Below are 57671 nucleotides of genomic sequence, written 5' to 3'. Positions count from 1 at the left end.
ACCGACTGATAGCGGCTCTTCATGCCGCGCACGATGGCGTAGCGGCCTTCTTCGAGACTGACGCCGACGATGCGAGTCAGCGCGGTGCTGATGGTGCTGTCGTCGAAGCGCGCGATCTGGGCGAAGTCGATCGTGTCGATCACGCCGGCAGCGGTGCGTTCGAGATCGATGGCACGCTCGGTGTAGCGTGCCGCAGTGACTTGCACGTGCTCGATCACAGCGGGCGCTTCGGTGGCTGTCGCCGCCGCAACCGTTGGCTGCAGCTTCAGATCGAGCTCCAATGCCAGGTCCGCGGCTACTTTGACTCCCTGCACGGACTGACTGCCGTACTCGGGATGTTCCAATCGTAGCTGATATTCGCCGGCCGGCACGTTCAGCTCGAAGCGGCCGAAACGATCGGTGCTGGTGCTGAATTCAGTACCGGGAACGCTGACCTGCGCATTGCGCACGGGGATCTGGTCGTCGGCTCGCAGCACCTGGCCTTTCACCGTACCGAGAATGCCGGCCGCCTGTTCCTGATCGATGATCAGCGCGCCGTTTTGTTCGCGTGCCTGCAGACCGGTGCCTTTCAACAAAGCAGCGATCGCCTCCACCGGCGTCGCACTACCCGTGAATCCTGGCGACTGCTTACCTTCGGTCAACCGCCCCGATGCGGTGACCGTCATGTCCGCCTGCCGTGCAAACTCCTCGAGCGCGCTGGCGAGCGGTTGCGCGTTCACTGAAAAACTCATCGCCCTCTGCTGCTGCGCCTGCGCGGGCGCGACGAACATCACAGCGAGCAACGACAGCCGGGCGACCATTGCGGTCGCCTTCAACAGTATGGATCTCATTCCCCAATAGCCCTGCGTTCCAAACAAATATCGAGCCGCACACGGGCGTCAGCGACATCCGTGCGCGGATTACTTGGTCTTCCGAGGGAACACGATCCAGCCGCGCGCCTATTCCAGGCTGGCGCGAGATTTCATATAAATTTCACAAAGTCGCTAATGCTGCTCGCGCCGGCGAATCACGATCACCGAGGGCGAGCGGACCACGGTCACCGGCTCGGTGGCTTCGATGCCCGCCAGCATCTGGTCGACATTTTCGGCGCGGAACATGGTGGTGATGCGTAAGTCGGCGAGCGCTGGGTCCTCGATGACGATCTTCTGCGTCCGATACCGGTTGATGTCGGCGACGATGTCCTCCAACCGCGCGTTCAGATAGCTGAACCTGCCATCGCGCCAGCCCAGCACGCGCTGCGTATCGAATTCGACGATGGCTCCGAACGAGCCATCCTCTGTCACGGTGAGCTGCTGTCCGCCGGTGAGCTCCACGCTGTGTGCCGCGTGATCCGAAACGGTGACATGGCCATGCGTCACCGATACGGTGACCGAGCTCGGGCCTTTCAATACATCGAACGCCGTGCCGTGGACTCGAACGTCGACGCCGCCCGCCGACACGACGAACGGGCGAGCTTTATCTTTGGAAACATCGAAATACGCCCCGCCGCGCTGAATAGTGACAGCGCGTTCGTCGCTGGACATGGCCGTGACGATCTCGGTGTCGGCGCGCAAGACGAGCTGCGAACCGTCGGTGAGGCCCAGGGCGCGAACCTCTCCGAGATCGGTGGCGAAGCGATGTCCATCGGCCTGATGTTTCATCTGCGACGTGGCCAGGGCGACGACCGCCGCCACTGCGACAACCAACGTCGCCGCAACTCTAAAGTTCGCAACTTGCAGGACAGCCCGCCAGCCACTTGGCCTGGTGACATTCGCCGCTTCTCGCGGGGCTTCGACCAGCTGGTTCTCGATGTGCGGAACGCGGTCGAGGGACGTCCACAGGTCGTTCAGTCTCCGGAACGCCGCCCGATGGTCCGAGCTCTCGGCGAGCCAGGCATGGAATCCCGCCTGCTCCTGTTCGGTGATGTCGCCGGAATGCAAATGGCTCATCCATTCCCGAGCCTTGGCGTCGATGTCGTCCCGGCGCGCCGGCGTGAGGCCCTCATTCATGGCCCAGGTACTCCCGCATGGCGGATTGGAGTACACCAAGCGCAGCCTGAAGCGTGCGACTGATGTCGGCCTTGCTCCACCCGCACGCGTCCTGAATCTGCTCAAACGTTTCACCTCTGAGCCGGCTCCTGATCAGCACCTCACGCTGTTTGGGCGTGAGCGTGGCAATCGCCTGTTCCGTCACGGCGATGCATTCCCTTGTCTCATACACGTTCGAGGGCGTGATCCGATCCACCGGCTCGATGTCTTCGGAGCTGAACTGCGCTTCGATGAGGGCGTTGGCCCGCACGATGTGTCGCCGGCGATCCCGGCCGGCGTTGATGGCGATGCGGAACAGAAACGAGGCCGGATCGTTCAGCCTCGCCGTGTCGGTGTACTCGATCAATTTGGTGAACGCGGTCTGCGCCAGGTCCTCGGGCTCGGGCGGACCGTTGCCGAACACCCTGCGCAGACGAACACAAAGATTCTTCCAATGGTCGCGATACAGCCGCTCGACCACACCCAGGTTGCCGGCCCGGGCGTCCGCGATCTGCCGGGCATCGGCGGCTACCGACTTCAAGCGCCTGAGATTCATGTGCGCGCACACCTTCCTTGTCACGTGCCGGCGAATCCCGGCGCCTGGTGCGGCTGGCGCAGAACGGCTGATGGTGATTGTTATATCGGCCAGCGTTCTCCCAATGTACTTGGCGTTTGTTGCAGTCCTGTGGCAGGACGCATCACCAGCCCTTCACCTGCGTGCGCACGCGAGCCAGGTTCTTGTCCGCGGTTATGTATAACGTGCTGCCGTCATCGCCGAATGCGAGATTCGCCGTCGGCACGCCGGTCGCAAGTGTTCCGAGATGCTTGCCCGCTGCCGAGTACACGAGCACGCCGCCGGGGCCGGTGGCCCAGACCGTGCCATCGCGGCTCACTTTCATGCCGTCGGGCAATCCTGGTTTCTTGGCCTGCGCCGCCGGCGTCGCATCGAAAAAGACGCGGCCCGAGCCGAGCGTGCCGTCGCTCTTGACTGGATACGCCATCACGATGGCTTTGTTCGGATCGGAGTTCGCGACGTAGAGCGTCTGCTCGTCCGGCGAGAACGCCAGCCCATTGGGCCGACTCAGCTCGCGAGTGAGCAACGTGAGCTCCCCTCGTGCGTTCAAGCGATACACGCCCTGGAAATCCAGTTCTTTCGCCGGATCCTCCGCCACCTTCGGCAGACCATACGGCGGATCGGTGAAATAAACGTCGCCGTTCGACTTGATTGCCAGGTCGTTGGGGCTATTGAGGCGCTTGCCCTGATAGCGGTCCGCGAGCGTCACGAATTTGCCGCCGCTCAACTTGGCGACGCGACGATCGCCGTGCTGGCACATGACGAGCTCGCCCGCTTTATTGAAGGTCAATCCATTGGAGCCGGGCTCACGGCCCGTGAAGGGCTCAGTGCCTGTGTAACCGGAGGGCTGCAGGAATTTTTTCAGGCCGCCGGCCTCGGACCATTCCCAGATCATGTTCCGGGGAATATCCGAGAACAGCAGGCGACGGTTCGACGCATCCCAGATCGGGCCTTCGGACCACTCGAATTTTTTCTCGGCAAGCAGTTCTACGACGGCGCCCGGCTCGACCAGACGATCGAACGCCGGATCGAGACGCTCGATCTTGCCCAACACGGGAACCTCTGCCGCCATCACCGTCTCCAACGACGCCACCGAGGCGCCAAGCATGCACACAAGCCAGACCAACCCGCGACGGATCATCGAATCGCTCCCCTGTTTCGGACCCACCTGCCCACCATCATAGCCCGATTGGCCGTTGCACCTGTGATACTTCGCCGGGAGCGCCGTATAAACGAACATGAGCTTGGGACAGCTACTAATGGACCGCGCGATGGCAGGGCGCCCGACCCGAGAAGTGGACTGGGACGCGGCCTATCGAGATCAGCTGCCGCGCGTTTACAACTACCTGCGTTATCGCATCGGCAACGAGGCGGATGCGCAGGAATTAACGTCGCGGACCTTCGAAAAGGCGTGGCGCAGCCGGACGTTGTACAGGCGCGATCTGGCCGGGTTTTCGACCTGGCTGTTCACCATCGCGCAGAACCTGGCGATCGACCACCTGCGGGCGCGTCGTCCCCATCTGCCACTGGAAGCGGCGCTCGAAGTAGTGAGCGCCGAGTCTCCTCATGACGAAGCCGAGCGCGACTCGAACCTGGCGCGGCTGGCACTTCTGATGGAACGGCTTGCCGAGCGCGACCAGGAAGTGGTGGCGCTGAAATACGGCGCCGATCTGAGCAATCGCGAAATTGCACGCCTCACCGGCCTGAGCGAATCGAACGTCGGCACGCTTCTGCATCGCGCGGTCCGCGAACTTCGCTCGGCTTGGGAATCGCGAGAGAACAGCCATGAACGATGACTTCCTGCGAAGCGCCTGGAAGCGGCCTCCCGCGGCATTCGAGCAGCAGCTCAGGGAACGGCTGCGACAGCAGGAGCTTGCCCCGCCGCCGTCACGGCGACCGAGCTGGGGTCTGCTGATCGCGTCCGTTCTCATCGGCGGCTCCGCGCTGGCGGCCGTCACTTACCTGACGGTGAAACATTTTTCGTTGCCATCGTCGCAGACCGCGCAGATGCAAGCGACTCACGAGGGCGCGACACCCCTCGCTCAGGTCGGCAGGAATCACGATGGCGCGACCTATTCGAACTCACGTGTTAGGGGGACCAGGCTTGCGGATGGGGAGCACTCATCATCGACGCCGTCAGAAGACATCGGTGGCGCCGCCAACGTGACTCGTGAGAGCGATCCTTCCTCCGTCGACTCCTCTCCGGTCGGTGCGGCAACCAGCGGATCCATGGCGCCGACGGCGAGTGCGAGAGCGTCGAATACCAAGTCGGTGCGAATCGCATTGACGCCAGAGCTGGCGGTCCTCGCAGCAGAAATCGAGGCGAGGTTCAGTTGGAGGGGGATCTCACCTCGCACCGAGGTCGCCACCGCCGACGCCGCTTTGCAGACTCTTTGTACCGAACAAACAACGCCTCTGGATATCGCCATCGTTTCCCGGCGCATCAACCGCTTCGAGCTGGAGGAGTGCAGGAAACAGGGCGTGCGCGAAGCCAAGCTGGGTCATATGGCGATGGTGATCACCGGCGCGAAGGCTGGAACTCCCATGAAGCTGTCCGCGGATACGCTCTTGCGAGCGCTGCTGAAAAAGGTCCCGTCGCCGGACGGGTTCGTCGACAATCCCTACACGGACTGGAATCAAATCGACCGCTCGCTCGACCCCCGTCGCATCGAAGTGCTCGGGCCGCCGCGAAACTCACAACATTTTCTGGTGTTCGCCGCGACCATCCTGGAGCCGGCCTGCGATCGCATTCGAGCTTTGCAGAACGGCGATCGGGAAACATACGAGGAGATCTGTCACACGTTGCGTGACGACGGCGTCTACCGGGAGGTGATCTGGGACGACACCTTCGTCGGGCAACGACTCTGGGCCGAGCCGAACGCCGTCGCCGTCCTCGACTATTCTTTCTACTCGGCCAACAGCGCGGACCTGCTCGGCAGCATGCTGACCGGCCCGGCCCCGACTCTCGGCTCGATCATGGACGGCAGCTATCCCGGCGCGCGCACGCTCTATTTATATGTCAGCAAGGAGCGCTATCGAAATTCGCCGACCGTAAGCAGCTTCCTCGACGACTACCTGAGTCGCATGAATAACGCGCAGCGCCGATGGGTGATCTCGCCCGAATCCGATAACCGGCGACGTCGTCCTTTCGAGCCGCTGCCGTTGACGGAAGTAAAAGTTGAATGAGCAAAGGAGCAATCATGACCAACCTGTTTCGTGGATCACTCGCCATTGTCGGTGTACTCGCCCTCGCTGTCGCGCCGCTTGTGAGCGCCGCGCAGTCGGACGCGGCAGGATCGAACACCGTGTCGATCGAGACCGTGCTGGCGGCCGTCGCCAAGAGCAGCGGCAAGAAATTCATCGTCGATCCCAGAGTGAGAGGGGATGTTCTGCTGTTGCAGGAAAATCCAGCGACGTTGACGTACGACGGCTTTCTATGGCTGCTGCAGGTCCACGGCTTCGCCGCGGTCGACAGTGGCGACTACGTGCGCGTGGTTCCGGACGCAAGCGCTCGTCAGTTCGCGCTGCCAGTCGCCGATGGCGATAACTTCCGGCAAGCGGAGTACGTCACCAGGATCATCGACGTAAAGCACATGCCGGTGGCCATGCTGGTGCCGACGCTGCGACCGCTGCTCCCGCAGCAGGCCCATCTGGTCGCCATCCCGTGCATCAACCGTCTGATCATGGTCGACACCTTCGGCAACGTGCAACGGATTGAAAAAGTAATAAAGTCGCTCGATCGCGGCGAGACCTATACGCCGCCGAAATGCTCAGCCAGCGAGCCTGCCAGCGCGCCAGCCCAGCCAGCAGTCAAGTCAGGCAAGGATTGATGGAGCACGTTCAGTGAGCGATCTCGTGACCGACCTCGAAACATTGCAGTCTCTGGTCGGCAAGCTCCCCGCGCCACGAGATCTGATCTAATCGAACACCGTTCGGCCGCCGTATACATCGCTCCGGGCCCTCTCGTCGGCAACGAATGCCTCGAAGCTCGGCCCGGCGACGTGGCCTTCGAGCGCGCGGGCCTGCGCGTCGAGTTGGCGAATGGCGGCGAGGCGCTCGTCGTTGCCGAGCTTCGCGCGGGAGACTGCGTCTTTGAGGACGCGGATGGTTTGATCGTAGACCTTCAGCGGCACCGGAAACGGATGACCGTCCTTCCCGCCATGAGCGAGCGACAAGCGCGCTGGATCGCTGAATCGTGCCGGCGCCCCATGCAGGACTTCGGCGACCATCGCGAGCGCCGCGACGGTGCGAGCCCCGACGCCAGGGGTGAGGAGCAGGTCCGCGAAATCTTTCGGGCCTCGATCGGCGGCCGCGGCGAGCGTGGCGTGCAGCCGTCGAAGCACGACGTCCGATGCATGCACTTCATGATGAGCGGGCAACTTCAGATGCGGCGTCTCGGGTTCAGGAGCGTCAAAGAGGTCGAGCGCCGCGCTCCCCGAATCGCGCCATCGCTTCAACAGAGCGACGGGGCGATCCGGCCCCGCATGCACCAGTTCGAGCCCCGCTCGCCTGTTTCGCTCGGCGCGGACATCGGCAAGGTTGACGATCGATCCCTGATTGCGCCCTTCGATCGCCGCATGCGGCGAGTCCAGAAAGCTCTGCAGATTCTCCGACAGCCAGTGATAGCGGCGCGCTTCCCGCCGCTGTTCGTTCATGCCCTGCTGCACGACGCACCAGCGTCCGTCGACGCTGACGATGAAGGCGTGCAGGTAGAGATCGAAACCATCCTGGACGGCCGCGCTGTCCACCTTCGCCACCAGACGACTCGCATGCGTGAGCGGCGACGCGTCGAGGCCGGTGCGCTCACCGAAGGCCGTCAATTCCGCTGGCGTTTGTCGCGACTGCGCGCCTTTGCCGCCGCAGACATAGAGCCCGAGTTCCTGCTCCAACGGCGCGAGTCCGCGCTTCAGGGCTCCGATGACGCTGGTGGTGATCCCGGACGAGTGCCAATCCATCCCCATCACGGCGCCGAAGGACTGAAACCAGAACGGGTGTGCCAGCCTGCGCAGCAGCTCGTCACGGCCATATTCGAGTACGACAGCTTCCACGATGACGCGCCCGAGCTTCGCCATGCGTGCGGAAAGCCAGGGCGGAACACGTCCGCCGTGTAGGGGAAGGTCTGCGCTGCCAGTGCGTTTGGCCATCGCAGCAGTTTACCGCGGCCGGTGACCTGCGCCGTGTAGTCGATTCAGCTAAGGCGCGGCCGTAGGGGTGATCGGTCGGTAGCCCGATATTTGCTGCACGGACGGCGGTCATATCCTCGATGCAACTTCTGTAAGCATCGCGACCTGCTGAGGAACCCTGGAATGCAAGCCTTCATTACCGCCACCGTCGCCGCCACCGCCCACGGTTATCCCGCGTGGTTGAAGAATGCCGCGAGAGCAGCCTTCCTCTTTCTGTTCCTTACCGGCGCGAGCTGGGTGGCCATGATGTGGCTCGCGCTGCGCGGTTTCGACACGCTGTAAACATCGGCCGACCGTCAATTCAAAGCGCTCTGCGCCCGACGCAGATACTCGCGGGGCGCCATGCCAATCAGCCGACGGAACGTGCGAGTGAAGTGGCTCTGATCGCAGAAGCCAAGCGCCGCCGCCACCGCACAGATCGAAGTGTTCCCACCCTCCAATAAGAACTGACTCCGCGCGATCCGCGCCCTCATCAGAAACTCCATCGGACTGTGGCCGGTGGTCACCCGAAACAAGCGAGCGAAATGAAAGCGGCTCACCGCCGCGCTGGCCGCGATCTCGGCCAGGGTCAATCGCTTGCCGATGTTGGCCTCCATGAAAGCCAGCGCCCGCTGCAACGCTCGCGGACTCAAGCCATGCACGCGTGGAGTCTCGTTTTCGGTTGCAACCCATCGCGACCGGCCCGGTCCTGGATTCGTCAACACACCTTGAATGTTCATTGAAGGCTCCCGCTGCTGAGCTGCATGTCGAAGATGGGGTGGCGGATCATGTTGAACAGCCGGGGGCCGCGAAGAAACCCACATGAGAGCGGGTTCGCCCTCACTCTTTCGAGGTAGCAGAAAGCTGTTATCGACGCTGTCCATGGTCGCTATGGTCCGCATGTGCCGCGAGAGTGTCTCGGCCATGTCGTGCGCCGCTTGGATGATCGTGCCTTCGGGAGACCGCCTTCCGTGGCGAGGCAGGGAGCTGGAGGTCTTATTGCTTGCGTCTGACCGACAGCCACGCGATCAACCACGCCGTCGGATGCAAGAGGCCCATCAACAGGAAGATTCCGTCGTAGGCGCCAGTACTGGCGAGCTGACCGACCACGTAAGTAGACGCGAAGCCGCCGAACGCGCTGCCTGCGGCGATCAAGCCAAACACCGTGGCCACGCTGCGCATCGGGTAGCGATCGACCACGAGCGCGCCGATGTTTACTTGAAAAACGAGGTGCGCGAACGCGACTAGCGAGCCCAGCGCGAGTGTCGGCCCGATGCCAGGCTGGAAGGCGATCAACATACCGAGCGGCGCTAACGCCGCCGCGCAGGCCATCGCGACGAGACGACTGCGCGCCGGAGCGACGCCGGAACGGATCAGTCGTCCGGAAAACAAACCGCCGCCGATGCTGCCGAGGTCCGCCGCGAGATACACGAGCCAAGCCAGACTCGCGACCTGGATCAGCGTCATGCCGCGCTGGTCGGTCAAATATTTCGGGAACCAGAACAAATAGAAATACCAGACGGGATCGGCGATAAGGCGCGCCAGCGCCAGGCCCCAGACACTGCGATCGCGCAGGATCGGTCCCCATTCGATGGGCTCGGCGCTGCGCGCCGGCTGGGCTCCTTCAGGACTGCGATAGACGAGCAACCAGACCGCCAGCCAGATGAAACCCGCCGCACCGGTAATGACGAATGCAGCACGCCAGCCGTATTGCAGAGCCAGCCACGCAATCAAAGGTGGCGCTAACGTCGCGCCAACCATCGCGCCGGCGGTGTACACGCCGATGGCGAAACCCCGCTCGGTCGGCGGAAAGTGCTCCGCCACTGCCTTGGGCCCTGCGGTGTAAACGCCAGGCTCGCCGAGTCCCAACATCATCCGCGCGAAACCGAGTTGGCTCGCATTGCGCACCCAGCCGGTCGCCATGTTGGCGAGCGACCACCAGCCGAGGAACAAAGCCAAAGAAACTTTCGCGCCCAGTTTGTCGGTGATCCAGCCAGCGGCGAGATAGGAGACCGCGTAAGCAATCAGAAAATATTGAACGATGCGCGCATAGCCCACGTCATCGATGCCAAGGTCCTTCTGTACGCTCGATGCGAGTATCGACAGCGTCTGGCGATCGATGTAGTTGAGCACCGTCGCCGCGAACAGCAGCGCCAGAATGGCCCAACGGATCCTGCTGACACGTACACCCGCTTCCGTTTCGGTCGTCACTGCGGGTGCTTGCATCTTTATCCGCCAATCTCGGTGGCCGCCGCGCGCAATGCTTCGACGAGCGGCGCGGTCGCAGCTTCAGGAATCCAGCCCGACATGGCCACGCCCGCATGAGCCGGATCGCCCGTGGACACCGCGACGATGTGATGATCGCGAGCGTCGGCGACGTGCACGCGTGCGTAACCCAGTCTTCGCACCTCGGCTAATTTGGCCAGCAGTTGCTCGATGCCTTCGGGGAACATCGGAATGTCGCGGTCTTTGTAGAGCTCGCGCACATCCTCGTCTTCATGCTCGGAGAGCAACACGATACCGATGCCGCTCGTAGTCGCCGGCAACAGGCCGATACGGCCCAGACCGCGCGACGCCTCGATGCCCGGCGGCGCATGGAACAAGTAACTCACGTTGTCCTGCCACAGCACGCCGAGCGCGACCGTGTGACCGAAACGCCGCAAGCCTTCTAGCACCGGCAAGGCATTACGGATGAGGCCGGACGCGAACAGACTCTGCGCCGCCAGCACGTGCATGCCCGGCCCGGCGGTGTACTTGCGATCGGCGGTCTGGCGCGCGATGCCGAGATAAGCGAGCGTCTTGAGCAACCGGTTCACCTTCACCGCGTCGATGTCCAGTCGCCGCGCCAGCTCGCGGGAGCCGACCGGGTCGGGCGAGGTGGCCAGCGCCTGTAAGGTGGCGATGCCGTCGATCAGGCTTTTGTTGGGTTGCGCGTTGAGTTTGGGTCGCATGGCCGTCAACCGGAGATCCGTTCCGCGAAGTCCCACAACCGGGCCTTGGGCGCGGCGCCCAAGCCGGGCGCGGCGGGCAACCGATACGCGCCGTCGGCATATCCCATGTCGCTATCCAGAAGCTGCAGATTTCGTTCGAACACCGAGTGCTGCCATTCATGTTTCCACAGATGCGGCAATGTTGCCGACACCTGCAGGCTGGCCGCAAGAAACAAACCCGTCCCGATGGTCGCGTGCGGGGCGATGGTGGCGCCCCGCTCCGCCGCCAATGCGCTGATACGACGAAATTGCGTGATACCCGTGTGCCCCATTTCCGGCTGCAGGATAGCGAGCGGCCCGGCGTCGAGTCGGTTGGTCGCCTCGTATGACGTGTACCACTCCTCCCCGGCGGCGACGGGGATGCGGCTTTCGCGGGCAACACGAGCCAGACCTGCTTGATCCTCGGGCTTCACCGGCGCTTCAACGAAGAAGGGACGATGGGGCGCGAGCGCCGCAATCAGCTCGAGTGCTTCGTCAGCGGTGAACTTCCAATGCAGGTCGACCATGATCTGCGCATCGGGCCCCAGCGCTGCGCGTAGCGCCGCCATCTCGGCCACGATTCCTTCATGACTCACCACCGCGGCGAACTTGAACGCGCGATGTCCTGCGGCATATTTCTCGGCGGCCAGGGCAACGCGTTCATCAAGCGTGGCGGCCGGCAGACCCGAAAGATAGCCAGGCACAGTAGCGTTCACCGTCGGTCCAAGCAGGTCACGTACCGGAACACCGCGCTGCTTGCCGTAAAGATCCCACAGCGCGATGTCGATAGCCGCGATCGCATCGACGTGAAACCCGCCACTGCAGCCACGAACTCGCATCAAGCCATACAACTCGTCCCAGACTTGCTCGACATCGGACGGATTCGCGCCGAGTACGACGGGCGCGAGCAGGTCATTGATGATTTCGCAGGTCGCGCGCGGCGCGCAGATTCCGTAGGTCTCGCCCCAGCCGATTGCGCCGTCTTCGGTCGTCACGCGCACGACGATGGAACGATCGACGACCGGATAAATCGTGCCGTTCCCTCGTCTCACGATGTAGCCGCGTGAGTTCACCTTTTCACCGGGGCCCAGCGGCCCGAGGTAAGGCGTATCACGCGGAATGGTGACGATGAAGGTCTCGACCGAAGCGACTCGACTCACTTTGCCAGCACCTCGGGCGGGAGCAGATCCGCCAGTCGCGCGAGCAACGCGTCCAGCTCTACAAAATCGAACCGATCGAGCTCCGGTCCGGGCGCACGCACGAAGGTATTTTCAATCAGGCCGCGACGCTTGAGCACTTCTTTGGTCAAGCGCCAGCGAAAGATCGCCTGCATGTTCAGCAACGGCAGCGTGCGCTCGAACAGATTGCGCGCGCCGGCTTCCTCACCTCGCAGAAAGCGATCGAACATCGCGACGTGCAACTCGCTGATCTCACAAGCAGGCATCGTGCCTTTAGCACCGCGCGTCAACTCGTCGATGACATATCGCGCGCCCGCGCCGCCAAACACCGCAAGCAGAGAATCGCCAGCGAGCTCGGTCAGGCGCGTGATGCGTTGACCCGAGGGCGGCGCTTCTTCTTTCACGTAACGGATGCCTTCCACCTCGCGCGCCAGCACCGCCACTTTCTCGAGCGATAAGCCGACGCCCATGGGGGCCGGCGCATTCTGCAACATGATGTCGATGCGCGATCCGGAATAAACATCGCGATAGAAATCCCGCATGCCCGCCGGGTCGTCGACGAACACTTTCGGCGTGAGGACCATCGACGCAACGGCCCCGGCTTTCGCGCCGGCGGCGGCGAATGCGACCGCATCGTCAGTGGCCGTCGCGCTCGCGCCGACGATGAAAGGCACGCGTCCGCCGATCCAGTCGCCGATCAAGCGCGTCATGTGCAAGCGCTCGTCGCGGCTCAGCGTGTCGTACTCGCTCGCGAGCCCTGGAAAAACGACCCCATTGGCGCCGGAGGCGACGATGTAGTCCACCACCCGACGCGTCCCCGCCTCGTCGATCTCGCCCGATGCCTTGAAGATGGTGGGAAGGATCGGCAGGACGCCGCTCACGATCGCCATACCCTGAAGTCTCCTGCTTGGCGGCGCCTGGCCGCGCAAAGTGTTGCTATATGTGTAAGCGTGTCCTCCCCGGGGGCCGATTGTCAATGCCCCGCCCTGAAACGTCGGCAGGCGATTTCCCTAGAGAGAGCGGCAACTGCCGGGCAATACGCGCCTCCTTCGGCAGTCTTGATTTGTTCAGAGTGTTGCTATATTAGTATCATCCACAACGACGCCGCACATCGATTCGTTGGGCTCGCGGCGCGCCTTGGTTAGGGGGAATTGGTCATGACGAAGATCCGGAAGCATCGGTTCGTTCGCAGTCTCGCGGCGCTCCCGGCGACGCTGCTCGCCGTACCGGTTTACTCACAATCCACTGCGCCCGCGGGCGACGACGGCAATGCCGTCGAAGAAGTCGTCGTGACCGGCATTCGCGAGAGCTTGAATCAAGCGCGCGACATCAAGCGCGAGGCCACTCAGTTCGTCGACGCCATCGTCGCCGACGACATCGGCAAACTCCCCGACCGCAACGTCGCCGAGTCGCTGGCGCGGGTGTCGGGCGTGCAGGTCGATCGCGGCATCGCCGAAGGCACCAGCGTGTCGGTGCGCGGCCTCCGCCAGAATGTTTACTTGTTCAATGGCCGGCAGATCGTCGATCCGACGGGCCGCGGCGGCGCTGGCCTCGACACGTTGGGCAGTTCGACATACGGCCTGCTCTCGCTGGTGCCCTCCGAGCTGATCTCACGATTGGAACTGACCAAACTCGCCAGCGCCGATCAGATCGAAGGCGCGCTCGGCGGCATCGTCGACGTGCAGACCCGCATGCCGCTGGAAGGTCCGAACCAGATCGCGGCGAAAGTCGGCGGCACCTATTACGATCAAGCCTCGGAGGATGGCTACGAAGCGTTCGCGCTGGCGTCGCAGAAGTTCGCGGGCGATACGCTCGGCGTGCTGGTGTCCGCTTCGTTCAATCGCCGCAACCTGTCGCAGGAAGGTCTCGATACGTTCTCGGGCTACTCGCGCTTTACAGACAGCACGGGCACAGTGCGCTTCGGTAACGCCGACGCCCGTCCCGAAGAAATCGCCGAGGAGCGTGAAAACATCGGCCTGTCGGGCGTCGTTCAGTGGCAACCCGCCGACGGCGTGGAGCTCACGGCCGATACGTTTTATTCCAAGCTCGATTCCGACCGGAACCGCTGGTGGCTGTCGTTCACCCCGACCGCCGGCCTCAGCAACGCGGTCTACTCCGACAACAACATCCTGCTGTCCGGCCGGGCCACGGGACCGGTGCTGACCAACACGGAGTTTCTCGACACCGAGGCGAGCATCTGGTCTTCGGCCCTGCGCGGCAAATTCGATGTGAGCGACCGGCTGCGCGCCAGCGCCGAAGTGTCCTACACCGAATCGGAATCGACGGCGCACCAGATTTATTGGCGCATGCAGCCCATCGCCGGCATCACTCCCACGGTGGATTTCGACTTCACCGCCGGCGATCTCGGCTCTTATCGGATCAGCGGCATCGACCTGTCGGATCCCGCGCAGCTCCGATACACGATCATGTTCGACAACACTTATGACGTCCGCAGCGAAGACACGGCGGTGCGCACTGACTGGACTTACGATGTGGACGCGGGTCCGCTCAAATCCGTGAGCATCGGCGCTCGCTATGAAGACGTCGATTCCGAGCAGAATCCGTTGCGCGCCGATATCCGCCCCACCGGCGGCATCCCGGCCTCGACTCTTTCTCAGTATCTGACGCTGCATTCCAACAGCGGCTTTGCGAGCGGCGAATTCGCGGGCTTGCCACGATCGTTCCTGACCGCCAACGCATCCGTAAACAGCTGCTCGGCTTTCGCCAATGTAGCGGCGATCTCGCAGAACGTGCAGTGTCTCGATCCCCGGAACAATACGAACGCGTTGTCGAGCACCTTCCAGATCAAAGAGAAGTTCACCTCGGCGTACAGCAAGTTCGACTTCGGGACGGACATCGGCTCCGCTGCTTTGAGCGGCAACGTCGGCGTGCGTTATCTGCATCGCGACCTGGAATCCATCGGCAATCAGATCGCGCCGACTGGCGGCGCGGCTGCCAGCACCTTCGAGCGTACCGACAGCGACGTGCTGCCCTCCGCCGTTACCAAGCTCGCGGTCGGCGAGGACTGGATTTTCCGGCTCGGCGCGGCTCGAGTGATCGCGTATCCGAACACGGCGGACCTGAACAGCGGCGTCACTCTGGCGAACAACGCGGTGTTCGTGGATGGCGTGCAGACGGTGCTCGGCACGGGCACGGGCGGCGCACCCAATCTGGATCCCTTCAAGGCGGATCAGGTGGATCTCTCGGCCGAATATTATTTCGGCGAGCAGGCGCTGGTGTCGCTCGGCCTGTTCTATAAAGATGTGTCGACCTTCATCGTCCAGCAGCAGAGCCCCGAGTCTTACGGCGGCGTCAACTACCTGGTCAACCGCAAGGTCAACGGCGAAGGCGCGGAAGTCGAAGGTGTCGAAGTGCTGGTGCAATTGCCCTTCTACTTCCTGCCCGAAGCCTTCGACGGTTTCGGCGTGATCGCCAGCTACTCATATATAGATTCCACCACACCGATCCGCGACGTGGCCGGGCGCTTCCTGCCGTTGCCGGGCCTGTCGCCCAACAACGTGAATTTCGTCGGCTACTACGAGCGCGGCCCGGTGAGCGTGCGTCTCGCCTACAACTGGCGCGACGACTATCTGGTCGGCCTGTCGGCGGCGGCCACTGGCATTTACAACAGCCCGTACACCGACCTGTCGGCCACGCTGCGCTATGACTTGAGCGACAGCATTTCGCTGGGCTTCGAGGCCAACAATCTTCTCGACGAGAAGCAACGGACTTACGATGGCGTCGACGAGGCGCTGCGCACCAACCTGTTCTTCGGGAGAATCTACAAGGCCAGCGTCAGTTTGAAATTCTGACGGAGGCAGCTCTTGAATACCTCGAACGGGCACGTGGCGCTGGTGACCGGCGCCGCCAGCGGGATTGGCGCCGCGATCGTCGCACGGCTGCGGGCCGACGGCGTTCGCGTCGCCGGCCTCGATGTGAATTCGGGCGCGGACAGCGATCGCAACCTCATCGCCGACATGCGTTCCACTTCGGCGCTCGAAGCTGCGGTGGAGGAGATGAAACGGTCGCTCGGTGCTCCCGACATTCTGGTTCACGCCGCGGCTGCCAGCTTTCCGGGTGGCCTCTTCGATACGACGCCGCAGACGTTTCTGGACTTGTATGACGTCAACGTGGTCGGCGCGGTTCGTCTTCTACAGCTCTGCACGCCCGCGATGCGCTCGCGGGGTGGCGCGGTGGTCATGTTGTCTTCTATCAACGCCGACTACGCCACGCCGAGCCTCGCTGCGTATGCCGCGACCAAAGCGGCGCTCAATAACCTGGTGAAGACGGCGGCCCTCGAACTTGCACCGAGCAAAATCAGGGTCAACGCGGTCGCGCCCGCCAGCATCGACACTCCCCTGCTGCGCGACTCGTTCGCTCGCACCAACGATCCAGAGCAAGCCCGAACCAACAATATCGCGCGACATCCGCTCGGCAGGCTAGGCACCGCCGAGGAAGTCGCCGAGCTGGTTTCGTTCCTTGTTTCGGATCGTGCGCAATGGATCACCGGGTCCATCTATCCCATCGACGGAGGCGCGGGTGTCACGAGACGATAAAACATTCGTCGGCGTCAACTGGGGCAGCACGAACTTTCGCGCCTATCTCATTGGCGCCGACGGCGCGGCGATCGACGAATACTCCGCGCCCGCGGGCGTCGTGAGCCTGGATCGCGATGGCATGGCTGCAAAGATGGATGCACTCGCGGCGCGCTGGCCAAACAGCGGCCCGGTATATGCGTCCGGCATGATTGGCTCGAACGTCGGCTGGAGAGAAGTTCCTTACGCCGAAGCACCCGCTGGCTGCGCGGATCTTGCCTCGGCCGCCCTAGCTACGCAGATCGGCAGCGTCCCGGTTTACATCGTTCCCGGCATCACGTGCCGGCGCAGCTTCGACGGCGCGCCCGACGTCATGCGCGGTGAAGAAATAGAAATGATGGGGCTCGCCACGCTCGGCACGGCCGACGGATGGATTGCGTTGCCCGGCACGCATACGAAATGGGCACGCCTCGAACGCGGCCGAGTGATCGAGTTCTTCACCAGCATGTCCGGTGAGATCTTCGACCGGCTGACCGCCCAGGGCCTGCTCGCTTCCATCGTCGCTGGCGAAGCCCATGACGGACCGGTGTTTCTCGAAGGCGTCGCTGCCGGACGCGCGCGGCGCTTGAGCTTGGGAACATTGTTGTTCGGCGCGCGAGCTCGAGTCGTGAGAGGCGCGCTCTCGAAAGCCGACGCCGCTTCATACATCCGAGGCTTGTTGATCGGGTCCGAGATCGCGGACGCAATGGCGGTCTATCCCACGGCAGGCGAGGCCCTCGTTCCTTTGATCGGGAATCGTGCGCTCTGCACTCTCTATGCGAGCGCGCTCCAGGCTGCGGGAGTTGCGAGCGAGCTGGTTGACTCGCGGACCGCGTGCCTTCACGGGTTTCGGTCGCTGCACGAGTTGCGTCATGACTGAGAGTCGCGTTCGAATTCTCTGCAACGCCGGCGCGATGATCGGCGAATCTCCAGCGTTGCTCGGCGATAGCGTGCGCTGGACCGATCCAGTATCGCGACACCTGCTTCGTTTCGATTCAAGCGGCAACTTCGAAGAAGTCACCACGCCTGCGTCGATCTGGTCCCTTGCCCCTTTGCCAGACGGAACACTGGCCGGCGCACTCGACGACCGCTTCTGCACTCTCACGCAAGCGGGCGAAATAGCCGCCGGCCCCGCAGCGACCATCGATGCAGGCTGTCGCTTCAACGACATGACCACCGACGCCAGCGGCGGCCTTTGGGTCGGCATGATGCATCGGGGCATCCTGGCGACGCGCGGCGCGATCTTTTATTCCCGCTCGGTGAGCGAACCACCGGCGCGCGTTGCTGCCGGGCTCGGCGTGCCCAATGGAATGAAGGTTTCAGCCGATGGCAAAACGCTGTTCGTCGTCGACACGCTCGAACGCACGCTGCTCGCCTACCCTGTCGATCGGGGCACGCTCGGCGAACCCGTCATCGTCAGTGACTTTCTGGGATTGCCCGGCAAGCCCGACGGCATGACGCTAGGGCCGGACGGTACGTTCTGGGTGGCGATGTGGGGCGGCAGTAGCGTCGTCCAGCTGGCTCGCGACGGCGCTTACCTGCGGCGGATCGACGTCCCCGCGCCGCACGTCAGCAGCCTCTGCTTTGCTGGCCAGAGTCGATTGTTAGTTACGAGCTCACGCATGCGCCTGAGCCCGCAAGCGCTGCTCGAGCATCCCGGCTCGGGCGGTCTGTTCGAGATCCTGCTGGAGCACTCATGAGTAGCGGTAAGCTCAGAGCGGCCGCCTCGGTCGCCATGCGCTGGAACTATCGCGTATGGGGATTCGGCGAAGCCATCGCTCTGCGCGGGCTGCTGCGAGCAGGCGATGCGCTCGGGGATTTGACGCCGTTCGGCTTTGTCCACGGAATCATGCGCAGCTGGTTGGGCCGCGGCGTCGCTCGCAGCAACGAAGATCATGTCGGCGCCGGCCGCGAGCTGATCGAGCTTTACAAGCGAACGCACGATGTACAGTTTCTCGATGCCGCGAAAAAACTCGCGGCGCTCAACGCAAGTTTCCCGACGGGTCCGAATGGCGAGCGATACCACCGCGGCGACACACCGGGCTGGCGCTGGCAGATCTGGGTCGATTGCATGGACGTTGACGGCCCGTTCCTCGCCGCGTTGGCGCATGCCACAGGTGACAACGCATATTTCGAGCAGGCCGTCGGCGAATTGCTCGGCTACGCGCGCACGCTGCAAATGGACAACGGCCTGCTCTTCCATGGCTTCGAGCGTCACTGCGGAAGAAATGGCGAACTGTGGGCGCGCGGCAATGGTTGGGCGCTGATGGGACTGGTGGACACACTGATTCTGCTGCCGCGATCTCATCCGGCATGGAGCGAGCTGCAACAGCGCACGGTCGCGCTCGTCGATGCGCTCGCTCACCGTCAGGATCCGAGCGGGATGTGGCACACCGTCATCAACGATGGCGAGACTTATCTCGAATCGACGCTCGCGACCATGGCTGCTTACGCGCTGCGCGAGGCATTCGAGCATGGCGTGCTGGATTCATCGCGCTATGAAGAGATGGAGAGCAAAGCTCGCGCCGCCATGCATTCGCAGGTGAAGGAAGGCACGCTGCAACTGGTGAGCGATGCGACGCCGGTCGGTGCACGCGCTGTTTACGCAAGCCGGCCGTTCGGCGTGTTTCCCTGGGGCCAAGGTCCCTTGCTGCTCGCGCTGTGCCAGGAGGTCGAATGAAAATCGTCAAAGTCGAAGCGTTCCCGATTCAGGCGGAACCTATCGACAGTCGCGGCTACTGGGGCAGCCGCGCGTGGGGCACGGAGCGCGCGGCAGGACAAGCGGAGCTTTCGACGGAATATCCGGTCCCACTGCGACGCCGCTTCGTCTACTCACGAACCATCGATACTGTGATCGTCCGCATCGAAACGGACAGCGGCCACGTCGGCTGGGGCGAAGCGAAAGCTCCCGTCGCTCCGCAAGCCACGGCCCGGATCATCGAACTGTTGCTGACTGACATTCTGATCGGCGCCGATCCGCGCGACGTGCTGGTGTTATGGGAACGAATGTACGCAGGCATGCGCGTTCGCGGCCATCGCGCTGGCTTCTATATCGAAGCCATCGCGGGCGTGGACATCGCACTCTGGGATCTGGCCGGCCAGGCTGCCGGCGCGCCGATTTCAACTTTGCTCGGCGGCAAGATGCGGGAGAGCGTGCGCGTCTATGCCTCCGGCATTCCGTCACTTCCGATCGAGGCTCCCGATGAAGCGATCTCTGAACTGGTTGAAGAAGCACGCTCACTTCGAACGGCAGGTTACACCGGCGTCAAAATGGCGATCGGCCGCGGCGTGCGCGGCGACTTGCGGGCGATTCGCGCGATCCGCGATGGGCTCGGCGACGATTTCACCATCTACGCCGACGCCGCCGGTGTTTACTCGCGCGCCGACGCGATGCGCCTGGGCGAAGCGATGGAAGAACTGGGCGTCGGATTCTTCGAGATGCCGATTCCTCCCGAGGACGTCGAAGGCTATGCGGAGCTTGCGCAGCGCCTGAGCATCCCGATCGCGCTTGATTCGATCATGACCCGCCATGAGACCGTCGAACTGATCCGCAATCGCGCCATCGACGTCGTGCAACCGGATGTTTGTCGCGCTGGCGGTATTACAGAGTGCCGGCGGATCGCCGAGCTGGCCGATTGCTTCGGCCTCGCCTTCCAGCCGCACGTGAGCATCGGATCGGCCGTGCACGTCGCAGCCAGCGCGCATCTGGCCGTGGCCATGCCCAACAGCCTGGTGTGCGAATACTGGATCGGCAAGAACCCGATTGGCGCGTCGATCGCCGCCACGCCGGCGCAAGTGAAGAACGGTTATTTGTTTGCACCGACCGGAGCGGGTCTCGGTATTGGCCTCGACGCCGCGCAGTTGCTCCGACACGCCGTGAAATAACTCGGCCCCGTTTGATTCGACCTGGCTGTCGCGAACGGTCGGCAAAGATGAGGATTCGGAATGAACGTCACTCACGCTCTAATCCACTCTGCTGCATTCCTTACTGCATGTCTTGCAAGTATCACGGCGGCGGCCTCTTCGCAGGCTTCGTATAAGCTGAGCACTGCATCCAACGGCGCCGTCACCGTCGAGCGCGGCGGCAAGCAGGCCGTGTTTCAGCCGGTCTTCACCGTCATCAAGGCGACGACGGATCCGCAGCTCGGTCTCTCGGGCTTTGCCTCGACACCCGGCGAAAGTCTCAACGGCGTGAACGTCGAGAACTATCCCCTGCCGCGTTGGCGCGCAGCCAACGGTAACGGGAACACTGACATCATCTACAACGCTGGCGCCGTCACTGAAGTCCGCGCGACGAATAGCCGTTCACTCCCCGATGGCGGCGCCGCCTGGAACTTCGCCGACAATCCCGAGTTCACTCTTGAAGCTGAAGTCCGTTCCGTCTCTGGCGAACCACCACGCATCTCTTGGAAATTCACTGCACGCACACCAGGTTGGTACACGGTCGGCTACACCGGCGCGCCCGCGAGCAATCCCGCCAGCGACGACGGCTTCCTGCAGCCGCTGATCTGGCAGGAGAAACGTTTCCCTCGCGCTCCGTTGATGACCGCGGAAAGCATGGGCGGCCTGCCGCTGACACTGGTCACGCGCGATGGAGTAACACGCGGACTCAGCGTCGATCCCAGCGAAAGCCCGTATCGTTTGCCGACCATTGCCAATGCACGGTTCGGCGTGATGCTGCGTAACCTCAAAGGCGAAGCGCAACCGGCGGCTTTCGCGCCCCTCCTGGGACAAACCGATTCTCGCTTCGAAGCAGGCCAAAGCGCGAGCTTTTCGGTGCGACCGCTGCTCGTGAACGGCGATTGGTATCAAGCTTTCACGGAAGCGGCGCGAGGCTTATTCGGCTTCAACGACTACCGTCAGAACTTCCAGCAATCGCTCAACGCGACCATCGACACAATGACCGAGTTCGCGATGGACGATGCGCACTCGGGTTGGGACGCGGATCTGCGCGGCTTCGACTACAACACGGATGTGAAAGGCACGGTCAAAGTCGTGTCAGCGCTGCACCCACTCGCCGCATCGCTGATCCAAGACGACCCCGAGGTATATCGTCTGCGTGCGCTGCCGATCACCGAGTTCCTGATGTCGCGCACGAAGTTTCTTTATAACGCGCTGCCCGACAGTCACGGACAGAACGCGGCGCGCGACATGAAAGGACCCGCCGCCGAGGTCTCGGAGCTGTCCGAGCTGTATCAAATGTCTCGCGGCCAGAGCCCAGTATTCCGTCACTACGCTCTGCAACTCGCCGGCAAACCGCGTCAGCTCAATCTGTTGATGGTCAGCGATGGCGCCACCTTCTGGGACAAACTTGCCTTGTATCGGCTGACGGGCGACAACGCGCAGCTGACGGCGGCTCGCTCACTCGCCGATGCTTACATCAAAGCGCGGATCGACACGCCGCAACGCGACTTCAGCGATGTCCGTCTGGAGACCGGCGGACAGTTCTGGTCCGACTTCGCGCCCCGCTTCGTCGAGCTGTTCGAACTGTGGCAGGAAACCAAAGAGCCGCGTTACCTGGCTGCCGCGCAGGCCGGCGCTCGCGCGTACGCCAGTTATGCCTGGTACTTCCCGCGCGTCCCCGGTGGCGAGATCACAGTGGATCACGGCGGCGTCGCTCCCGTCGGCTACTTCATGGCCAACCCCGACGCCAAGGGCATCCGCACTCCCGAGGTCACGCTGCCCGCGTGGCAAGTGTCGCAAGTGGGCTTGACGCCGGAAGCCCAGACCACCTATCACTTGAACCCCGCGACGTTCCTTGCACACCACGCCGCCTACGAGCTGCGCATCGCCGCGGCCACGAACGACTCGTTTCTGCATGACGCCGCCCGCTCGGCGATCGTCGGACGTTACAACTCGTTCCCTGGCTATGACATCAATGTCACCTTCTCGAACGTCTATGCGCGCAGCGACTATCTGAAGCGCGCGTTCTCGGAGCTCAACTACAACGAGGTCTACTACAACCACGTCTGGCCGCACATCGCACTGCTGACCGACTTTTTGCTGTCCGACTTCGAGACGCGATCGAAAGGCGCCATCGCGTTCCCGTCGCGCTACGCGCAGGGTTACGCTTATCTCCGCAGCAAGGTGTACGGCGATCGCCCGGGCAAGTTCATGGATGACGACAACGTCCGCCTGTGGATGCCACGCCGCCTCGTGACCAGCAACGATCCGCAAGCCAACTATCTCAGCGGCTATGGCAACGGCCGTTTTTATCTCGCGCTCAGCAACGAATCGGCCGAGGCACGCAAAGTTACTGTGTCGCTCGATCGCGAGCGAATTCCTTATGCGCAGGGGCGCGACTATGCAGCTCGTGTATGGGTCGACGGCAAACCGTCGGGCACCACTTCGGTGACCGACGGCTCGGTGACCCTATCGCTGTCACCGAAAGGACTGACGGCAATCGCCGTGGATGATCTGCCCGTGTTCACGCGCCTGCATACCGATTACTTCGATGCGCAGCGCGCGGCGCCCTCCACCGATAAAGGATTTCGCACCGACTCCTCGCCGGCAGGAAACATCACAGCGATGTTCCTGTCGTTCGCCGGACGCCGCGACTTCTATGTCTGGACTTCCGCGTCCGATAGCGACGTGAAGTCAGCGCGCCTCACCTTGAAGCACGGCTCCACCGAGCGCACGCTCGTCGATCAACGGCATCCGTTCGAATTCAGCGTGCCGGCCAACGATACCGCGACGCTCGACTACCAAGTGGAGTTCGTCCGCAACGACGGCAGCGTGGTCGACGGTGGGAGACGCTCGCTCGCGCGCTGAGCGAGCGCTCCCCGTCAGAACGTAGTGATGGCCTGCGCGTAGATATACGTCGTGTCGCCCTCACCGGGCGCATTCGGTGCGTTTTCCAGGAAGCGGCCGTGAAACAGGTGCGCGCCGCCCACTTCCAGCATCAGGTTGCCAGGCCATACGTTGTACTGAACCTGCGCTTCGAGCTGATGGCCAACGAAACTGCCGGAGTCGCCGCTCGGATCCTGCAGCCGCGCGGCGGTGTACTGGTCACGATCGCTCGCGAGCCACACCGCACGATAGCCGAGCATGCTGGACAGCTTGCGCACTGGCTTGGCTTCGACGCGTAAGCCCGGCGAGCTGATATTGCTGCGAGCGAATGCACCGTAGATGCCGGTCGGTCCGAAGTCGAAGCGGCGCGCGCCGTACAGCGTGTCGTAACGATTGTTTTCGTTATCCGTCGGGTCGTCGTCGCCGCTCGCGTAGTCGTAGGAGAGCTCCAGGCGCGGCGACAGCCTGCCCTTCCACATATAGCCGATCTCGCCATGGAAGAAGCCCGCGCGATGCTGGAGATCGTTGGTATCGGAGGCGGCCGTGCTCAACCGTGACGTGCCGAACTGATACGCCGCTTCCGTCTCGAAATCCCAGGATTCGGCGGCAGGTCTTCTAAAGAAACGAAAGCCCGGCGTGTAGATGTCGCGATCCGCCGCGGGAATGCCGACGTGATCGCGCGAGCGCAGTCCATAGAAAAAGGCTTCGCCGGTCGCGCCGTCAAATACATTTGGAACCGCGCCGAACACGCCCCACAGAGACACGTCCGAGCTTTCCGTGTCTAGCTCGTTCTCGTTGTCCAGCAGGGACGTCAGATCGGAGGGCCTGCGCTGCACCGGGCGAACATAGAAGGCCCGCGCCTCCATTCCATCGGAGCGCTTCCACAGAGCGTTCACACCCGTGTACGAGTTAATGGTGTTTCGGTAATTATTGCGTGCAACGAACCGGCGACTGCCGATATCGATGGTCATCCGTCCGGCGCTCACGTCCAGGCGGCCACCCGATGAAAAAGCATCGTCGAAGCGCATTCCCACAAGGGCCTGCAGCGGCTCGAGAGTGTTGACCGAATCCGTACCCAGCGTGGTGCGCGCATCGGCAAGTCGCTGGCGTGAATCCTCGAGCTCGACATTCGCGTAAAAGGAGCTCAGCGTGAGCCGCGCATTCAGCAACAACAGGCCGACGAAGATTTCGTCGGAGCCGCTGGCGCCGGCGCGATAGGGATGGTTCAGCGTCTCATAGCGACCGCGATAGCTCCCGCCGAGGCTGAACCAATTGGGAGCTGCCAACGCTTCTTCGAGCCGCCAGGGCGCCGCCTGGTCCGCAGCGCTCGCCACCACGGGCAATGCACTCGCTATCGCAATCGATGCGAGTCCGAAACGAATCATGCAGCTGCCGACCATCTACCCTTCCCGCACGGGATGCGCTATGTCTGGATCAACATAGCGCATTGTGCGGAATCCGGGGTGCGAACCGCAACCCCGGCGGTTCAGGTCAGGGCATGGTTTCGTAGCGTACGTTGGCGATTGAGTACTTCAGGTCGCTCACGCAACTCCAGAACCCGCCCACCGCGGGATGCAGTCCCAGCTGAGCGCACGAAAGTTCGGCGCGCTCGTCCTGCTGCGCCTGGCTCATGCTGAAGTAAGACTGCCAGGGCTGCGCGTGGGGAACGGCGGCGAGTTGCAGGCTCGTAGCATCGATGCGCTCAGGCGACCGCCGAGAAGTCACCACGCACTTCGCATGCTCCGCCGTGCCTCTCGTCAAGCCTTGCTGCTCGCATGACTGATCCGCCCGCGCGGTCATGCGGGCGTCCTGCAGACTGCGGACGGTGTCGGCGAGACTGCCGCCGCAAGCCTCCAATTCGGGCCCCACCTTGAGGCCCATGATCTCCTGGCATGTCTGCCGCACCATCGTGGCGCTGCCATCGTCCAGTCCGTAATTGCTCGGGAAGCTGGCGCACCCCAGCAGCCCGAAGGCGGGGGCGACGAGCGCGGCTTTGGCGATGAATCGTGTCAACATCGTTTGTTTCCTATCGGAGTTCGTATCAGTCGCCGCTGCTGTTCGACTCGCGGGCCGCCTCGGGCGCGCGGCTCGAAGTCACCTTGCCGTCGCAGACGGTGACCTCGCGCTCTTCGAAGCGCGCCATCTGCGAAGTCTTCGGACCTTTCGGCCACACGGCGACCCGCTTCGTTTCCTGACGGCACGAGGCGTCGCTGCGGTCGTTCGCTTGCGCGACGGCGGCCGTCGATCCGCCGAACAGGCCCAACACGGCGAGGCTGGCCGAGAGCGCGGTTCGGACGGGGACTCGGCGTTGAGTTCCACGAGAATGTGTCTTCATGCTTGCTCCTAAGGAATGTTTGCTCAGGCAGTCGCGACTTCGAGGAGACGACGATGCAGATTGCTGGCGTGCTGGCGATCCACGCCGGCCAGCTCCAGGTGAGTGCCTGCTTTGCGCCGCCGCTGAATCCAGTCGGCCAGCACTTCCGTGCAGGTGTGATCGAGTTGCGCGAGACCAGCCAGGTTGAGCCGGATGCGGCCCTCGCCCGGCAGGTCGTCCAGAATCTTGGTGAGGCCGGGCAGGCTCAGGAACGTGGCGCGGCCTTGCAGCTGGAGCTCGACATGCGCGTCATGACGATCGACCTGCACGTCCAGTTTCAAATTGCGCAGGTGAGGCAGCAGCTCGATCAGCGACAACACCAGGCCGGTGAGCACGCCCGTCAACAGATCGGTCGTGACCACCATGAACAGGGTGCTGGCCCAGATCAGCGCCGGCATCACGCCGTAGTGCTGGTAGAGATGCTTCACGTGGTCGAGGCTCACCAGACGCCAGCCGGTCACGACCAGCACGCCAGCGAGCGAGGCCATCGGAATCTCACGCAGCAACCAGGGCAGACCCAGCACGAACGCCAGGATCCACACGCCGTGCATGATGGTGGATGCACGGGTGAGAGCGCCCGCTTGAACGTTGGCGGAGCTGCGCACGATGACGCCGGTCATCGGCAACGCGCCCACTGCGCCACACAGGAAGTTACCAACGCCCTGCGCTCGCAGCTCTTTGTTGTAATCGGTGCGCACGCCGTCGTGCATGCGATCCACAGCCGCGGCCGACAGCAACGTTTCGGCGCTGGCAATGAAGGCAACCGCGAGCGCGGTCGCGATGAATTGCGGACTCAGCAGCTCAGTGAAACCGGCCCACGTCGGCCATGTCAGGCTGGAGAAGATCGACTCCGGCACATCGACGCGGGTGAGATTCAGCTGCAGAGCGTACGCAATCAGCGTGGCGAGCACGACGCCCACCAGCGCGCCTGGAATCAGGCGCAGATTCGCGGGCCGGAAACGTTCCCACGCCAGCATCGACACGATGGTGATGATGCCGGCGGTAAAGGCGCTCGCCGTGGATTCGGCTTCGGTGAACAGTCGGAACAGCGAGACCGGAATGGCCAGCAGATTCTCCACGCCATTCGGCTTCGGCAGATCGTCGAACAGCACGTGGAACTGGCCGATCAGGATCAGAATGCCGATGCCCGCCAGCATGCCGTGCACGACCGCGGGCGAAATGGCGCGGAACCAGCCGCCCAGTCGCGCGACGCCGGCGAAAAATTGAATCGCGCCGGCGAGCAGCAGGATCGGACCGAGCGCCACCACGCCGTACTGACGCACGAGCTCGAACACGATGACGGCGAGGCCCGCGGCCGGACCGCTGACTTGCAGCGGCGAGCCCGCGAGCGCACCGACGACGATGCCGCCGATGATGCCGGTGATCAGGCCTTTCTCGGGCGGCACGCCCGAAGCGACCGCGATGCCCATGCACAACGGCATCGCCACCAGAAACACGACGATGGACGCGGTTAGATCGCGCACGAAAACGTTCTGACGGGACATCGCTCCCGTCGGGCTCACGCCGGAGGACATGTGGCTACCTCAGGCGATGCGATCTAACGTCTGATGTGCGGCGAGACGCGCTGCATGCGGAAGCGCGATCGGCAGCGGCTTGTCGTCCCTGACAGGAGTGAACTGCCCGTCCTGATCGTCGAGCGCGAGAATCGAGCCCGAATGGATGTCGACGTACCAGCCGTGCAGAGCCAGCTGGCCCCGCGCGATGCCGGCGGCCACCGAAGGATGAGTGCGCAAATGCGCCAGCTGACAAACGATGTTCTCGAGCGTGAGCACCCGCAGGCGATCTTTGTGCGGCAACTCTGGATAGCAGCTGCGGACCACACCCTCAGCGGCGTGCGAGTGACGCAACCAGGCGGCGACGTTGGGCATCGCATCCAGTGCGCCCGGCTTCAACAATCCTTCCATCGCGCCACAGCCGGAGTGTCCGCACACGATGATGTCGGTCACACCCAGCGCGAGCACGGCGTATTCCACGGCCGATGACACGCCACCGTTCATCTGCGCGAACGGCGGGACGATGTTGCCCGCATTGCGCGTGACAAACAGGTCACCGGGCTCGGCTTGCAGGATCAGCTCCGGGACGATGCGCGAGTCCGCGCAGGAAATCATCAGAGCCTTGGGACTCTGGCCGTTGGTGGCCAGGCGGTTGTACAGGTCGGCATGTCGCGCGAAGACATGCTTCTCGAACTTGAAGACGCGGCCAATGACTTCGTTCATTCAACACCTCGACAGGAACTCTCCATGCCTGCCGGGGCGCTCCCGATCAGGCCGGACTGAAGAGTGCCGAGGTTTTTTTTCCCGTCTGCAGCGGGTTCGTTACAAAGTGTTGCCGAGGCGCGCGGGCCACGTCTGGCGTGGCAATACGATCTGGGCGCACAGGCCGCCCTGAGGCCGGTTGCTCAGGATGAGCTTGCCGCCCGCGGCGGCAATCGCACGTACTGCGATTGGAATGCCCAAACCGACGCCGGACGTGTTTCGTTGGCGCGCCGGATCGAGGCGCTGAAACGGGATCAGCACGCGTTGCATGTCCGCTTCCGGAATGCCGGGGCCGTCGTCTTCCACGAAAATACGGATCACGCTGTCATCCACCGTGAAACGAACGGCGGCGTGGTTGCCGTACTGGACCGCGTTGTTGGTGAGATTGCTCACTGCGCGTTTGAACTCGACCAGACGCAGCGTGGCGTCGCAATGCTCCGGACCGCTGTAGGTTATGTTGAAGCCGCGATCCTGCAGATCGTCGACCACGGTCGTGACCAAGACGGCGACATCGACGAGCGATGGCTTTTCCGGATGATCGTCGCCGCGAAAATAAGTGAGCAACGAGTCGAGCATCAGCTCCATTTCATTCACATCGTGAGTGAGCGTGTCGCGCATCTCCGCGTCATCGACGCAATCGACGCTCAGCCGCAGGCGCGCGAGCGGCGTTCTGAGATCGTGGCCGACCGCGGCCAGCGCTTCCGTGCGGTCCTTGATCATGGTGACGATGCGGCTCTGCATGTCGTTGTACGCGCGGATCAGATGACGGAATTCCGCAGGACCCTGCTCGGGCAGGATGGTCGAATCGCCATATCCGACACGCGTGACGGCTTCGGCCAGCAGGCCCAGCGGTCGCAGAATGACGCGCAAGGTCACCAGCGCGATGATCACGAGCGCGATCATCGGCAGACTGGCAATCAGGATTCCGCGCAGCTTCAGCGGCCACTTGCCGACCAGGTCTTGCGCTCTGAAGTGCAGCCAGGTGCCGTCGGAGAGTTGCAGCGAGCCGCTGACTTCCGTCGCAGCCCCTGGAGAGCCGAGATGCAGTCGCAGATCCTTGCCAGCAAGGCTCGGCTCCCACACGACCATCTGCCGGTGCATTTGCGTGAGCGCATCGGACCGTTCGCCCGGCGAGATCGGCTGTTGGAACCAGCCAAGCTTGAAATGTTGGGTCGACGCGTATTCGACGATTCTCGCGCGCCGCCCGGGTTCTTCACCCTCCAGCATTCTGGCGACGACGACGATGTGCTCGGAAGTGCGTCGCGCCTCTTCTTCTCGAATGCTGAAGCGACTGGTGCCTTCGTACACCAGCGTGTTCAAACTGAGACCGATGACGCCCGTGAGCGCAACAACCGCGAGCACGCGTCCAACTGCGCCGGGCGGAACGAGTTTGACGCGCATGGTCAGCCGTGAGTCACATCGGCCGTCAGCATGTATCCGACACCGCGCACGGTGACGATCGGCGCCGACTGACCCGCGCTCGACAGCTTGCGTCGCAAGCGACTGACAAGCACGTCGATACTCCGATCGGATGAATCGCCGAGCCGCACGCGTGACAACTCGATGAGACGCTCTCGGCCCAATACACGCTGCGGACTGCCGATGAAGCTTGCGAGCAAATCGAACTCTGCGCCGGTCAGCTCGATGCTGGCGCCGCTGGGCGAGAAAACAGAGCGTCGACGCATATCGACGGCCCAGCCCGCGAACTGCACTCTTTCAGGGCTCGCACCGTTGCTGCCGCTTTCGACCGGCCGACGCCGCAGCACGGCGCGCACTCGCGCGATCAACTCGCGCGTGCCGAAAGGCTTGGGAATGTAATCGTCCGCGCCGAGCTCGAGCCCGATGACGCGGTCCGTCTCGTCGACCTTGGCGCTGACGAAAATGATAGGCACGTCGCTGCGCGTGCGAATCTCACGACACAAGTCGATTCCATTCTTGCCAGGGAGCATGACGTCGAGAATGATCAGGTCGACCGGTCGCTGCTCGAGTGAATTCCACATCTCCGCCCCCGTCGAGGCTTGGAAAACGGCGAAGCCGTTCTGCTGGAGGGCGCGTGCAATCAATACTCTGAGTCCCGGATCGTCCTCGACCACGAGGACAGCTGGGGCAGTCATGTCACGTTAACGGGTTCATCCGCTCAGTAAAAAACGCGCACATCTAGCACGGTTCGGCCTCGGTTCGTCAACCGGCGCGGCTGCAAATCAGACTTTCCAATGGCTGTCGGGAACTTGCGAGAGGGCCAGGAGTCCTAGAACAGTTTGAGCAAATTCCAGATTACACGGCTGTCAGAATGTCGCTCAATCCCCGCCTAGGCGCCGGCCGGATACGCTCGCGTAACGATCATGCGGAATCGCTCCTCCGGGGCGAGTGGTCGAGCTCGCAGCTGGTTTTCGATCACAGCCACTGGACGTGTGAAGCGGTCGATATGCGCTGGTCAGCGCCGCATCACCTGATCGTACTCACGGAGAGCGGCACGACGGAGCGCACCAAAACCATCGCCGACGGCGAACTGGTTTACGACGGCCGCGACCAGCCAGGCGCGTTGACCTTCGTGCCCGCCAACGTCGAGCGGGTCGGCAGCTATCGCCGCGCCCGGCTCAACTACTCCGCGCTCTGGATTTCACCGGACTTGCAGCTGTCGGGCTGTGAAGATCCTTGGTCGCTGCCCGTGTTCGTCAATCGCAGCGACAACGTCATCCGCACTCTGCTCTCCTCGCTCAGCGCTGAGTTGTCACGCGGTTTCAAGCCAGATGCGGTGTACGTGGAACATCTCGCCGCGCTCGTATTGATGCGCATCCGCCAGATGGATGGTCGCAAGCCGCAGCCTCGCCGGCATGGAAAGCTCGGCGTGAAGACATTCGCGGTGGTGCGCGATTACATCGAACATCACATCGCTTCAGAAATTTCCTTGAACCATCTGGCGCACCTGGTCGGCATGAAGGCAGATACCTTCGCGCGCCGCTTCAAAGCGACCACGGGGCTGCCGCCATACGCGTATGTGCTCGAATGCCGGACTCGTCGCGCGGCAGAACTGCTGAGCCAGACCGATATGCCCATCAGCACGATCGCCCATTCGCTCGGTTATTCCAGTCAAAGCCACTTGACCGCCACGCTGCGCCGAGTGCGAGGGCTCACGCCTCGCGCGCTGCGTGCCGCTCGAAATCCCGAAAGCTGACAATTCTCCGGATTCCTGAAAGACAACGGCATCTGCTTATCGGACACTGGCTGCTGCGCGTTTGTCGGGGTGATATGCCGATGTTTGATCGTCGAGCAGTGATGAAAGGTCTGGCCGCAACCGGCGTGCTCGCCGGCTGCCGCAGTTGGAGCGCAGAACCGCCACCCATTCCGGCAGGCTCGCGCGCCTGGAATGTCGAAGCGATCGCTTATCACGATCTCGAGCAGCGTCCGGGATTCAAGCTGACGATTCTGGAGCGTGGCGGTCGTTGGTATCTGTACACCGGATGTTTCTGGCATCGCGGCTGGAACATTCTCGATGTCACCGACCCTGCGCGGCCCCAGCTGGTGAACTTTCTGCAGGGACCCGACAACACGTTCACGTTACAAGTGGACCTCGCCGACAACACCCTCATCACCAGTCTGGAGAAAGGACTGGAGAATGCTCCCTGGGGCCTCGATCCAAAGGGGCCTTACGAGGAAGGCGTGTTGCTCTGGGATCTCACCGATCCCATCCGGCCGCGACGAGTCGGTCACTACCGGACCGGAGGTCGCGGCACTCATCGTAACGGCTACCAGGGCGGCCGTTATATGCACCTCGCCGCCGGCGCGCCCGGATTCACCGGCAACATTTACTCGATCGTCGACATCCAGGATCGTACGCGCCCGAAGGAAGTCGGCCGCTGGTGGGTGCCGGGTCAAGATAGCGCCCCCAATGCGAGCGCACCTGCACGCGATGAAATGGCGTCACACGGCTTCTGCAATATCGACGGCAAAGACGTCTCGCTACACGGGCCCGCAGTGATTGAAGGTAATCGTGCGTGGTTGCCGTACGGCGCGCCCGGCCTCGTCGTCCTGGACATTTCTGACGTAACACGGCCACGACAGATCGCACGAATTCCCTTCAGTCCGCCGTTTCATTCGACCTTCGGCGTGCACACCGTCATGCCCGTACCCGAGCGTGGCGTTGCCTATGTGAGCTCGGAAGACACTTCATACGGCAAGGGCGCCGCACATTTCGCCGGCATCGTCGATATTCGAGAGCCCACAAAGCCCACGCTGATATCGCTTTTTCCCGAGCCCATTCCGCCGCAAGGTGCAAGCTATCGCAGCTTCGCCGAACGCCCGGGGTGGAGCGGTCCGCATAACACCAACCAGTTGCAGCACAATCCCGCGGTCCAGAAGCAAGGCGATCTCTTTTATATGGCGCACTTCAACGCGGGCCTGCGCATCTACGACGTCTCACATGCACGCCTGCCACGCGAAGTCGGTTGGTTCATGCCGCCCGATCCGACCAAGCGACTCGGACCGATGCCACAAGGACCACTGGTGACGCAGACCGAAGACGTGCTGGTCGATCGGCGAGGCAACATCTACATCACCGACAAGAACCAAGGGCTGTGGGTTCTGCGCTATACAGGGCCGAAGCGCGCGCCCGCCTAGGTCGCACTCGTCGACGACGCGCCATCCGAGCGCGCCTTGGCAGCGGCCTGCCGGGCGCTGAGCCCATGCTTCTTCAGCAAGGTTTGCACATGGCTGCGATTCATTCCGATGTTGCGCGCAAGATTGGTCACGCTGAAGTTCGCCTTCGCCAGGCACTCCTGCAGATAGCTGCGCTCGGCCTCGTCGCTTGCCTTGCGCTTGGCGTCGTTGAGCGAGGTGGCCGTGTCCGCCTCCGCCTGCGAGGTGCGTTCCGGAACTCTGGAACGCACATTCTCCGGCAGATGCTCCAGGTCCGCGGTATCGGCGGCCAGGCATGAAATCCGAAAAATGATATTACGCAGTTCGCGAATGTTACCCGGGTAATCGTAACCGCTGAGGAAGGTCGTCAGCCGTCGCGACAATTTCACCGGCTGCCGCTGCAGCCGCGCCGCTGCCTCGCTCGCGAGATACTCGATCAAGAGCGGAACTTCATCGCGCCGGTCGCGCAGCGCCGGCAACGTGATCTGGATGATGCTGAGCCGATAATAAAGATCTTCGCGGAAGGCGCCCGCCTTGCACATCTCCAGCAGGTTCTTGTTGGTCGCCGCGACGATGCGCGCATCGACGCTGATGACCTGGTCCGAGCCCACTCGCTGAATCTCGTTCGACTGCAGAACTCGCAGCAGCTTCACTTGCCCGATGAGCGGCAGCTCGCCGATCTCATCCAGAAAGATCGTGCCGCCATTCGCAGCCTCGAACTTGCCGGCCCGATCGGCGTTTGCGCCCGTGAATGCGCCCCGCTTGTGGCCGAACAGTTCGGATTCGAGCAGGTTCTCGGGAATCGCTCCGCAGTTCACCGTGATGTACGGGCGCTCCGCACGGTTGCCGTTCGCGTGAATGACTTTGGCCATGAGCTCCTTGCCGGTGCCGCTCTCGCCATCGATGAGCACTGGCAGATCCGTGCGTGCGGCCTTCTCCGCGATCTCGAGTGACTCGATCAGTCGTGGGCTGTCGCCAAACACGCCTTCGAATTGAAAGTCTCTCTCCAGAAGTGCGTGCCGCCGCTGCGCGACGCTCTGATTTCGTGGCGTGGAGGCACTGGCTTTGACGAAGCGTTCCGTGTGCGACAGGCGCAGCACCTCTTCACGCAGCGTCGTGCACTGGTTCAGCAGCTTATTGATCTGCGGCCGGTCGAGACTCTGCGCCCAACGCAACGTGGAACGCAGAATCTCGATCTTTTCCAACAAGGCCGCGTACGAGATCGTCGCCTCCGGCTGCAAGTCGACGGTTTTCATCGCGGCCAGGCCCCATTGAGATGAAGTCGAATCACATGATCTCGAGCCGGTGCTCACTGGCCTGAGCCGCCAGCCACTGCTCTCTCAGCAGGCGGCGGATCTCCGTCTTGGTGTCTTCGTCCAACGTAGCCGGCCGCTTGTCGTTGATCATGAAGATCTCGAAGCACGTGCCATCCGGCGATGCGAACGGCCCGAGAATCTCGCCCTTCTGCGCATGGAACACCTTGGCCTCCACGTCGCCGCGCATTGCTCCGCGCAGCACGCTGCCGATATGCCCGCCGTGGCCGCGTGTATCGGCAATCGAATGCTCGCGCGCCAGCCCTTCGAATTGCTCAGGCTCGTCGCTGAGAATCGCCATGATCTCCTTGGCCTCGCCTTCGGAGTCCACGACGATGTGGCTCACGTCGATGCTGTCGAACTGCGGCGAGTTCAGGCGGAAGAACTGTTCCACCTTGTCGTCGGTCACCACCTGTTCCATCATCTTTTCGAAGCACAGCGTCTCGGTCACATAGATCTCGTACTCTTCGGGCGTGACCTTCATGCCGTCCAGATAGCGCTTCATGTCCACCGCGCGATGCAGCCCGTTCACGCGGCGCATCTGATCCGCGCGCTGCTGCACCGACTCGGGCGTGAGCCGGATGCCGTGCCGCTTCGCCGAATGCACGGCCAGTTTTTCCTGCACGATTTCATCGATGAGGGCGTCGAACCGGCCGCTCAACTTCAGCAGCTTGACGAAGCTGTCGGAGCTGATGATTTCGTCATTGATGCGAATGAGATTGGTCATGACGAACACTCCCCGAAAAATAAATACTCAAAACAAACATCGATCGCGAACGTCGTTACTGTGATCCGTCCGAGCGCGTTCGTCCAGGCCGTCTAAAGTGCATGTGAGGTTGCAAAGGTTCGCTCGGCAGCGGCCGAAGATAAGCAGACCAGCGATTCGCCGCGGCGCGTGCGCCAGTGGCGCTCTGTTTTGTGTGCAACAGAAAGAATGCAGTCGATTGGCTCGGCCAGAGTTTGCGTGTGCCGAGCCCTATGATCACGCGCATCGCCTCGCGATCGAGCTCGATGCTGTGTTCCAGATCCGCGATGATGAGTTTGCTCATCGGTGTCTCCCCATATGACGGCGTCGTGCCAACTTCCTGTTGGTCGCGACCCGACAACGCTGCGTGCATCGGACGCGTGCCGCGTCGCACGCTGTTTCGGCCCTCAAACTATTTGTTCCATTGCTTCAGCAACTTAACGACGTTTTTCCCGCCTCTGGCACGGCTGGCACGGCGCCTGCAATTCTGTGGTCAAGCGCGACGCAAAGCGCTTTTGACGGCAACCTCTACTACTTACGGAGTCACTAGCATGAACACTTTGAGCCTCAACGACCTCTCCTGCTCTGAAGCCCTCGATCGCGCCTCGATGGGCGAACTGGCCGGCGCTGGCCCCTATCACCTGACCGGCCTCGCTTACTACAACGGCGCGTGGAGCGGCTACACGCTGATGTCGGCGCAGTACCAGTACACGACGATTCACGACGGCTACTGGGCCCGCAAGTACTCTGAGACCTGGCGCCGTACCCGCGTCCAGACCGAGTACAGCTACTGGAATCACTTCGTCCGCATCTGAGCTCACGCTCGGCGCAAGGCGGAGGTCCGAAAGGACCTCCGCCTTTTTGTATTCACGCTACAAAAAAAAAACGAAGCCGCCTCACGCTGCACTCATCATCTGCTTCTGCACCAGCTGGTGATACATGCCTCTACGCTCGATCAGCTCGGCGTGCACGCCCTCCTCGACCAGACTGCCGTTGTAGAGCACCAGAATCTTGTCCGCGTTCATGATCGTGCTGAGTCGATGGGCGATCACGATGGAGGTGCGCCCCTTCAGCACGTCCTGCATGTTCCGGAGAATGTTACTTTCGGATTGACTGTCGAGCGCCGACGTCGCCTCGTCCAGAATCAGCACGCGCGGATCGTGATACAGCGCTCTGGCGATGCACAGGCGCTGCGCCTGTCCGCCTGACAGGCCCATGCCTCGCTCACCGACGATCTGCTCGTAGCCGAGCGGCATGGCGCTGATGAAATTGTGCGCATCGGCCATCTTCGCCACCTCGACCACGCGGCGACGATCGGGATTCTCCTCACCGGCCGCGATGTTGTCGGCGACGGTGCCCGAAAACAGCAGATTGTTCTGCATCACATAGCCGAGCTGCGCGCGGTAGTACTCTTTTTCCACCAGCTTCATGTCGTAGCCGTCGACGTAGATCGTGCCCTCGGTCGGCCCGTAGAAGCCCGCGATCAGCTTGGCGAGCGTGGTCTTGCCGGAGCCGCTCTGGCCGACGATGGCGACCAGCTGACCGGGCTCGATGGCGAAACGCAGACTCTCCAGCACGAAGCGGTTGTCGTTGCCGCCATAACGGAAGAACACGTTGTCGAAGCGGATGTCGCCCTTGAGATTGGGGAGCATGATGCGCGATTCGATCTCCTGCGGCTTCTGCTCCGGCTCGAGATCCAGCACGTCGCCCAGGCGTTCCATCGCGACGCCCGTCTCCTGCAACTGATCCCACAGACCGATCAACCCCATGACTGGCGCCGTGGCGCTGCCCATCAACATGGTGAACGCGATCAATTGGCCGATGCTCAAATCTCCGCTCACCACCATGCTGGCGCCGATCCAGAGAATCACGACGGAGCTCGCGGCGCTGAGCATCTGCCCCGTGAACCCCACCAGCAAATCGAAGCGTTGCGCCCGATACTGCACGTCCAGTGCTTTGGCGTAGCGGCCTTCCCAACGCATGCGCATCGAGCGCTCGATTCCCATGGCCTTCACGGTCTCGGCGCCGCTCAGCGTCTCCATCAGCACCGACTCGGCGTCGGTGGATGTCTCGAAGGCGCGGCGTGCGTATTGTTTGATTCTCGGCGTCACCATCACCGTGAGCACGCCGATCGGAACCATGAAGGCGATCAGCAGCAAGGTGAGCTTGACGCTGTACAGGAACATCACGAAGAAGTAGATGAACGCCATCAGCGCGTTTAAGAGCGTGCTGACGGTCGACTCGGTGAGGAAATTGCGCACCTTCATGTTTTCCTGGAAGCGCGCGAAAATGTCTCCGGTCCGCCGTTTGTTGAAAAAATCCAGCGGCAGCGACAGCGTGTGCCGGAAGAACTGCGAAATCATCTCGAAGTCGAGATTGCGCCGGATGTAATTGGCCAGGAAGCCGCGCATCAGCGTCGTCAGACGCGTGAACAAATGAATGATGATGAGCCCGACGATCAGCACGTGCAGCAGATTGAGATTGTTGTGGACCACCACCCGATCCAGGATGTTCTGCACGATGATGGGCGGCGCGACGCCCAACAGCTCGATGACCAAAGTGGCCATCGCCACGTAACCGAGCACGCTCTTGAATGGCGCCAGATAGCCCACGAATCTCAACCAAGGAGATTGGCCGACGCGCGCCTGGGAAAAATCGGCGCCCGGCGTGAACACCAGACAGGTCCCCGTCCAACCTCTCTCGAAGTCCGCCGCGTCCATCTTTGCGAAGCCCCGCGCCGGGTCGGCCACCCACACGTGCTGCTTCGACACGCCATACACCACGATGTAGTGGTATCCCTCCCAATGCGCGATGAACGGCAGCTCGAATCCAAGCATGGATTCATACGTGCACTTCATGCCGCGCGCCGTGAACCCAAGCGACTCGCCCACACGAGCGAGGCTGTCGAGCGTCGCTCCCTCGGTCGTGACATTGGCCATCTCGCGCAATTTGCCGAGTGTGATGGCGATGCCATAGTGTTTGCTGATCATGGCGAGGCAGGCGGCGCCGCAGTCGGCTTCTTCCGCTTGTTCCACCAGTTCGAAGCGTGGCAGGACCTTCTCTCCCACGCCCCCACGACCCGCCAGGTCGATCAGCAAACGCCGCCCTCTGCGCTCGGCGAGCTGCTTTTGCCGCTCCAGCTCGCGCTCAGCGGTCTTGATCCTGGATTCGAGGAACTCTTTGATCTGTGGTTTGCGATCCAGGAGCAAGCGCAACGTATCGGTGGGAATGACCAGCAGCACCGCATCCGTTTCGGCGATGACCGATGCCGGCTGCTCGCCTGGATTGAGCGCCGCGAACTCACCGAAGAATTCGCCTTGGCGAGCAGTGCCGATCGAATATTGAGTGCCTTCTTCCTCGCGAGTGATCCTCACCTTGCCTTGGCGCACGACATACAGCCGGCGGTCTTCAGCAGATCCTTGCGTGAGTATCGTGGCGCCCGCTTCCACGCGTTTGACGCCGAGACTGCGCACCAACTGCGCCAACTCGGCCTGCTCGACCTTGCCCTTGAGATCGAACAGACGGCTGACCACGCCGCCTGCCATGCGTATCGCCGTGTAGCTCGTCAGAAACGCGGCTGCATCTTTGTTGTTGGCCAGCACCGGCGCGATGGCCTCGCGCGATATAAACAGTATTTCGGTCTTGGCGGAGGCGCGTGCCGAGGATTCATGCACGTGTTCGCGTAGCGCTCCAATTTCGGCGAGCACGTCGCCGGCCTTGCGAACGCCCTGACTGACTTCCTTGCCGCTGTCTTCACTGAACAACCGAACGCTGCCGGACCGCACCACATACACTCCGGCGTTCTTCTGTCCCGCCTCGAAGACGGGCTCGCCGAATTCATACCAGTGCGAATCCGCATACGTGGCCAACTGCTGCAAATCGGCGGCAGTGAATGCGGAGAACATTTCGACCGTGCCGAGGAATTCGACCACGGCGTCATCGGCCAGCGAGCGGAGTTCTTTCATGAGGGTCATCCGACAGTGTTTCTCAACGGGTCCAGCGCCAGATCGATCAGGCGACGATGGTCGACCACGATCTCGACCTTGACGGCCATGCCGTAGCGGACCGGAGCGGGCACGTCGTTGACCACGAAGTGATCCCGCTCGAGCCCGACCCGCGCCTTGTAGACGATCTGCTTGGTGTCGCGATTGGTGGTCGAGGCGGGCGCGATGTGCTCCAGCTCGCCGTTCAAGACACCGTAACGTTGAAACGGGAACGCATTCACCTTGACCCGCACCGGCATGCCGGGTTGCAGGAACGCGCGGTCGCGCTCGTGGATCTCGATTTCGAGCACCTTTCTCGATCCCTTGGGCGCGATGAGTGCAACGGGGGTCTTTTCATCGACCTGCGCGCCGACATCGGTGAAGGTCACCGAGGTGACCACTCCATCGACGGGCGCACGGACTCGCATGAAGTTGTCTTCGTCGATGTCCTCGTAGCTCACTCGCGACGCCGACCTCGCCTTGGATCGCGCCAGCCGGAACTCGGTCTCCGCCTGCTCCTCCTCTTGCACGAGGCGCACCATCGCGGTCTCGTACTGAGCCTGGCTCGCGAGCAGTTCCTGTGACTTCTTCTGCAGCTCCGCTTTCCTCTTGTCGTACTCCTGCATCAACGTCACTTCGAACTCGCCGAGCTCGCCCTCGGCGAGTTTGTAATCCAGGGTCTTTTCCCGCAGCAGATTGCGCTTCTCTTCCACCTGGTCCCGCGACAGGCCGCCGTTGCCGGGCGAATTGAACAAACGTTCGTGCTGGTCCACCACGCGCTGCGCCTGATCGCGCTCGGCGCCGGCCTTGGCCAGCTTGGCGCGGGCTTTGTCCAGCTTGAGCTGCTGCTCCTCGGAAAGTTTCGCGATGCTCTCGGCGACGCGCCAGCGATGATCGCGCTCTTCGGCGGCGATCTTGGCCTTGAGCGCCTCGATTTCTTTTTGCATCGCTTTCTTCTTGACTGGAAACATTTCTCTGCCGCGCTCCGCCGCGGCTAGATGCACCTTCGCCTGCGACGCTTGCCCGGCCAGCTCGATGGCGTTGGGAGAATTGATCCGCGCCACCACGTCGCCCTGCTCGACGGGCATTCCTTCCGTCACATACATGTTGACGAGCTCACCCTTGAGCGGCAGATACACCCCCTGTTGCTCCAGCTCGGGCTTCACCACGCCCTGGCTCTGCACGACCACGTCGGCTCTGCCATAGAAGGACCAGAGCACTGCCGCGACCAGCAGCCCGAACAGCACCATGATGGTCATGCGAATCAGCCTCGAGGGTTGATCCGCCAGAATCGCGACGCCCTCCGGACCATGGTCCTGGAGGAAGCGATTCAGTCCTTTCTTTGATCGGTAGTAGACTGTACCCATAGCGATTGCTCCGAGACTTCGGGCAGCAGATCCAGTTTCGCGTGCAGCAGCACTGGCTCCAGAACGATGTCGAGGTCCTGCAGCCAGCGCCGCTGGCGTTGCACCTCGTCGACGACTTCCTGCTGCAACGTCTGCCACTCCGGGGGCGGCGTGATTTGCAACAGACGATAAGTTCGCGCGCCGGTGCTGATCTCGCGATACGCGCTGGAAAGGCGTTTTGCTTGACCGGAGAATCGCGGCGTTACGCGCTCTTCCACGCGAGTCACCCCAGTGATGCCGCCAGCAGTCTGGTATTCAGACCAGTAACCGCGCACCCGCTCCAGTGACTTGTTCAGTCGCGGCAGCACTTGATCCCGGTGGGCGACGAAATCCGGCTCGAGCGCGCGAATCAAATGTTCGTCTTCGTTCGGACGCAGCTCCGACCACATCACCAGCAGGCGGTCGTAATAGCCATCGCTGCCCTTGGCGGCCCGCAGAGCGCTGTAGTCGGCGCCGATCTTCTGGTAGCGCGCGATCTGCCGGGTCGCCACTTCTCCCCAAGGACCGGACTTGACCGACTCCAGAGTGGCGATGGCTTGATCGTGCTTGCCGGCGTTCCAGGCGACAGACGCTTCCGCGTACTTGGCAATGATCTCGGCAGGCGGCAACTGTTTCTCCAGCCAGCCATCGACGTAGTTCGCGAAGATGGGCGTTCGGAACTGCGCGGTCCGGCTCAGATGCACCAGCTGCAACAGCTCCTTCTGTCGAACGAGCTGATTCAGAGTGTCGTAGCGCGCCAGATCTTCGCGCAGCACATCGACGCCGGCGACGCGCGGATAATTGGCGGTGAATTCGTTGATCAGCTTGGCGATGGCCGCGCGGTCGTCGCGCTTCAGCGCCGCCTCGATGGCCGTCTGCAGTTGTTCGATCGCCTTGACGTAGGTCGCGTTGTCGCTGCGCAGACTGGTCAGGCTGCTGAAAACTCGCGTGTGTATGCCTTCAAACTTCGGTTCGCGCGTGACGATCTGGTCCATGATCTGCTGATGCCTGAAGCTGTTCGCGCGCCACTCGTCGACCAACGTGCGGATCGGCGTTTCATGCCGGAACAGAATGATCGGCGAATTCGCACCGCCGCGCTCCGCGAAGTGCGCTTCCACTCTGCCCGCCCATGAGAGCGTGTCGATCATCTGCAGGCCGCGTGGAATGAAAGGATATTGCTTGCGCTGGGTCGCCAGATACCGCTCGGCATCCTCGAAACGGCCCTGCTCCATGTAGCTCACCCAGAACGGCACGATCGCCTTGGTGAGCGCCTCTTCAGCCCACGCGCTGGCCTGGTGATCGTCAGCATTGCGCTCGAGGTAGCGGTTCGCCACTTTGGCGCTCTCGCTGTATTGCCCTTCCTCGAGCAGGTCCTTGATTCCGCGGCGATCCATACCGATCAAATAAGTGATCGCGGCAGCGACCACGACGGCACCGAGCACACCGGCCGCGCCCCAGGCGATACGACGCGCGGCAGATCCATCCGCGCCAAGTGCACGCCCCACCTGTCTGAGGATGAGCTGGAATTTGCGAAGCCCCGTGGTGGGCGCTCTCAGCTGTTGCACCTCCAAGGTCCGCGCCGCGCCGTTCTCAGCGCCGGTTCCTTCCACGATCTCATCGTCCGCACAGAAAACATTGATGAACGAATCCGCCGAGCTGACGAAACGTGTGCGATTCGCGCCAGCGCGCGCATCGACGCTCGCGGGCCGCTCAACCGCCGCCGCCTGCTCGGGTGGTTCTATGACTTCCGCTTCATCTGCAACGACGGACGGCTGCTCGACGCCTGGTGAAAGCTGTGGGTCGGGCCGACGCAACACCGTCCCGGCGAATTGAGTGGGCTCATGCAAGGTCTCGATGTGAGCCTTATAAGCAAACTGCGGATCGCCGAAAGCGACGACGTCGCCCTCCGAAATCTGACGCGCCCGCTCATCGAGCTTCTCTCCCGAGACGAAGGTTCCGTTGGAGCTGCCGAGATCTTCGACACTGACTCGTCCGCCTTTCAGCGCGATCACGGCATGCCGCCGCGATAGCCTGCGCCATGCGGCCGGCAAGCGCTCCTTGTACAGCTCGAACTCTCCTTCGTTGCGCGAGACCAGGAATGGAAAGCTGTCGATAACGATCGCGTCCAGACCGGTGGCCGGATCCTCCGGCACGAGCGTGAGACGAATCGCCGGCGCCTTATCGAAGGTCTTTTCAGTGGCGGCCCGGATCTCCACCTCGAACTCCACGGCGTCGCCAAAGGTGATGCGATCGTTGTTCTTCAGAGAAGTGGCGACGTTCTGCTTCAGCTCCCGCTCGTTGACGCGAGTGCCGTTGCGGCTGCCGAGGTCGGCGACAAAGATCTTGCCGCCCTCCTGAAACACGCGCGCGTGACGCCGCGAAAGGTTTTCCGCCGCATCGCCCAGCCTGGAGGCAAACGGCTCCTCGTTTCGACCGATCGCAAACAGATCGTCAACGATGTCGATCTCACCCACACTGGGGTGGGAAATGGGCTTCAGAATGACTTTCATGATCGAACCGTCATGAGGGGACCGCAGGGGCGCGCTCACTTCGCGCTCTTGGAAACTGTCACTTTGGGTTCCGCGCCGGGCCGCGCCGACTCCCAGCCGCCGCCCAAAGCCTTGTAGAGCGTGACGGTGTCGGTGAGCACCAGCTGATACATCGAGAGAATCTCCTGCTGCGCGCCGAGCAGGGTCCGTTCCGTATCGAACACTTCGAGCTGCGACACCAGCCCTTCACGCAGACGGGCATCCTGCACGTTGCGCACGACCTGCAGATCGGCGACTTGAGCTTCGAGCTCCTTGATCTGCTGCCGACGCGCATTCAGATTCAACAGCGCGATCTCGACTTCCTCATAGGCGCCCAGCACGGTCTTACGATATTCCTCCCGGGCGATGCGCACGTCCGCTTCGTTGAGCTTCACGTCGATCGCCAGGTCTCGATCGAACAAGCCCGCCCACGATGCGGCCAGGCCGAAGGTCCAGGTATTGATCACGGTCGAAACAAAACTCGTCCCCGTCTTCGCGGCGCCCGTGAGCGAGAACGTCGGCAGTCGGGCCAGGCGAGCCTTGCCCACGAGGTGATGCGCCTGGAGCACGCTGTATTCGGCTCTGAGCACGTCGGGCCGCCGGGACAGAACATCGGCGGGCAACACCTCCGGCATTTCTATGATTCGCACACTGCCGCGCAAGGTGCCGACCGGCACGGACAACTCGCCCGCGGGCACGCCGAGCAGCGTTGCAAGCTTCAGTTCCGACTCGGTGCGGCCGCGCTGCAAGTCGATCAAACGATTCTGCAGACCGTTGATCTCGGCCTTCTGCGAGCGGATCTTGGTCTCTGGCACCATGCCTTCCTGGTGCTGCGCCTGATAGATGCCGAGCAGCTGCTCGGCCTGCTGCTTCGAAGCGATCTGCTGTGCGATCTGCTCGTCGAACTGACGGATCTGGAAGTAACGTTCGGCCACGCTCGCGATCAGCGTGAGCTGCGTGCCACGCCAGTCCATCTCAGTGGCCCGATAGCGCGCGTCGGCGGCCTGCATGTCCTTGCGGATCTTTCCCCAAAGATCCAGCTCCCAGCTCAGGCTGGCGCCCAACGATTCGGTCTCACGAGTGGTCGCGGATTTCTGGTTGTTACTTTTGCCGCGCTCGATGCTGTCGGCCGGCGATGCGGACACCTTGGGCGTTGCGCTGAACCGATCCTTGCCGAGCTGGATGCCGGCTTTGTCCAGGCGCAGCGCCGCGATCCGCATGTCGAGGCCTTGATCGATGGCGCGTTGAATGAGCTGGATCAGATAAGGATCGCCGAAGCCATGCCACCAGTCCGGTTGAATGACTTCCGACGTGCTCAGCTCCCGGCCTTCGAGCTGCGACCACTGCGGTTTGTCCGGAGTGTCGGGCCGCTGATACGCGGGCCCCTGGATGGTGCCGCAGCCCGCCAGCACGAGAGCCAGGGCGAAAGCGGCAAGTGTCGGCCATCGAATCCATTCGACGCGATCGAGCGGACCACGGTGGTTCACGGTCGGTACCCCATTCACCGAGTCCCTTCGGTTCGTCGTCGATGATTGTGATGGCCCGATGAGAACGGCCATCGCGTGTGAGGTGAGCAGCATAGCGAGCCTCGCAGCCCGTCACCACTGGTCATTCGATTTAGTTGCACACTCACTTTATGTGTCGGTGAGACTTGCACGAGATTTGTTTGATTGCGTTGCAAGATCCACGATGCGCCGGCGCATTTGGCCACTTTCATTTTTGTTACACTGCTCTCACGATATTCCGATAGCACACTGCACACGAGCAGGCTGACGTGCACGAGCTGAGCACCCAACTCGGACGGTTCATAGGCGGCGCCATCACTCTGGATGAATTGCGAGCGGTGTTTCGCGCCTATCTCCTACAACATCCGCGCGAACGCGAATCGCTCTCGCATTGGCTCAGGAACACCGTCGAAGAAGGCCGGCTGTCCGCGACCGTCTGGCTCACTTTGAGAGATCTGTTCGATCCGCCGTCCACGTCGATCGAGCCCACCGGGATGCCGTCGAAGGCTACAGTGCTCGCCCGCGGTAAACGGTCTGCGCAATTCAAGACCGAATACGCCTCAGCCGGCGCCCCTGGTAGTGAGACGCCTCACGCACGCAAGTCCGTGCGTCGGGAACCGCCGCTGTTCGATGAGTCGCCCGAGGTCTCGTGCGAAACGCTCGTTCCCCAAATGGTTGTGAAAGACCGGTTCGTGCTGGTCGAGAAGCTCGGCAGTGGCGGCATGGGCCAGGTCTTCAAGGCTCGCGACCGGCGGCGAGAGGAAGCACACGATCGCCAGCCTTTCATCGCACTCAAAGTGTTGAACAAGGAAGTGAGCGCGCACCCCGAATCGTTTATGGCGTTGCAGCGCGAAGCGCGTCGCGCCAGCACTCTCGCTCATCCCAACGTGGTGACGGTCTACGATTTCGATCGCGACGGTGCGCGCATCTTCATGACCATGGAGTACCTCGAAGGTCGCCCGCTCGACGATTTCATCGACGAGCGTTGCGCCGACGGCGGCCTGCCGCTGGTCGAAGCGCTGCCCATCATTCGCGGCGTCTCGGCGGCGCTCGAGTACGGACACCAGAAGCGCATCGTTCACTGCGACCTGAAGCCAGGAAACATCTTTATCTGCAAGGACGGCACGGTGAAGGTGCTCGACTTCGGCATCGCCCGATTGATTCACCCTACCGATACCCGCAGCGAGCAGACCATTTTCGATCCGGCGCAGGTGCTGCACGGCCTGACTCCGGCATACGCATCGCTGGAGATGTGGAAACAGGCCGACCCGGATCCACGTGACGACATCTACGCGCTCGCGTGTGTCACCTACGAGTTGCTGTGTGGACAACATCCGTTCGACCGGCAATCCGCCAAGATCGCGCACGAGCGCAAGCTCGCTCCGAAACGGATCGAATCGCTGAGCCGCGCCCAATGGGAGGGCTTGAAGAAGGGGCTCGCGCTGACTCGCGAAGAGCGCACGCCCACCGTCAGCGAATTCATCAACTGTTTCGCGCCACAGAGCCGGTGGAAGAAGTATGCGATTCCAGGCGCCGTGGCCGGCGTGCTCGTCACCGTCGCGGCAGTCGCTGTCAGCGCCCGCTACTATCGGGTGGCGGTGGAAGATTCGACGATGGAAGTCCTGCAGTGTGCCCAGATCCCGAAGCCGGCTCCCATCCATTCCGAGGGTTCACAGGCCCCGCCCACAGCTGAACAGCAGCGGGAGATCGACGATCACCTCGCCCTGGCCAGGGACTACATGCTCGACGCCACACCGGCCACGCGGATCGACGATCTCAAGTACATTCTCAGCGACGGGCCGAATAGCGTTAATGACATTCTCAACGGCGTCCTGCAGATCCACCCCACGGACAAGCAGGCGCTGCAGCTCAAGACGGACGTGGCGAATCTATATGCGGAGCGGGCGCGCATGCTGTCGGGTCAGCAGCGCGTGACCGAGGCGCTAGATCTGGTCCGCTACGGCCGACAGGTGCTGCCGTCGAGTCAGGAACTGTTCCGGCTCGAGCAGAGCATCTGTCGGATGGATGCTCTGGCTCGCAACCAGAATTAAAACTGTCCGCGGACGCCGCCGGCGATGGAGTTGCCGTCGAGGTTCGAAGCTCCCAGCAACGCTTCGTAGAACAGATAAAACTGGATCCGCCGCGGGAACGTAGCTGAAACTCCGACGCTCGCGATCGCATAGTCGGCATCGGCCTGGTCCGTCAGCATCGTGAAGCACGAGATCGCGCATCCGAAATCCTGTGCGCCCGAAGCGCCTGTGAGCAGCGCATCCTCGAGCACGTACTTGGCCCGAACCGAACGCACGTCGTCCTCGAACTCGTGGTGCCACTCGCCCCGCAGGCTAGGCACCAATACGCCGAAGCTACGACTGATAGGTCGCGAGATCGCGATGCCGACGATGGATCGTTTGGACTCGATGGTCTGGTCTTCGTAGCGCAGCGCCAGGCCGCCACCGCCGATATCGGTTTCACTGAAGCCATCCATGTCCACATCGCGATAGCTCCCGCTCACCGACGGCGTGATGTCCCAGCCGCCGAGGTTGAATTCGTAACCGAACGTCAAACCGAGTGCGACGTAGTCACCGTCCGGGCTGCCCGTCAGCCTGCGACGCGCGCCGCAACCAGCGCAGGCCGCGTTGGCGTTGTCGTAGATCACGTGCCTGGTGAGATCGGATTCGAGCGAGCCGTACGTGGCGATGCCGCTGAGCGTCCAGCCACCGCCAAAATAACCAGCGAACAACGAGCCGCTGATGCCATCCACTTCCACGTCGCCGCCGCTGACGAACAGCGCGCTATCGAAGTCCGCCTGATAGCGGTCATAGCCCACGGCGACGCCGACTACCGCCGAGCCGAAGTTGTAGTCAGTGCCTGTGGTGAAGCTCATGGCGTCGTAATCGAACGCGTCCTCGGAGGCCGTCTGGTCGTGATCGCCGAACCCATAGCTGCTCTCCAAGAACCAGCCGAGGCGACTGGCGTTCGTCGCGGACTCTTCATCACTCGAGGCGCCTCCGCCGAGCCGCTGTCGGTTGCTTCCCATTCTCAGCGCGGTCAGTCGGCCGCCAATATTCGAGAACTGACCCGACGATACCTGGGTGGACATCGAGCCTTGCGCCGCCAGTTCTTCGCCCGAGACTTGCTGAACCGCCACCAGCAGTTGCTCGCGATCCGAATATCCCAGGTTTCTGCCCGTGACCGCCGGCAACTGTTGAAACACGCGCGCCGTTTCCACCATCTCATTGCAGCGAAGGAACAAGTCCTGCTTGGCGCCGGTCAGGCGCAATCCGCCTTCGGCGCCCAGCGCTCCGCACATGCCCTGCACCGCGTAGCTTGCCTGTTTCTGCAGATTGCTCGAACTACTGAGCGGGTCGTTGGCGAAAACCGACAAGGGGCCCTGCTGCCTCACAGTCTGCGCATGCGCCGCGGTGGCACAGGCGGCGGCTGCGGCGATCGTGCAGTACGCCGCCAGTTTTTTTGCGAGGATCTTCATTGTCGGCTTCTCCCTGGTTTTGTCGGATGGAGCGAAGAGTCAGTAATTCAACGCAGCGACCTTCATCGGCTCGGCCAGAGGCACGAAGAAGAAATCGCCGATATCGTGATTCGCATCCTGCAAGGTCGAGTAGGTCGGCCGCTGTCGCTGACCGTTCTTGCCCACTTGCACCGGCTGCGTCTGCATGCGGCCATTCAGCTCGTGCGACAGCATCTCGCCGCTCATGACGTTGTCGTTCTGTCGCAGGATCTGAATGAAGTAGCGCGCGAATACGGAGTGCGTCGCCTCACCGGCGCTGTCCGCGACCGGCGTGACTTCGCCGGATGTCAGCACCATGCGGGCCCGCCGATTCCATTGCACGCGCAGACGCGTTTCGTTCAAGCCACGCCCGATCGTGGTCGTCTTCGGATGAGTGATGGCGCCGGAGAAGCAGGAATCCGCCACCAGCAGCACGTGCTTCGCGCTCATTTCCTTGATCTTGGCGCGAATGTGATCCGCTTCGAGCCAGCCGGTGCGCGTGTCGCGGTCCGCCTCGACACCCAGCCAGAAGGCGCGGCCCGACGCGGTGTCCACATCGCCATGCCCGGCGTAATAAATGAGCAGACTGTCATCGGGCGTCAGCGTGCGCTTGGCGTCATGCAACGCCACCATGATCTGCTCGCGTGTAGCGTCGAGCAGCAGACGCACTTTGAAGCCATAGCGTTCGGTCAGGAGCTGTGAGATGACCTTCGCGTCGTTCGCCGGCGTGTCCAGCGACTCCATGTAGTGATAGAGGCTGTTGCCGATGACGATCGCGTGATAGTTCCCACTACTGCTGTTGCGAAGCTCACCGAGCGAGTGCTGTAACTTCGCGGGGCGACTGTCCACTGAACGTAACTTTCCGACATCCTGGGTCGCCGGCGTCTGCGCGCTGGCCATCACGGCGCCGTTGTTGGCCGGGCTGCCGCTGGAGAGCGTCTGCGCGACCAGCGCATCGAAACGCTTCGACTGCTCCTGCAGCCGCTCGCTCAGACTGGCAATCTGACTGTCCTTGGATTCGATATCTTTCTGCCGGGCCTCGAGGTCCTTTCTGAGGAACGAGATCTGCATCTCGCTGGCCTGACGATTGGTCTTGAGCTGACGCTGCAATTCATCTCGTGCCTGAGCCAGCGCCGCCACCTCGGTGGCCTTCTCCGTCTGCAGCTGATCGAGGCGCTCGCGCTGTTCGCTGAGCTTCTGCTGCGCCATCCGCAGCGAAGCCCGGGCGCGCGCCGCCTCGTCAGCCGCTCCCCCCATGTCCTTCTCACGCTGCTGATTCAAGCGTTGGACTTCACTGCGCAGCGTCTCCGTCTCGGAGGTCAAGGCAGTCAAGCGTCGCTGCTTGGCTTGCAGCTCCTGCGTGCGGGCTGCCAGTTGCTCGTCGAACTTTTGCATGAGCGCGGCGCGATCCTTACCTGCCAACGCGCGTAGCGATGCGATCTCGTCTTCACGCTGCTTGACCTGTTTCCGCTGTTCTTCCAACTGAGACCGCAGCGAGGTCACGCTCGCCTGCGTCTCGGCGCCGGACTTGGCGGACGCCTTGGCGGCGTCGATCTGAGTGCGATTGGCATCGGTGAGAGCCTTTTCGAGCGAGGCCATGCGCAGGCGCTGTCGCTCCAGGTCACGTTCACGCGCAGCGAGTAATGCCGCAGTCTGATCTTTGGATTTGGCCGCGGCTCGCTCGACCTCCTCGCGCTCCGCCACCAACTGCTCCACCTCGGCGCGATACTGTGTGCGCAACTCGCTGAGCTCGTGCTGAGAACGCAGCAGTCGTTGGTCTGCCTGAGCCAGACGCGCTGTCAGCGCCTGAGTCTTTGCACGCTCCTCGCCCAACAGCTCATTCAATTCCATGCTGGAGGCTTGCGATTGCGCGAGGCGCTCCGCCAGTTGCGTCTGTTGACCGTTGAGCTGCGCGGTCAGCGCTTCCATTTTGTTGCGTGCGGCGCTCAGCTCACCTTCCCTCGCCTTGAGTGCGGTATTCAACTCAGCGATCTTCGATCCATCCCCTTCGACGGCGCCGGACTGCTTGGCGGCCGCCAATTGCTCGCGCAGATCGAGTGCGGCGGATTCGGATTTGGCCAGTTTGGTGCGCGCCTCGAAAACTGCGTTCGTCGTGTCGCCCAACTGCGCTCGCAACGTTTCCAGCTCGGCGTTCGAGGCGTCGAGTTGCTCGCTCAGGGCAGCGACCTGTCGCGCGCCTTCCTCCTCGGCGGCCGTGATCTTCCAGGCGTAGTCGAGCTCGTCACCGAGACCCGCTGCTTTGCGTTGCAGGTTGAGCGCGAGCTTCGGATCTTTCTGTACGCCCAGGCCCTGTTCGTAGAGATATCCCAACTCCTGGATCGCCGCGGAGTAATTCTGATCCGCCGCGCGCTGATACCACTTGGCCGCGAGCGCATGATCGGTCCCGATACCGCCCATGCCGTTCGCATAGATACGAGCGACGTAGTACTGCGCCTCGGCTTCGCCGGACTCAGCCAGCGGCAGCCAGCGTTGAATGGAAAGTGTGCCGCTGGAAAGATCGCCGATCGTGTACTCGCCGCCGCGTGCTCGGCAGTCCACCGCGGACAGCCGCACGAGCCGGCCGGGCGTCAGATACGACCGCATTCCTCCGAGCTTTTGCAGTTTGCCGGGCAGCTGGCAGTCCACCACGATGGCGTCTTCGAGATTCGCCGCGGCGATACGGCTGCGTTCCTCCTTCTCCGAGTTCGTCGAGCGCGCCAGCGGGCCGCCGCCGATGACCACCAGAGAGCCGACACAAATGGCGAGGAACGAGCGCTGGAAGCGCACGGCGAATGTGGTCATCGCGGTACTCCCCAAGAACGTCGAACGGAGGCGGATGTGAGATACATAGGACTGCGGCGCGCTCCCCACGAAACGCGCGTGCTCCCCGAGGCTGCGACCGCAGCAAATGACAACCGACTGCGCATCGGCGCAAGCCACTCGCAATCGGATCGATGGAGCATATACCCCTCGCTACCGCAACATTCAAGGCGACGAACCACGCGCATTTACTCGCCGCGACCGATGACTAAGCAATGGCACTCATGGGCTAGTCAGTGCGTGATCGCAAAGCATCATCAGATTAGAAATAAAAAAAGCGGAGGCCTGTCGTAGGCCTCCGCTTGCGCTGAGCTCGAGCTCAGATGCGGACGAAGTGATCCCAGTAGCTGTATTCCGTCTGGACGCGGGTACGGCGCCAGGTCTCGGAGTACTTGCGGGCCCAGTAGCCGTCGTGAATCGTCGTGTACTGGTACTGCGCCGACATCAACGTGTAGCCGCTCCATGCGCCGTTGTAGTAAGTGGCGCCCGTCTGGTGATAAGCGTTACCGCCGGCCAGCGCGGCCATCGACTCGCGATCCAGGGCTTCAGAGAGCTCGAGGTCGTTGATCTGCAAAGTGTTCATTCAAGTAACTCCGTCAGTGTTGGTGGTTTCGGTCAAAGCGCTTTGCGTTGCGCTTGCCCAAGAGATTGCAGCGCTCGTGCCAACCGTGCCAGCCGCCCTCGAAATATTTCTAAGCTGTTGAAGCGAGCGGACAAATAGTTGAACTATCGAGATTGCGTGCGTCGCGACATGCATTTGAGCGACTCGTTTCGTTGGCTCTCGACCAACACAAACATCACTCAGTGTTGGGCCGTAAACGACACGTGACATCGCATCCGCGACGCTCATCGGATCGGCGCTCAATTCCGGCATCAGACAAACGCCGGAAGCGCGATCTCATGACGGCAGTCACACTAAGTGCCGGCCCCGAGCGTGACTGACCGCGCGGAACCCGCTGTTTCAGTGACCTAATGTCGCGCGCATGCAAGCCGCCGCTGTTGCCGATGTTTGGGAAATCTCACCGACTGCGCGTCGCGTGTGCGATCCGTTGTTGGAATCTCTCGTTCACGTCACGGGATTCCTCGGCAAACCGTGGCCGGCCGAGTCGCTGGCTGCCGGCCTGCCGATCCCTGAGCACGGGCTGACGCCCGAGTTGTTTGTACGTGCCGCGGCACGCGCCGGGTTGTCTGCGCAGATCATGCGTCGTCCGCTCGATGAAATCTCGTCGCTGGTGCTGCCGGCGGTTCTCCTACTCACCGATCGACAGGCTTGCGTGCTCATCGCCAAGGACGCCGTCGGCGGCGTGCAACTGCTGCAGCCCGAGTCGGGTGGTGTCCGGGAGGCCACGATCGATGATCTTCGCTCGTGCTACTCGGGCGATGTCATTTTCGTCCGCCCGCAGGTCAAGCTCGACGCGCGCAGCGAACAGTGCGCCATGCCGCGGCCGAAGCACTGGTTCTGGAGCGCCATCGCCCAATGCTGGCCGATCTATGGGGAGGTTCTGATCGCCTCGTTGCTGATCAACCTGTTCGCGCTCGTCACGCCGTTCTTCACCATGAACGTCTACGACCGCGTGGTGCCGAATCTCGCCATCGAAACGCTTTGGGTGCTCACCATCGGCGTGGCTCTCGTGTTTGGATTCGATCTGCTCATGCGCACCCTGCGGACATACTTCATCGACGTCGCGGGCAAGCGGGTCGATGTGACCTTGTCCGTGAATCTGTTCGGCAAAGTGCTCGGCATCCGGATGGCGGACCGGCCGGCGTCCGTGGGTGCGTTTGCAAACAACGTGCAGGAGTTCGAGTCGTTACGCGAGTTCGTCACTTCGGCGACGATCACGACGCTGGTCGACCTCCCCTTCGCGCTGCTCTTCATCATGGCAATGGCGTGGCTCGGCGGGCCGATTGCGTGGGTTCCTTTGATCGCCTTCCCGCTCATCGTAGGTTTCGGACTGGCGTTGCAACGGCCCTTATCGCGCTCCATTCAGGAGAGCTTCCGTCACGCCGCTCAGCGGCAGGCCACGTTGGTCGAAACTCTGTCGGGCCTGGAAACCATCAAGAGCCAGCGAGCCGAAGGGCCCGCGCAGCGGCGCTGGGAACAAGCCATCGGGCAGCTCGCGAAACTAAGCCTGCGCACGCGCTTGCTCTCGAACACGGTGATCAACTTCTCGACGTTTGTTCAGCAACTGGCGTACGTCGCGGTCGTGGTGTGGGGCGTGCACCTCATCGCTGCCGAGCAGCTCACGGTCGGCGGCCTCATTGCGTGCACGCTGCTGGTCGGACGCGTGCTAACACCCTTATCCCAGATCGCTGGTCTGCTGACGCGCTATCACCATGCGCGAACTGCGCTCGCCTCAATCGACAGGATCATGAGCCTGCCCGATGAGCGCCCAGCGGCTCATGAGTTCGTGAGCCGTCCTCGATTGCAAGGTGCGGTGGAGTTTCGGGACGTCACCTTCAAATATCCGGGACAGGATTCCGCTGTCCTTTCAAACCTCAGCTTTCGGATTGCGCCGGGCGAACGGGTGGCGCTGATCGGAAGGATCGGCTCCGGTAAGACCACCATCGAAAAGCTGATACTGGGTCTGCATACCCCGACCTCCGGCAGCATCCTGATCGACGACATCGAGTCGCGACAGATCGATCCGGTGGAACTGCGACGAGATGTGGGCTATGTGCCCCAGGACATCGTGCTGTTCTACGGTTCAGTCCGCGACAACATCGTGCTCGGGGCGCCTCGCATCGAAGACACAGCGGTGCTGCGAGCCGCCGAGCAAGCTGGCGTGACCGAATTCGTCAATCTACATCCGCGCGGGTTCGCGATGCCCGTCGGCGAACGCGGCGAGGCTGTGTCTGGCGGTCAGCGCCAGGCTATTGCAATTGCTCGCGCTTATCTGCTTCAGCCGCCCATTTTGCTGCTCGATGAGCCAAGCAACGCGATGGACAATCGCACCGAGGAACACTTCAAAGCCAGGCTGGCCGAACAGATCGACGGGCGGACGCTGGTGCTGATCACGCACCGAGCTTCGTTGTTGTCTCTCGTCGACCGGGTCATCGTGATCGAAGCGGGCCGCATCGCTGCGGACGGACCTCGGGATCGGGTGCTCGCTGCGCTGGCTGGAGGAAAAGTCAGATGCTAACGCGCGTTCGCGAGTTGTTTCGGCCGAAGGCGGACGACAGTGAGTTCATGACGGACACGAACGCCGTCATGCTGCACGGTGCGCGTCCTCTCGCGCATTGGATTCTGTGGAGCACGCTCGCGTTTCTGTTGGTTGCGCTCATCTGGGCCAGCCGGGCGGAGCTCGACGAAGTCACTCTCGGGCAGGGCCACGTGATTCCGTCGAGCAAAGTCCAAGTGGTGCAGAATTTGGAGGGCGGCATCATTGCCGAGATCCTGGTCGAGCCGGGTCAGATCGTGCGCAAGGGTCAGCCGCTCATGCGGATCGACGACACGCGGTTTTCTTCTTCGTACCAGGAGAGCGCAGCCAAAGACGACGCATTGCGAGCACGCATTGCACGCCTCGAGGCGGAAGCTGCGCATCGTGAGTTCGTGCCGCCGTTGGATCTGCAGCGAGATAAAGCGGAATTGGTTGTGCACGAGCGAGAGGTGTTCGACTCGCGTCGACGCGATCTCCGGGCCGGTCTCGCTGTGCTTGAACGCCAATTGGAGCAGCGGACGCAGGAACTGGCGGAGATGCAGGCTCGTGCCGCCCAACTCGCGCACAGCTACGATCTCGTGCAACAGGAGCTGGCGATCACACGTCAGGCCGCGGATCAGAATGTGTTTCCCAAAGTCCAGCTCATCCGGCTCGAACGGCAGGCCAACGATTTGAAGGGTGAGCTCGACGCCGCCCACTTGAGCATGCCGCGTCTACAGGCGGCTCTCGGCGAGGTCCGTCGTAAGGCCGAGCAAATGACGGCGGAGTTTCAGGCGGCGGCGAGTCGCGAGTTGAGCGAGGCTCGCGCGGAACAGTCCATTGTCAGCGCTTCGAAAGTGGCTTTGGAGGATCGTCTCGCCCGAACCACTGTACGCGCGCCGCTGTCAGGGACGATCAAGCAGGTGAAGGTCAATACGATTGGCGGCGTCGTCCAGCCGGGCATGGATCTCGTGGAGATCGTACCTTTGGAGGACAGCTTGCTCGTGGAAGCACGCGTGCGGCCAGCGGATATCGCCTTCTTGCGACCGGGGTTGGAGGCGATGGTCAAGCTCACTGCTTATGACTTCTCGATCTATGGCGGTCTCGAAGGCACCGTCGAGCACATCAGCGCCGACGCGATCATCGACGAACGGCCCGGCGTGCGGCCTGAGAGTTACTACCTCGTCCGTGTTCGCACCTCGCGCGGCGGTCGCGGCGCTGGCGATAAACATCTCAGGATCATTCCCGGCATGCAGGCGACCGTCGACATTCGCACGGGACACAAGACGGTGCTGCAGTACCTGCTGAAGCCGGTACTGCGCGCCAAGCAGACAGCACTACGCGAGCGCTGAGAGGTCTATGTTCGTCATTGCAAGTACGGACTCGGAGATGTTGGATCGCTGGCGTGCTGGGCTCGGTGAGAGCGCAGCCGTGATCGAGATCCGGAGCAACGAAGCATTGCGCGAGTGCCTGGTGCGGCTGCAGCCACAGCTACTGCTGCTCGACTTGCGGCTGCTGCGCGCTGCTCGCGTGCAGGACACTGCCCAGCTTCACAAGGCCAGCCCTGCTACTCGAATCGTTGCGTCCCTCGACGGATGCGATGAAGACCTCGAACTTGCGCTGTTTCGGGCTGGCGCGCGCGGTGTCTGCTCACCAGATGTTCCGAGCGAAGTGCTGCTGAAGATCGTGAACGCGGTGTTGCAGGGTGAGCTTTGGATTCGCCGCGCGCTCGTGCCAAAGTTGCTGGACGGGCTCACGACGGAAAGAAACAACGAGGGGACCGGATGCACGGGGCGGTTCTCGGTGTTGACGCCGCGAGAAGTCGAGATCGCCCGGCTCATTGGCCAGGGCGTCAGTAACAAACGCATCGCGCGTCATCTGGCCATCGCGGAGCAGACCGTGAAGGGCCATCTCACGGCCATTTTCCGTAAGATCGGCGTCGTCGATCGGACCAAGCTGGCGCTCCTGTTCGCCCATCGATAATAAGTGCTCCTGCGACGCGTCGCGCGGCCCGCGACGCGTACTCGCTCCTGGTCCTGCTTCTCTCGTCCATTCCCCTAACAAGTGACCGAGGCTTTCGTATTAGCGGCGCTGTTTTTCGTGATGTATCTCCCACGTTTTCGCGCGCGATTTCACAGTGGACCCATACCAAAGTATGGGTAGACGGCGGTCGGATGGACCGCATTCACCGCACCTCTAGGATCGCTTCACCCAACCGAGAGTCAGCCCAGCGGGCGCTGCGCAGATGAACGGTTACCAACCGTTTCTAGAGGTGTGAGAGCTCATGGCGACAAGTAGCGGCAGCAGCGGCGACGACATCCTCACTGGCACGAGCGGCGCAGACACGCTCAGCGGCGGCGCGGGAGATGACACTCTTTCCGGCGGCGCCGGCAGCGACCGGCTGAACGGCGGGTCCGGCACTGACATCCTTGATGGCGGCAGCGGCAGCGATACGCTCAACGGCGACTCTGGAAACGACATTCTGGTGTATCGCCTGGCCGAGAACGCGGGTTCCGGCGATCTTTACACCGGTGGCTCGGGCATCGACACCGTCCGCCTGATGCTGACCAACGCCGAGTGGCTGCAGGACTCCGTACAAGTTCAGCTCGCCCGTTACTTCGAGCATCTCGCCACCGTCCAGCGGAACGGCCAAGGCGAGATTTCAAACGGCAGCGCCCGCGACTTCACCTTCAACTTCGGCACGTCGACGCTGACCGTGCAGATGATGGAGCGACTCGAGATCTATGTGGACGGCGCCGCCGTCACCAATCTCGACGCCCCCATCGTCGACGTTCTCGATTCCACGATTGCCCGCACCGTCACCGAGGACGGCAACGACGACTCCAGCCCGACCACGGTTGAGATCGGGAGCGGCTCGATCAAGTTCTTCGACCTCGACGTGGCGGATACGCACACCGTGAGCGTCGTTTCGCCGGCCGGCTCGCTGCTCGGTACGTTTAGTGCCTCACTTACCAATGCCGCCACTGGCGACGGCCAGGGCACCGTCGGTTGGACCTACACTCTGGACGACGCCGCCGCGCAGTCGCTGGCCTTGGGCGAGACGCGAACTGAGGTGTACGCGGTCAGGATCACTGACGATGAAGGTTCGTCTGTCACTCAGAATGTGACCATCACCATCCAGGGCACGAACGACGCGCCCGTCGCCGTCGCTGATGTTCGCAGCGCTACGGAAGATGGCGCCGTTCTTGTCGGGTCTGTCGCCGGCAACGACAGCGACGTCGATAATGGGGCCGTCCTGACGTTTGCTCTCTCTGGCCCCTCGCCCGCCGGTTTGAGTTTCAACTCCGACGGCAGCTACAGCTTCGACCCGAGCCAGGCGGCGTATCAGCACCTCGCCGCCGGTGCTTCGGAAGACGTGGTCGCTAGCTACACCGTGACCGATCAGCATGGCGCGAGCACTAGTGCGACGCTCACCATCACCGTCACCGGCACGAATGACACTCCGATCGCGGTGGCCGATGTGAACAGCGCGACCGAAGACGGCGTGGCTCTCGTTGGCACGGTTGCAACCAACGACAGCGACGTGGATGACGGCGCAGTGCTGAGCTACGCACTCGACGCTCCTGCCCCTGCTGGGTTGACTTTCAACAGCGACGGCAGCTACAGCTTCGACCCGAGCCATGCCGCCTATCAGCACTTAGCCGCTGGAGCCACCGAGGACGTGGCTATTAGCTACACTGTCACCGATCAGTACGGTGAGAGCACTAGTGCGACGCTCACCATCACCGTCACCGGCACGAACGACACGCCCGTCGCGGTGGCCGATGTGAACAGCGCGACGGAAGATGGCGCGATTCTGATCGGCACCGTCGCCGCCAACGACAGCGATATAGATGACGGCGCTGTGTTGAGCTACGCGCTCGATGCCGGCGCGCCCGCCGGCCTCACTTTCAACAGCGACGGCAGTTACAGCTTCGATCCGAGCCATGCCGCCTACCAGCACCTCGCCGCCGGTGCGACGGAAGACGTGGTCGTTAGCTATACCGTCACCGATCAACACGGTGCGAGCAGCAGCGCGACTCTGACGATCACCGTGACCGGCACGAACGACGCGCCCGTCGCGGTGGCCGATGTGAACAGCGCGACGGAAGACGGCGCGATTCTCGTCGGCACCGTCGCCACCAATGACAGCGACGTGGATGACGGCGCGGTGTTGAGCTACGCGCTCGATGCGCCCGCCCCCGCCGGCTTA

At 62.5% G+C, this 57671-nt stretch carries 46 protein-coding genes (1 of these 46 running past the window's edge); 19 read left to right on the top strand and 27 right to left on the bottom strand.

The annotated features are described in order from the left end of the window. From VGD45_RS13080 to VGD45_RS13065, 4 genes are all read right to left on the bottom strand, one after another. Positions 1-830, bottom strand: partial view of a TonB-dependent receptor domain-containing protein gene (locus VGD45_RS13080; protein WP_331155755.1) — the start only. It extends 2347 nt beyond the left edge of the window; only the first 830 of its 3177 coding nucleotides appear in the window; its start codon is at positions 828-830; its stop codon lies off the left edge, out of view. Positions 831-983: 153 nt separating this feature from the next. Then, complete coding sequence (locus VGD45_RS13075; RefSeq protein WP_331155754.1) at positions 984-1988, bottom strand: FecR family protein; 1005 nt, start codon at positions 1986-1988, stop codon at positions 984-986. Further along, positions 1981-2562 (bottom strand): RNA polymerase sigma factor, encoded by a 582-nt coding sequence (locus tag VGD45_RS13070; RefSeq protein ID WP_331155753.1) that lies wholly within the window; start codon positions 2560-2562, stop codon positions 1981-1983. The genes VGD45_RS13075 and VGD45_RS13070 overlap by 8 nt, the downstream gene beginning before the upstream one ends. A 142-nt stretch (positions 2563-2704) precedes the next feature. Next, positions 2705-3721 (bottom strand): SMP-30/gluconolactonase/LRE family protein, encoded by a 1017-nt coding sequence (locus VGD45_RS13065; RefSeq protein ID WP_331155752.1) that lies wholly within the window; start codon positions 3719-3721, stop codon positions 2705-2707. Positions 3722-3851: 130 nt separating this feature from the next. On the opposite strand from VGD45_RS13065, the gene VGD45_RS13060 reads away from it, so the two are divergent. The 3 genes from VGD45_RS13060 to VGD45_RS13050 are packed head-to-tail and all read left to right on the top strand — an operon-like array spanning position 3852 to position 6410. After that, entirely contained in the window at positions 3852-4376 is a 525-nt protein-coding gene (locus VGD45_RS13060; RefSeq protein WP_331155751.1) for a sigma-70 family RNA polymerase sigma factor, read from the top strand. Further along, a complete protein-coding gene (locus tag VGD45_RS13055) occupies positions 4366-5766 on the top strand; it encodes a substrate-binding domain-containing protein (RefSeq protein ID WP_331155750.1) in 1401 nt (466 codons plus the stop codon). Before VGD45_RS13060 ends, VGD45_RS13055 begins: the two co-directional genes overlap by 11 nt. 14 nt (positions 5767-5780) lie before the next feature. Further along, on the top strand, positions 5781-6410 hold the full coding sequence (locus VGD45_RS13050; protein ID WP_331155749.1) for a hypothetical protein: 630 nt from the start codon (positions 5781-5783) through the stop codon (positions 6408-6410). 87 nt (positions 6411-6497) lie between these two features. On the opposite strand, the gene VGD45_RS13045 is transcribed toward VGD45_RS13050, so the two are convergent. Further along, positions 6498-7724 carry a DUF763 domain-containing protein gene (locus tag VGD45_RS13045; RefSeq protein WP_331155748.1) on the bottom strand — a complete coding sequence of 409 codons (1227 nt, stop codon included), beginning with the start codon at positions 7722-7724 and terminating at the stop codon, positions 6498-6500. Between the two features lie 162 nt (positions 7725-7886). On the opposite strand from VGD45_RS13045, the gene VGD45_RS13040 reads away from it, so the two are divergent. Continuing rightward, entirely contained in the window at positions 7887-8045 is a 159-nt protein-coding gene (locus tag VGD45_RS13040; RefSeq protein WP_331155747.1) for a hypothetical protein, read from the top strand. Between the two features lie 14 nt (positions 8046-8059). Here VGD45_RS13040 and VGD45_RS13035 read toward each other — a convergent pair whose 3' ends face one another. The 5 genes from VGD45_RS13035 to VGD45_RS13015 all read right to left on the bottom strand — a co-directional run bounded on the left by VGD45_RS13035 (position 8060) and on the right by VGD45_RS13015 (position 12779). After that, positions 8060-8482 carry an AraC family transcriptional regulator gene (locus VGD45_RS13035; RefSeq protein ID WP_331155746.1) on the bottom strand — a complete coding sequence of 141 codons (423 nt, stop codon included), beginning with the start codon at positions 8480-8482 and terminating at the stop codon, positions 8060-8062. Between the two features lie 256 nt (positions 8483-8738). Then, positions 8739-9968, bottom strand: coding sequence for an MFS transporter (locus tag VGD45_RS13030; protein ID WP_331155745.1), 1230 nt, complete (start codon positions 9966-9968; stop codon positions 8739-8741). 2 nt (positions 9969-9970) lie between these two features. Continuing rightward, the gene (locus VGD45_RS13025; RefSeq protein WP_331155744.1) at positions 9971-10693 is read right to left on the bottom strand and encodes an IclR family transcriptional regulator; all 723 of its coding nucleotides are present in this window, start codon (positions 10691-10693) and stop codon (positions 9971-9973) included. A gap of 5 nt (positions 10694-10698) precedes the next feature. Beyond that, positions 10699-11871, bottom strand: a complete 1173-nt coding sequence (locus VGD45_RS13020; RefSeq protein WP_331155743.1) for a mandelate racemase/muconate lactonizing enzyme family protein — start codon at positions 11869-11871, stop codon at positions 10699-10701. Next, the gene (locus VGD45_RS13015) at positions 11868-12779 is read right to left on the bottom strand and encodes a dihydrodipicolinate synthase family protein (RefSeq protein WP_331155742.1); all 912 of its coding nucleotides are present in this window, start codon (positions 12777-12779) and stop codon (positions 11868-11870) included. The genes VGD45_RS13020 and VGD45_RS13015 overlap by 4 nt, the downstream gene beginning before the upstream one ends. A 267-nt stretch (positions 12780-13046) precedes the next feature. On the opposite strand from VGD45_RS13015, the gene VGD45_RS13010 reads away from it, so the two are divergent. The 7 genes from VGD45_RS13010 to VGD45_RS12980 are packed head-to-tail and all read left to right on the top strand — an operon-like array spanning position 13047 to position 23234. Then, positions 13047-15701 carry a TonB-dependent receptor gene (locus VGD45_RS13010; protein ID WP_331155741.1) on the top strand — a complete coding sequence of 885 codons (2655 nt, stop codon included), beginning with the start codon at positions 13047-13049 and terminating at the stop codon, positions 15699-15701. A gap of 12 nt (positions 15702-15713) precedes the next feature. Beyond that, positions 15714-16445 (top strand): SDR family oxidoreductase, encoded by a 732-nt coding sequence (locus VGD45_RS13005; protein WP_331155740.1) that lies wholly within the window; start codon positions 15714-15716, stop codon positions 16443-16445. Next, positions 16429-17343, top strand: coding sequence for a 2-dehydro-3-deoxygalactonokinase (locus VGD45_RS13000; protein WP_331155739.1), 915 nt, complete (start codon positions 16429-16431; stop codon positions 17341-17343). The genes VGD45_RS13005 and VGD45_RS13000 overlap by 17 nt, the downstream gene beginning before the upstream one ends. Next, a complete protein-coding gene (locus VGD45_RS12995) occupies positions 17336-18163 on the top strand; it encodes an SMP-30/gluconolactonase/LRE family protein (RefSeq protein WP_331155738.1) in 828 nt (275 codons plus the stop codon). Before VGD45_RS13000 ends, VGD45_RS12995 begins: the two co-directional genes overlap by 8 nt. Continuing rightward, positions 18160-19143: a glycoside hydrolase family 88 protein gene (locus VGD45_RS12990; protein ID WP_331155737.1), complete on the top strand. Its 984-nt coding sequence runs from the start codon at positions 18160-18162 to the stop codon at positions 19141-19143. The genes VGD45_RS12995 and VGD45_RS12990 overlap by 4 nt, the downstream gene beginning before the upstream one ends. Further along, a complete protein-coding gene (locus VGD45_RS12985) occupies positions 19140-20348 on the top strand; it encodes a mandelate racemase/muconate lactonizing enzyme family protein (protein WP_331155736.1) in 1209 nt (402 codons plus the stop codon). Before VGD45_RS12990 ends, VGD45_RS12985 begins: the two co-directional genes overlap by 4 nt. 60 nt (positions 20349-20408) lie before the next feature. Continuing rightward, entirely contained in the window at positions 20409-23234 is a 2826-nt protein-coding gene (locus VGD45_RS12980; protein WP_331155735.1) for a hypothetical protein, read from the top strand. A gap of 14 nt (positions 23235-23248) precedes the next feature. Here VGD45_RS12980 and VGD45_RS12975 read toward each other — a convergent pair whose 3' ends face one another. The 7 genes from VGD45_RS12975 to VGD45_RS12945 form a co-directional block, all read right to left on the bottom strand. Next, a complete protein-coding gene (locus VGD45_RS12975) occupies positions 23249-24637 on the bottom strand; it encodes an alginate export family protein (RefSeq protein ID WP_331155734.1) in 1389 nt (462 codons plus the stop codon). A 106-nt stretch (positions 24638-24743) separates the two neighbouring features. After that, positions 24744-25268 (bottom strand): hypothetical protein, encoded by a 525-nt coding sequence (locus VGD45_RS12970; protein WP_331155733.1) that lies wholly within the window; start codon positions 25266-25268, stop codon positions 24744-24746. Between the two features lie 25 nt (positions 25269-25293). Further along, positions 25294-25587 (bottom strand): hypothetical protein, encoded by a 294-nt coding sequence (locus VGD45_RS12965; protein WP_331155732.1) that lies wholly within the window; start codon positions 25585-25587, stop codon positions 25294-25296. A 23-nt stretch (positions 25588-25610) separates the two neighbouring features. Next, a complete protein-coding gene (locus VGD45_RS12960; protein ID WP_331155731.1) occupies positions 25611-27161 on the bottom strand; it encodes a SulP family inorganic anion transporter in 1551 nt (516 codons plus the stop codon). Positions 27162-27170: 9 nt separating this feature from the next. Then, complete coding sequence (locus tag VGD45_RS12955) at positions 27171-27863, bottom strand: carbonic anhydrase (RefSeq protein ID WP_331155730.1); 693 nt, start codon at positions 27861-27863, stop codon at positions 27171-27173. 99 nt (positions 27864-27962) lie between these two features. Next, positions 27963-29303 (bottom strand): ATP-binding protein, encoded by a 1341-nt coding sequence (locus tag VGD45_RS12950; RefSeq protein WP_331155729.1) that lies wholly within the window; start codon positions 29301-29303, stop codon positions 27963-27965. A gap of 2 nt (positions 29304-29305) precedes the next feature. Next, positions 29306-30016 carry a response regulator transcription factor gene (locus VGD45_RS12945; protein ID WP_331155728.1) on the bottom strand — a complete coding sequence of 237 codons (711 nt, stop codon included), beginning with the start codon at positions 30014-30016 and terminating at the stop codon, positions 29306-29308. Positions 30017-30327: 311 nt separating this feature from the next. On the opposite strand from VGD45_RS12945, the gene VGD45_RS12940 reads away from it, so the two are divergent. Beyond that, on the top strand, positions 30328-31077 hold the full coding sequence (locus tag VGD45_RS12940; RefSeq protein WP_331155727.1) for an AraC family transcriptional regulator: 750 nt from the start codon (positions 30328-30330) through the stop codon (positions 31075-31077). A gap of 80 nt (positions 31078-31157) precedes the next feature. Then, positions 31158-32519 (top strand): hypothetical protein, encoded by a 1362-nt coding sequence (locus tag VGD45_RS12935; RefSeq protein ID WP_331155726.1) that lies wholly within the window; start codon positions 31158-31160, stop codon positions 32517-32519. Here the strand turns inward: VGD45_RS12935 and VGD45_RS12930 are convergent. From VGD45_RS12930 to VGD45_RS12920, 3 genes are read right to left on the bottom strand one after another with little or no spacing between them, the layout of a single operon-like run. Next, positions 32516-33793, bottom strand: coding sequence for a sigma-54 interaction domain-containing protein (locus VGD45_RS12930; RefSeq protein ID WP_331155725.1), 1278 nt, complete (start codon positions 33791-33793; stop codon positions 32516-32518). The two genes, VGD45_RS12935 and VGD45_RS12930, sit on opposite strands and share 4 nt — an antisense overlap. A 31-nt stretch (positions 33794-33824) precedes the next feature. Further along, positions 33825-34577, bottom strand: coding sequence for a peptidylprolyl isomerase (locus tag VGD45_RS12925; RefSeq protein WP_331155724.1), 753 nt, complete (start codon positions 34575-34577; stop codon positions 33825-33827). A 55-nt stretch (positions 34578-34632) separates the two neighbouring features. Further along, positions 34633-34899, bottom strand: coding sequence for a hypothetical protein (locus tag VGD45_RS12920; RefSeq protein ID WP_331155723.1), 267 nt, complete (start codon positions 34897-34899; stop codon positions 34633-34635). 247 nt (positions 34900-35146) lie between these two features. Here VGD45_RS12920 and VGD45_RS12915 point away from each other — a divergent pair, with 247 nt between their 5' ends. Further along, entirely contained in the window at positions 35147-35410 is a 264-nt protein-coding gene (locus VGD45_RS12915) for a hypothetical protein (protein WP_331155722.1), read from the top strand. Positions 35411-35491: 81 nt separating this feature from the next. Here VGD45_RS12915 and VGD45_RS12910 read toward each other — a convergent pair whose 3' ends face one another. Genes VGD45_RS12910 through VGD45_RS12895 form a run of 4 tightly spaced genes read right to left on the bottom strand, consistent with a single transcriptional unit; the run spans position 35492 to position 43978 of the window. Then, complete coding sequence (locus VGD45_RS12910) at positions 35492-38569, bottom strand: ABC transporter transmembrane domain-containing protein (protein WP_349263265.1); 3078 nt, start codon at positions 38567-38569, stop codon at positions 35492-35494. After that, a complete protein-coding gene (locus tag VGD45_RS12905; RefSeq protein ID WP_331155720.1) occupies positions 38566-39945 on the bottom strand; it encodes an HlyD family efflux transporter periplasmic adaptor subunit in 1380 nt (459 codons plus the stop codon). Before VGD45_RS12905 ends, VGD45_RS12910 begins: the two co-directional genes overlap by 4 nt. After that, positions 39909-42473 (bottom strand): FHA domain-containing protein, encoded by a 2565-nt coding sequence (locus tag VGD45_RS12900; protein WP_331155719.1) that lies wholly within the window; start codon positions 42471-42473, stop codon positions 39909-39911. The genes VGD45_RS12905 and VGD45_RS12900 overlap by 37 nt, the downstream gene beginning before the upstream one ends. Positions 42474-42508: 35 nt before the next feature. After that, positions 42509-43978, bottom strand: coding sequence for a TolC family protein (locus VGD45_RS12895; protein ID WP_331155718.1), 1470 nt, complete (start codon positions 43976-43978; stop codon positions 42509-42511). A gap of 287 nt (positions 43979-44265) precedes the next feature. Here VGD45_RS12895 and VGD45_RS12890 point away from each other — a divergent pair, with 287 nt between their 5' ends. Further along, positions 44266-46047, top strand: a complete 1782-nt coding sequence (locus VGD45_RS12890; protein WP_331155717.1) for a serine/threonine-protein kinase — start codon at positions 44266-44268, stop codon at positions 46045-46047. Here VGD45_RS12890 and VGD45_RS12885 read toward each other — a convergent pair. The 3 genes from VGD45_RS12885 to VGD45_RS12875 all read right to left on the bottom strand — a co-directional run bounded on the left by VGD45_RS12885 (position 46044) and on the right by VGD45_RS12875 (position 50904). After that, on the bottom strand, positions 46044-47483 hold the full coding sequence (locus VGD45_RS12885) for an autotransporter outer membrane beta-barrel domain-containing protein (protein ID WP_331155716.1): 1440 nt from the start codon (positions 47481-47483) through the stop codon (positions 46044-46046). The genes VGD45_RS12890 and VGD45_RS12885 overlap by 4 nt on opposite strands. A gap of 39 nt (positions 47484-47522) precedes the next feature. After that, complete coding sequence (locus tag VGD45_RS12880) at positions 47523-50303, bottom strand: caspase family protein (RefSeq protein ID WP_331155715.1); 2781 nt, start codon at positions 50301-50303, stop codon at positions 47523-47525. A 337-nt stretch (positions 50304-50640) separates the two neighbouring features. Next, positions 50641-50904, bottom strand: coding sequence for a hypothetical protein (locus VGD45_RS12875; protein ID WP_331155714.1), 264 nt, complete (start codon positions 50902-50904; stop codon positions 50641-50643). 400 nt (positions 50905-51304) lie between these two features. Between VGD45_RS12875 and VGD45_RS12870 the strand changes: the two genes are divergently transcribed. From VGD45_RS12870 to VGD45_RS12855, 4 genes are all read left to right on the top strand, one after another. Further along, complete coding sequence (locus tag VGD45_RS12870) at positions 51305-53461, top strand: type I secretion system permease/ATPase (RefSeq protein ID WP_331155713.1); 2157 nt, start codon at positions 51305-51307, stop codon at positions 53459-53461. Further along, on the top strand, positions 53455-54810 hold the full coding sequence (locus VGD45_RS12865) for an HlyD family type I secretion periplasmic adaptor subunit (protein WP_331155712.1): 1356 nt from the start codon (positions 53455-53457) through the stop codon (positions 54808-54810). The genes VGD45_RS12870 and VGD45_RS12865 overlap by 7 nt, the downstream gene beginning before the upstream one ends. A 7-nt stretch (positions 54811-54817) precedes the next feature. Continuing rightward, positions 54818-55441 carry a response regulator transcription factor gene (locus VGD45_RS12860; RefSeq protein ID WP_331155711.1) on the top strand — a complete coding sequence of 208 codons (624 nt, stop codon included), beginning with the start codon at positions 54818-54820 and terminating at the stop codon, positions 55439-55441. A 301-nt stretch (positions 55442-55742) separates the two neighbouring features. Next, positions 55743-57671: VCBS domain-containing protein (locus VGD45_RS12855; protein WP_331155710.1), on the top strand; the 1929-nt coding region annotated here is incomplete at its 3' end.

This window comes from Steroidobacter sp. (assembly GCF_036402275.1).
GTDB lineage: Bacteria > Pseudomonadota > Gammaproteobacteria > Steroidobacterales > Steroidobacteraceae > Steroidobacter.
Note: the sequence above shows the minus strand (reverse complement) of the source record. Positions and strands in the feature narration are given on the sequence as shown.

Coding starts and splice junctions, on each gene's coding strand:
- VGD45_RS13075 (WP_331155754.1), bottom strand. CDS start 1,988: ATGAATGAGGGCCTCACGCCGGCGCGCCGGGACGACATCGACGCCAAG.
- VGD45_RS13070 (WP_331155753.1), bottom strand. CDS start 2,562: ATGAATCTCAGGCGCTTGAAGTCGGTAGCCGCCGATGCCCGGCAGATC.
- VGD45_RS13065 (WP_331155752.1), bottom strand. CDS start 3,721: ATGATCCGTCGCGGGTTGGTCTGGCTTGTGTGCATGCTTGGCGCCTCG.
- VGD45_RS13060 (WP_331155751.1), top strand. CDS start 3,852: ATGGCAGGGCGCCCGACCCGAGAAGTGGACTGGGACGCGGCCTATCGA.
- VGD45_RS13055 (WP_331155750.1), top strand. CDS start 4,366: ATGAACGATGACTTCCTGCGAAGCGCCTGGAAGCGGCCTCCCGCGGCA.
- VGD45_RS13050 (WP_331155749.1), top strand. CDS start 5,781: ATGACCAACCTGTTTCGTGGATCACTCGCCATTGTCGGTGTACTCGCC.
- VGD45_RS13045 (WP_331155748.1), bottom strand. CDS start 7,724: ATGGCCAAACGCACTGGCAGCGCAGACCTTCCCCTACACGGCGGACGT.
- VGD45_RS13040 (WP_331155747.1), top strand. CDS start 7,887: ATGCAAGCCTTCATTACCGCCACCGTCGCCGCCACCGCCCACGGTTAT.
- VGD45_RS13035 (WP_331155746.1), bottom strand. CDS start 8,482: ATGAACATTCAAGGTGTGTTGACGAATCCAGGACCGGGCCGGTCGCGA.
- VGD45_RS13030 (WP_331155745.1), bottom strand. CDS start 9,968: ATGCAAGCACCCGCAGTGACGACCGAAACGGAAGCGGGTGTACGTGTC.
- VGD45_RS13025 (WP_331155744.1), bottom strand. CDS start 10,693: ATGCGACCCAAACTCAACGCGCAACCCAACAAAAGCCTGATCGACGGC.
- VGD45_RS13015 (WP_331155742.1), bottom strand. CDS start 12,779: ATGGCGATCGTGAGCGGCGTCCTGCCGATCCTTCCCACCATCTTCAAG.
- VGD45_RS13010 (WP_331155741.1), top strand. CDS start 13,047: ATGACGAAGATCCGGAAGCATCGGTTCGTTCGCAGTCTCGCGGCGCTC.
- VGD45_RS12995 (WP_331155738.1), top strand. CDS start 17,336: ATGACTGAGAGTCGCGTTCGAATTCTCTGCAACGCCGGCGCGATGATC.
- VGD45_RS12990 (WP_331155737.1), top strand. CDS start 18,160: ATGAGTAGCGGTAAGCTCAGAGCGGCCGCCTCGGTCGCCATGCGCTGG.
- VGD45_RS12985 (WP_331155736.1), top strand. CDS start 19,140: ATGAAAATCGTCAAAGTCGAAGCGTTCCCGATTCAGGCGGAACCTATC.
- VGD45_RS12980 (WP_331155735.1), top strand. CDS start 20,409: ATGAACGTCACTCACGCTCTAATCCACTCTGCTGCATTCCTTACTGCA.
- VGD45_RS12975 (WP_331155734.1), bottom strand. CDS start 24,637: ATGATTCGTTTCGGACTCGCATCGATTGCGATAGCGAGTGCATTGCCC.
- VGD45_RS12970 (WP_331155733.1), bottom strand. CDS start 25,268: ATGTTGACACGATTCATCGCCAAAGCCGCGCTCGTCGCCCCCGCCTTC.
- VGD45_RS12965 (WP_331155732.1), bottom strand. CDS start 25,587: ATGAAGACACATTCTCGTGGAACTCAACGCCGAGTCCCCGTCCGAACC.
- VGD45_RS12960 (WP_331155731.1), bottom strand. CDS start 27,161: ATGTCCTCCGGCGTGAGCCCGACGGGAGCGATGTCCCGTCAGAACGTT.
- VGD45_RS12955 (WP_331155730.1), bottom strand. CDS start 27,863: ATGAACGAAGTCATTGGCCGCGTCTTCAAGTTCGAGAAGCATGTCTTC.
- VGD45_RS12950 (WP_331155729.1), bottom strand. CDS start 29,303: ATGCGCGTCAAACTCGTTCCGCCCGGCGCAGTTGGACGCGTGCTCGCG.
- VGD45_RS12945 (WP_331155728.1), bottom strand. CDS start 30,016: ATGACTGCCCCAGCTGTCCTCGTGGTCGAGGACGATCCGGGACTCAGA.
- VGD45_RS12940 (WP_331155727.1), top strand. CDS start 30,328: ATGCGCTGGTCAGCGCCGCATCACCTGATCGTACTCACGGAGAGCGGC.
- VGD45_RS12935 (WP_331155726.1), top strand. CDS start 31,158: ATGTTTGATCGTCGAGCAGTGATGAAAGGTCTGGCCGCAACCGGCGTG.
- VGD45_RS12930 (WP_331155725.1), bottom strand. CDS start 33,793: ATGAAAACCGTCGACTTGCAGCCGGAGGCGACGATCTCGTACGCGGCC.
- VGD45_RS12925 (WP_331155724.1), bottom strand. CDS start 34,577: ATGACCAATCTCATTCGCATCAATGACGAAATCATCAGCTCCGACAGC.
- VGD45_RS12920 (WP_331155723.1), bottom strand. CDS start 34,899: ATGAGCAAACTCATCATCGCGGATCTGGAACACAGCATCGAGCTCGAT.
- VGD45_RS12915 (WP_331155722.1), top strand. CDS start 35,147: ATGAACACTTTGAGCCTCAACGACCTCTCCTGCTCTGAAGCCCTCGAT.
- VGD45_RS12910 (WP_349263265.1), bottom strand. CDS start 38,569: ATGACCCTCATGAAAGAACTCCGCTCGCTGGCCGATGACGCCGTGGTC.
- VGD45_RS12905 (WP_331155720.1), bottom strand. CDS start 39,945: ATGGGTACAGTCTACTACCGATCAAAGAAAGGACTGAATCGCTTCCTC.
- VGD45_RS12900 (WP_331155719.1), bottom strand. CDS start 42,473: ATGAAAGTCATTCTGAAGCCCATTTCCCACCCCAGTGTGGGTGAGATC.
- VGD45_RS12885 (WP_331155716.1), bottom strand. CDS start 47,483: ATGAAGATCCTCGCAAAAAAACTGGCGGCGTACTGCACGATCGCCGCA.
- VGD45_RS12880 (WP_331155715.1), bottom strand. CDS start 50,303: ATGACCACATTCGCCGTGCGCTTCCAGCGCTCGTTCCTCGCCATTTGT.
- VGD45_RS12875 (WP_331155714.1), bottom strand. CDS start 50,904: ATGAACACTTTGCAGATCAACGACCTCGAGCTCTCTGAAGCCCTGGAT.
- VGD45_RS12870 (WP_331155713.1), top strand. CDS start 51,305: ATGCAAGCCGCCGCTGTTGCCGATGTTTGGGAAATCTCACCGACTGCG.
- VGD45_RS12865 (WP_331155712.1), top strand. CDS start 53,455: ATGCTAACGCGCGTTCGCGAGTTGTTTCGGCCGAAGGCGGACGACAGT.
- VGD45_RS12860 (WP_331155711.1), top strand. CDS start 54,818: ATGTTCGTCATTGCAAGTACGGACTCGGAGATGTTGGATCGCTGGCGT.